This is a genomic window from Flavobacterium sp. GSA192, from assembly GCF_006386525.1.
In the GTDB taxonomy this organism is placed as follows: domain Bacteria; phylum Bacteroidota; class Bacteroidia; order Flavobacteriales; family Flavobacteriaceae; genus Flavobacterium; species Flavobacterium commune.
Window position 1 is genome coordinate 115,343 of record NZ_VAHC01000006.1, and the last position, 57,671, is coordinate 173,013.

At 32.3% G+C, this 57,671-nt stretch carries 43 protein-coding genes and 1 pseudogene (1 of these 44 cut by a window edge); 25 read left to right on the forward strand and 19 right to left on the reverse strand.

The genetic code is table 11. The features are described from left to right. Nucleotides 1-37: 37 nt before the first annotated feature. Nucleotides 38-1,276, forward strand: coding sequence for a site-specific integrase (locus FDM27_RS13185; RefSeq protein WP_140487135.1), 1,239 nt, complete (start codon nt 38-40; stop codon nt 1,274-1,276). A 246-nt stretch (nt 1,277-1,522) separates the two neighbouring features. Beyond that, a complete protein-coding gene (locus tag FDM27_RS13190; RefSeq protein WP_140487137.1) occupies nt 1,523-3,010 on the forward strand; it encodes a hypothetical protein in 1,488 nt (495 codons plus the stop codon). Here the strand turns inward: FDM27_RS13190 and FDM27_RS16090 are convergent. Continuing rightward, nucleotides 2,987-3,154 (reverse strand): hypothetical protein, encoded by a 168-nt coding sequence (locus FDM27_RS16090; RefSeq protein WP_181161671.1) that lies wholly within the window; start codon nt 3,152-3,154, stop codon nt 2,987-2,989. The genes FDM27_RS13190 and FDM27_RS16090 overlap by 24 nt on opposite strands. A 415-nt stretch (nt 3,155-3,569) precedes the next feature. On the opposite strand from FDM27_RS16090, the gene FDM27_RS13195 reads away from it, so the two are divergent. The 21 genes and pseudogenes from FDM27_RS13195 (at nt 3,570) to FDM27_RS13300 (ending at nt 29,745) form a co-directional block, all read left to right on the forward strand. Then, the gene (locus FDM27_RS13195; RefSeq protein ID WP_140487139.1) at nt 3,570-3,875 is read left to right on the forward strand and encodes a helix-turn-helix domain-containing protein; all 306 of its coding nucleotides are present in this window, start codon (nt 3,570-3,572) and stop codon (nt 3,873-3,875) included. Between the two features lie 70 nt (nt 3,876-3,945). Then, nucleotides 3,946-4,845: a transcriptional regulator gene (locus FDM27_RS13200; protein WP_140487141.1), complete on the forward strand. Its 900-nt coding sequence runs from the start codon at nt 3,946-3,948 to the stop codon at nt 4,843-4,845. A gap of 113 nt (nt 4,846-4,958) precedes the next feature. Next, nucleotides 4,959-5,585 (forward strand): ATPase, encoded by a 627-nt coding sequence (locus FDM27_RS13205; protein WP_140487143.1) that lies wholly within the window; start codon nt 4,959-4,961, stop codon nt 5,583-5,585. 71 nt (nt 5,586-5,656) lie between these two features. Beyond that, on the forward strand, nt 5,657-7,672 hold the full coding sequence (locus FDM27_RS13210; RefSeq protein ID WP_140487145.1) for an ATP-binding protein: 2,016 nt from the start codon (nt 5,657-5,659) through the stop codon (nt 7,670-7,672). A 28-nt stretch (nt 7,673-7,700) separates the two neighbouring features. Next, complete coding sequence (locus FDM27_RS13215; protein ID WP_140487147.1) at nt 7,701-8,411, forward strand: DUF3800 domain-containing protein; 711 nt, start codon at nt 7,701-7,703, stop codon at nt 8,409-8,411. Continuing rightward, nucleotides 8,411-8,896: a hypothetical protein gene (locus FDM27_RS13220; RefSeq protein WP_140487149.1), complete on the forward strand. Its 486-nt coding sequence runs from the start codon at nt 8,411-8,413 to the stop codon at nt 8,894-8,896. The genes FDM27_RS13215 and FDM27_RS13220 overlap by 1 nt, the downstream gene beginning before the upstream one ends. 426 nt (nt 8,897-9,322) lie before the next feature. Next, nucleotides 9,323-9,694 (forward strand): hypothetical protein, encoded by a 372-nt coding sequence (locus tag FDM27_RS13225; protein WP_140487151.1) that lies wholly within the window; start codon nt 9,323-9,325, stop codon nt 9,692-9,694. A gap of 407 nt (nt 9,695-10,101) precedes the next feature. Further along, on the forward strand, nt 10,102-10,668 hold the full coding sequence (locus FDM27_RS13230; protein WP_140487154.1) for a DUF3347 domain-containing protein: 567 nt from the start codon (nt 10,102-10,104) through the stop codon (nt 10,666-10,668). A gap of 1 nt (nt 10,669) precedes the next feature. After that, a complete protein-coding gene (locus FDM27_RS13235) occupies nt 10,670-11,140 on the forward strand; it encodes a heme-binding domain-containing protein (protein WP_140487156.1) in 471 nt (156 codons plus the stop codon). A 4-nt stretch (nt 11,141-11,144) separates the two neighbouring features. Further along, nucleotides 11,145-14,375, forward strand: a pseudogene (locus tag FDM27_RS16225) (efflux RND transporter permease subunit). Next, entirely contained in the window at nt 14,362-15,615 is a 1,254-nt protein-coding gene (locus tag FDM27_RS13250) for a TolC family protein (RefSeq protein WP_140487163.1), read from the forward strand. Before FDM27_RS16225 ends, FDM27_RS13250 begins: the two are co-directional and overlap by 14 nt. A 2-nt stretch (nt 15,616-15,617) precedes the next feature. Continuing rightward, entirely contained in the window at nt 15,618-16,865 is a 1,248-nt protein-coding gene (locus FDM27_RS13255) for an efflux RND transporter periplasmic adaptor subunit (protein ID WP_140487165.1), read from the forward strand. Further along, complete coding sequence (locus tag FDM27_RS13260) at nt 16,865-18,085, forward strand: efflux RND transporter periplasmic adaptor subunit (protein ID WP_255510540.1); 1,221 nt, start codon at nt 16,865-16,867, stop codon at nt 18,083-18,085. Before FDM27_RS13255 ends, FDM27_RS13260 begins: the two co-directional genes overlap by 1 nt. Nucleotides 18,086-18,262: 177 nt before the next feature. After that, the gene (locus FDM27_RS13265) at nt 18,263-18,739 is read left to right on the forward strand and encodes a 5-fold beta-flower protein (RefSeq protein ID WP_140487168.1); all 477 of its coding nucleotides are present in this window, start codon (nt 18,263-18,265) and stop codon (nt 18,737-18,739) included. A 967-nt stretch (nt 18,740-19,706) separates the two neighbouring features. Beyond that, entirely contained in the window at nt 19,707-20,669 is a 963-nt protein-coding gene (locus FDM27_RS13270; protein ID WP_140487170.1) for a sterol desaturase family protein, read from the forward strand. A 155-nt stretch (nt 20,670-20,824) separates the two neighbouring features. Then, nucleotides 20,825-22,051, forward strand: a complete 1,227-nt coding sequence (locus tag FDM27_RS13275; RefSeq protein ID WP_140487172.1) for a DUF4856 domain-containing protein — start codon at nt 20,825-20,827, stop codon at nt 22,049-22,051. Nucleotides 22,052-22,121: 70 nt separating this feature from the next. Further along, nucleotides 22,122-23,234 carry an imelysin family protein gene (locus FDM27_RS13280; RefSeq protein ID WP_140487174.1) on the forward strand — a complete coding sequence of 371 codons (1,113 nt, stop codon included), beginning with the start codon at nt 22,122-22,124 and terminating at the stop codon, nt 23,232-23,234. A 113-nt stretch (nt 23,235-23,347) separates the two neighbouring features. Next, nucleotides 23,348-25,825 carry a TonB-dependent receptor domain-containing protein gene (locus FDM27_RS13285; RefSeq protein ID WP_140487176.1) on the forward strand — a complete coding sequence of 826 codons (2,478 nt, stop codon included), beginning with the start codon at nt 23,348-23,350 and terminating at the stop codon, nt 25,823-25,825. Nucleotides 25,826-26,399: 574 nt separating this feature from the next. Next, nucleotides 26,400-27,569 carry an IS3 family transposase gene (locus FDM27_RS13290; RefSeq protein ID WP_140487179.1) on the forward strand — a complete coding sequence of 390 codons (1,170 nt, stop codon included), beginning with the start codon at nt 26,400-26,402 and terminating at the stop codon, nt 27,567-27,569. Between the two features lie 450 nt (nt 27,570-28,019). Beyond that, complete coding sequence (locus tag FDM27_RS16230; protein WP_255510542.1) at nt 28,020-28,427, forward strand: transposase; 408 nt, start codon at nt 28,020-28,022, stop codon at nt 28,425-28,427. Between the two features lie 115 nt (nt 28,428-28,542). After that, nucleotides 28,543-29,745: an IS256 family transposase gene (locus tag FDM27_RS13300; protein ID WP_140487181.1), complete on the forward strand. Its 1,203-nt coding sequence runs from the start codon at nt 28,543-28,545 to the stop codon at nt 29,743-29,745. A gap of 464 nt (nt 29,746-30,209) precedes the next feature. Here FDM27_RS13300 and tnpA read toward each other — a convergent pair whose 3' ends face one another. The 6 genes from tnpA to FDM27_RS13335 form a co-directional block, all read right to left on the reverse strand. Next, a complete protein-coding gene (gene tnpA / locus FDM27_RS13310) occupies nt 30,210-30,647 on the reverse strand; it encodes an IS200/IS605 family transposase (protein WP_071186010.1) in 438 nt (145 codons plus the stop codon). Nucleotides 30,648-30,899: 252 nt separating this feature from the next. After that, the gene (nagB, locus tag FDM27_RS13315; protein WP_071186011.1) at nt 30,900-32,828 is read right to left on the reverse strand and encodes a glucosamine-6-phosphate deaminase; all 1,929 of its coding nucleotides are present in this window, start codon (nt 32,826-32,828) and stop codon (nt 30,900-30,902) included. A 39-nt stretch (nt 32,829-32,867) separates the two neighbouring features. After that, on the reverse strand, nt 32,868-34,250 hold the full coding sequence (locus FDM27_RS13320; protein ID WP_071186012.1) for a sugar MFS transporter: 1,383 nt from the start codon (nt 34,248-34,250) through the stop codon (nt 32,868-32,870). A gap of 72 nt (nt 34,251-34,322) precedes the next feature. Next, nucleotides 34,323-35,246, reverse strand: a complete 924-nt coding sequence (locus tag FDM27_RS13325) for an NAD-dependent epimerase/dehydratase family protein (protein WP_071186493.1) — start codon at nt 35,244-35,246, stop codon at nt 34,323-34,325. Nucleotides 35,247-35,284: 38 nt separating this feature from the next. Next, nucleotides 35,285-36,163 carry a sugar phosphate nucleotidyltransferase gene (locus FDM27_RS13330; RefSeq protein WP_232227110.1) on the reverse strand — a complete coding sequence of 293 codons (879 nt, stop codon included), beginning with the start codon at nt 36,161-36,163 and terminating at the stop codon, nt 35,285-35,287. A 14-nt stretch (nt 36,164-36,177) separates the two neighbouring features. Continuing rightward, nucleotides 36,178-37,263, reverse strand: a complete 1,086-nt coding sequence (locus FDM27_RS13335; protein WP_071186014.1) for a mevalonate kinase — start codon at nt 37,261-37,263, stop codon at nt 36,178-36,180. A 398-nt stretch (nt 37,264-37,661) separates the two neighbouring features. Here FDM27_RS13335 and FDM27_RS13340 point away from each other — a divergent pair, with 398 nt between their 5' ends. Then, complete coding sequence (locus tag FDM27_RS13340) at nt 37,662-38,702, forward strand: LacI family DNA-binding transcriptional regulator (RefSeq protein ID WP_071186016.1); 1,041 nt, start codon at nt 37,662-37,664, stop codon at nt 38,700-38,702. Between the two features lie 4 nt (nt 38,703-38,706). Here the strand turns inward: FDM27_RS13340 and FDM27_RS13345 are convergent, their stop codons facing one another. After that, nucleotides 38,707-39,357: a sugar-binding protein gene (locus FDM27_RS13345; RefSeq protein ID WP_071186017.1), complete on the reverse strand. Its 651-nt coding sequence runs from the start codon at nt 39,355-39,357 to the stop codon at nt 38,707-38,709. Nucleotides 39,358-39,703: 346 nt separating this feature from the next. On the opposite strand from FDM27_RS13345, the gene glmM reads away from it, so the two are divergent. Continuing rightward, entirely contained in the window at nt 39,704-41,077 is a 1,374-nt protein-coding gene (gene glmM, locus FDM27_RS13350) for a phosphoglucosamine mutase (RefSeq protein ID WP_140487184.1), read from the forward strand. A 305-nt stretch (nt 41,078-41,382) separates the two neighbouring features. On the opposite strand, the gene FDM27_RS13355 is transcribed toward glmM, so the two are convergent. The 11 genes from FDM27_RS13355 to FDM27_RS13405 all read right to left on the reverse strand — a co-directional run. Next, the gene (locus FDM27_RS13355; RefSeq protein WP_140487186.1) at nt 41,383-42,957 is read right to left on the reverse strand and encodes a chondroitinase-B domain-containing protein; all 1,575 of its coding nucleotides are present in this window, start codon (nt 42,955-42,957) and stop codon (nt 41,383-41,385) included. 111 nt (nt 42,958-43,068) lie between these two features. Beyond that, nucleotides 43,069-44,421, reverse strand: coding sequence for a sulfatase-like hydrolase/transferase (locus tag FDM27_RS13360; protein ID WP_140487188.1), 1,353 nt, complete (start codon nt 44,419-44,421; stop codon nt 43,069-43,071). 41 nt (nt 44,422-44,462) lie between these two features. Further along, nucleotides 44,463-45,368 carry an IS982 family transposase gene (locus tag FDM27_RS13365; protein WP_140487190.1) on the reverse strand — a complete coding sequence of 302 codons (906 nt, stop codon included), beginning with the start codon at nt 45,366-45,368 and terminating at the stop codon, nt 44,463-44,465. A 214-nt stretch (nt 45,369-45,582) separates the two neighbouring features. Then, nucleotides 45,583-46,692, reverse strand: a complete 1,110-nt coding sequence (locus FDM27_RS13370; protein WP_140487192.1) for a formylglycine-generating enzyme family protein — start codon at nt 46,690-46,692, stop codon at nt 45,583-45,585. A 16-nt stretch (nt 46,693-46,708) separates the two neighbouring features. After that, a complete protein-coding gene (locus FDM27_RS13375; RefSeq protein ID WP_140487194.1) occupies nt 46,709-47,839 on the reverse strand; it encodes a DUF4861 family protein in 1,131 nt (376 codons plus the stop codon). A gap of 86 nt (nt 47,840-47,925) precedes the next feature. Beyond that, nucleotides 47,926-48,714, reverse strand: a complete 789-nt coding sequence (locus FDM27_RS13380; protein ID WP_140487196.1) for a gluconate 5-dehydrogenase — start codon at nt 48,712-48,714, stop codon at nt 47,926-47,928. A 20-nt stretch (nt 48,715-48,734) separates the two neighbouring features. Then, a complete protein-coding gene (locus FDM27_RS13385) occupies nt 48,735-50,213 on the reverse strand; it encodes a sulfatase (RefSeq protein ID WP_140487198.1) in 1,479 nt (492 codons plus the stop codon). Between the two features lie 13 nt (nt 50,214-50,226). After that, nucleotides 50,227-51,792, reverse strand: a complete 1,566-nt coding sequence (locus FDM27_RS13390) for a DUF4955 domain-containing protein (RefSeq protein ID WP_140487201.1) — start codon at nt 51,790-51,792, stop codon at nt 50,227-50,229. A 40-nt stretch (nt 51,793-51,832) separates the two neighbouring features. Further along, the gene (locus FDM27_RS13395) at nt 51,833-53,047 is read right to left on the reverse strand and encodes a glycoside hydrolase family 88 protein (protein WP_071183234.1); all 1,215 of its coding nucleotides are present in this window, start codon (nt 53,045-53,047) and stop codon (nt 51,833-51,835) included. 86 nt (nt 53,048-53,133) lie between these two features. Next, nucleotides 53,134-54,795: a RagB/SusD family nutrient uptake outer membrane protein gene (locus FDM27_RS13400; RefSeq protein ID WP_071183235.1), complete on the reverse strand. Its 1,662-nt coding sequence runs from the start codon at nt 54,793-54,795 to the stop codon at nt 53,134-53,136. A 19-nt stretch (nt 54,796-54,814) separates the two neighbouring features. Then, nucleotides 54,815-57,671: the 3' portion of a SusC/RagA family TonB-linked outer membrane protein gene (locus tag FDM27_RS13405; RefSeq protein ID WP_083382017.1), read on the reverse strand. Its footprint extends 308 nt past the window's final position; only the last 2,857 of its 3,165 coding nucleotides appear in the window; its start codon lies beyond the right edge, outside the window; the stop codon is at nt 54,815-54,817.

Genomic DNA, 57,671 nt, shown 5'->3' on the forward strand with positions numbered 1-57,671 from the left:
GAAGTTAAATTTAATAACAACTAAAGAGGTCACCACAATGAAAACAAAAGTATCAATTCTCTTTTATGCAAAAAAAGCGAAAGCAGCCGCAAACGGTTTAGTTCCTATCTACACAAGAATTACAATTAACGGAAAACGTATAGAGCTCAGCACAAACCGATTTGTGGAAATATCCAAATGGTCCACAGAAGCAGGTAAAATAAAAGGTAATTCAGAAGAAGCTCGTTCAATAAATAATCATCTTGATTTATTGAAAAGCCAAATAAGAGATGCCGAAATGGAATTAATCCATAAAAAAATAGCTCTAACCACCGAAACAATTAAGAGCAAATTATTAGGCCTTGATGAAAGAGCAAGAATGCTTACTCCTATCTTCCAAGACCACAACAACAAAATAAAAGAATTGGTTGGTAAGGAATACGCTCCAGGGACACTAGAACGCTATACTACATCACTAAAGCACACCATTGAGTTTATGCAATGGAAATACAATGTTTCCGATATAGATATCACAAAGATAGATCATGCCTTTATAGCCGATTACGAATTCTGGCTAAGAAGCGTTCGAAACTGTGCCAACAATACTGCTATAAAATACATCAAGAACTTCAATAAAATTATTAAAATTTGTTTGGCCAATGGCTGGCTTGACAAGAATCCTTTTGCTAACTACAAATCAAAAGTAAAAGAAGTTGAAAGGGTTTATTTAACTGAAGATGAAATTCAATCAATCATAAAAAAAGATTTCAAAACAGAAAGACTATCTCTCGTTCGCGATATATTCCTTTTCAGCTGCTTTACAGGTTTGGCATATATTGATGTCAAAAACTTAACAAGGTCTCATATAAGCTACGGAATTGATGGCGAGAAATGGATATTCACGCATAGACAAAAAACCGAATCCGCTTCAAAAATTCCAATCCTACCGGTAACACAAATGATTATTGACAAATATGAAAATCATCCACAAAGTAATAATCAAGAAAAATTACTCCCTATCCTATCCAATCAAAAAATGAATGAGTATCTAAAAGAAATAGCTGGCGTATGCAAAATAGAAAAAGAATTAACTTTTCACATTGCCAGACATACATTTGCAACCACTATAACGCTTACAAATGGAGTTCCGATTGAAAGTGTGAGTAAAATGTTAGGACATAAAAATTTGAGAACCACACAACATTATGCCAAAGTATTAGACAGAAAAGTAAGTGAGGATATGAAAATTTTAAAAAACAAGTTTAACCTAAAAGCTCCTATTCAAAAAAGCATGTAAGATATTTAACATTTTTACTCTATTTTGATAAGATTTATTACACAAAGATATTAATCCAAAATATTTCTTACATTAGCTTTACGTTTCTACAAAAAATCCAGTTAAAAATTGAATTAACTATACAATTTCATAGTTAAGCAAATGCTTCATCTTAATAACTTTAAGAAAAATCAGAAAAAGAATTGGAAATTTCAAGCTAGAAAATGATTTATAAAACTAATGTTTAAGTTACGTTTCTGAATTAGCATGAAATACAAATACTTACTTGAAAATTACGACAGAATTATAAATCAAATTAAAAATCCTCCAATAATATTTAGCAATGATTTAGTACCGTATCTTAAAAAAAAGTCATCTGAAAGTTATTTGATTTATCCCGTTGATTTCAAAACAATTAATAAAGAAGTAAAATATTCCGTAAAGAATCCCATACATAATCTACATCCGGATTTTGGAAAAATAAAGTTCAAACCCTCCGGCAATACTTCCACCTTTGACATACATATTCCTATTATACTCCAGAAACTCAATATCTCAAATAATAATGTAAAGTGTAATTGGTGCGCTAAAAAAAAGAGCCGCTTGTATATTGTAAAAAACTGTGAAATTGAAGATTTAACACACGAAAATCGCTTCTTTCTATATTGTTATCAAACACTTAAAAAAGAAAATGAAAGGATCAAAAAAGCTAATAAGGAACGTATTTATAATTTAAAATCTAAAAATAAAATTGAGCAGCGCATACATCAAAAACAACAATCCCTTGAAAATTTGGCTCATAGTTTAATCAAAGAGATTAACCCGGAGAATTATAAATATCTACGTCATTTTTCCGATAATTACAATAAAACAGACTGCTTAAAAATCACATATATTTATCTTGAAAAGCTACATCGGTTTATTGAAAAGGAATATAAAAACTACATAAACGTACAAAGTAACATTCCCTATCGTTCCCTATTTATTAAAGAAAAAGAAATCACCAACAAACTAAAAAACGTCAAATCAGCCTTATTGAATAGTGAAATAAATATCCAATTGTTAAATATTGTATATGAACCTATTCTTAAAATAAGCACCATAAATATTAAAGAAAAATTAACTTATTATGATTTTAATTACTGCTCAGAATTCATTTTAGAAATCCATAAAATAATTGAAAATGAAAAAATAACTGAAGATGCACTCATAGATTGTCTCTTCTATCTTAATTTCAACTCACTACAGTTTTTTAAGTTTTTAACGGACACTATTCTAAAAAATCTAGAGAATTCAGATAACAACATTCAAAAAATTGATTGTTTGTACTTATCACTTAAATGCTACAATCAAAAACAAAGAATTAATACAGTAAAATACCGTATAAATCTGCCTTCAGTCCAGAACCAAATTATTCATTGGATTGAAGAAGAAATTGCTTATCTGAATAGAAGTTTCAATTTAGAAACAAAACATTTTAAACTACCGCCAGAAAATGAACTTAGTACTAAATTTATTTCAGGCTTATCTGTTGCACAATTAAGCTGTTTTTTTGGACTATTGCTTGAAACAGAAATTATAAAACACAAAAACCAGACAGACATTTTTAAGTTTATTGCTCAAAATTTCAAAACTAAAAACACGGATAATATTTCTATTGATAGTCTAAAGGTGAAGTATTACAATGTAGAAATTGGAACTAAAAAAGCAATCAGAGAAAAAATAATGGAACTATTGGCACTCACGAAACACTAATACTTCACGCATCAGTCTCCACCCAAAACCATTCATTTTCAACAAACTTTCATCTTCAAATTTTAATAAAGCTATTAGATTAGGGATGCTATGAAGTTTCATAAACTCCAATAATTCGGGACTAACTGAGGAATTTTTTTTCATAATTAACCTAACAAACTGCAAACAATTCCCTTTTGGAATGAGTACAAACGACAGCGTGGGACATCGATCATCAGCCAAAGAGGTACGACCAAGCACCTACAGCTCCGATAAACCGAGCCCACGCATAGCGAGGGCGAACAGTTTATTTGTAGAGCTGCTTTTAGAATTTTGGTCGTTTTCTTTGGCTCGAAATAACTTTCGCAATATATTTTCAATTGAATTACCTATTCGGTATTCTGCGGACAAATTTAGTATAATTCCATTCAATTGGTATCAAATACTTAAAAAATAAAAAACTTTTTTACCTCGATTAGTTGATTTTGTTGAAGTTTAAGAGGGTTACGTAACCCCTTGTAACTGTTTTGGTATGACTTAATTTTTTCTCTTTGTCATTAACAATTAAAACCACAATAATATGGCAGTTGAAATTATCACACGAGAAGATCTCGACGAATTCAGAGCACTTTTACTAAACGACCTAAAAGAAATCCTGCAATCCAAAACGGAACAAACAAAACAATGGCTCAAGTCCAATGAAGTCCGAAAACTGCTAAACATTTCTTCTGGTACTTTACAGAACCTTCGAATTAACGGAACCATTACTTACACTAAAATTGGAGGAATTTTATATTACTCTAGTGCCGATTTAGATAAATTACTAGACGCAAATAAAGTCGATGCTACAGTTACTCTATTCAATCCAAAATGGCTAGTGAGATAAGGTTGAAAACTCATAACAATAACTATCGTCATACTGAGCTTGTCAAAGCATATAACCCACAACTGAAAAAATGAACTACATTAAACACCTCACCGGATTCTTCGAAAAAGTAGCAATTGATAAAACACTCAATCCAACTCACGTAAGCTTATACATTTCACTTTTTCAATTCTGGAACTGCAACCGCTTTAAAAACCCAATAAGCATCAATCGTGATGAGGTAATGCGAATTAGTAAAATCAGTTCAAAAGCAACCTATCACAAATGTCTTAAGAACTTACATAGTCTCGGGTATATCAACTACGAACCATCATACAATCCATTCAAAGGAAGTCATGTTATTTTATTCAATTTTTCAGACGATTTAAAACCGTTGCCAAAATCCGAAAGAAAACCAAAAAATGAACTTCTTTTTGAACAGGTCTCTGAACAAGCTTTGAACAAGTCTTGCACTAGTAGTGGGACTGGTACTGAACAAGCACTAGTACCTTCTATAAACTATATAAACAATACAAACATTTCAAACAAAAAAAACGTTTCAAACTTGGAAAAGCAAGCAAAAAAAATCATTGCAAAGAATGAAGCAATCTCTGAAGATGAGCTTTTAAAAAACGAAGCTGCCGAAGAAAAAAAAGAAAAAAGTTCCGCGAAAAAAGAAAAAGATAAAATTAAGAATTCCGATTTGTCTTCCCGAGCGCAGTCGAGAGAACTTAATCCAACAACCGAAGAAGTCAAAACCTATTTCAAGGAAAACAACTTCCCGGAACTTGAAGCCCAAAAGTTTTTCAATTATTTCTCCAGTGTGGGCTGGTTAATTGGTGGCAAAACACCAATGGTCGATTGGCAAGCGGCAGCACAAAATTGGATAATTAACAGTGTAAATTTCAATCATAGCACCGATACAGCACCAACACACCACCGTCAAAATCTAAACGCAACAACAGACAAAAATTATGCAGAACCCTTGTAGCTGTCATAGCAAATTCCGATAGCTATCGGAATGAAGCAATCTCACTTTGCGAACCTTTCATTGTCACACAGAGCATAATCAAAAATGCTTTTTGAAGCAAAAACCTCTTAGTTATGGAAAATGAAATAAAATCCCACTACAGCTATCCCGACGTAATCAATTGGCTCGAAAAAAAAGGCGTTGAACTATACGGTAATCATTTCAAAATCCAGGAATCCGACTATCCTATCATCTACAAACTAATAGCCTATTTCCTCAAAGACAAACCTGCCTGTTTTCAATACAACATCAACCTCAACAAAGGAATTTTGCTTTCAGGACCTGTAGGCTGCGGCAAGACATCATTAATGAACCTAATGAAATACCTAACTGCCACAGAATATAAATTTTCGGTAAAACCATGCCGGGATATCAGTTTCGAATTCATTCAGGATGGCTACCAGATCATTCATAAATACAGTATCGGAAAATTATATGAATCACAACCAAAAACAATTTGTTTCGATGATTTAGGAGTAGAAAACAACCTAAAATACTACGGAAACGAATGCAATGTAATGGCTGAAATTCTATTGAGTCGTCATGATATTTTTATTTCAAAAAAAATCCTAACACATATAACGACAAATCTATCGGCTAGTGAGATAGAAACCCATTATGGAAATCGGGTAAGAAGCAGATTAAGAGAAATGATTAATCTAATTGGATTTGAAAACGAAATTGCGGATAAAAGAAAATAACTTAGTATTTATAACGGTTAATTTGTGCTGAATTATTTATATTTTTACTTTTCAATTTATTCAATTATTACATGAAGAAGCATACTACAAAACTTACATCTAAAAGTATAGAAGGCAGTGGATTACCATCTGATTACAAGAAAGCTATTGCTGAATACATTTGGAACGGTTTTGATGCTGGAGCTTCAATAATAGATATTGATTTTTCAGGAAATGAAATAGGTACACTTAATATTTTTTCAATTTCAGATAATGGTTCAGGAATTAGCTTTGATAACATATCTGAAACATTTGGGAATTTTATGGTTTCATTAAAAGCAAACTCATTTTCTGAAACTGGTTTTGTAAAAGGAAAAAAGGGAAAAGGAAGATATTCTTTTTCAACTTTTTGTAACAAATCAACCTGGAACACAATCTTTAGGTCGGAAGATGATAAGTTTTTAGAGTATAATATTCAAATTAAAAAAGAAAACAGTCAGGATTTTGAAACTTTTGATAGAACTATTTCGAAAGAACAAAAAACGGGTACAAAAGTGATATTTGAAGATTTTACCGGAATGTACGCTGATTTATTAGACAATGAAGGATTCGAGACTTTTTTAGCCAATGAGTTTGGATGGTTTTTGTATTTAAATAAAGAAAGTTATTTTAAAATATTAATAAATAAGAAGCCTTTAGATTATTTTTCTGTAATAGAAGAAACTGATGAAAAAAATATCCCTATTGGAGATTATAATTTTAAAGTAAGTTATATAAGATGGAAAGAAAAAATTGGTGATAAATACTATTATTATTTTCTCAATGATGAAAAAAAACAAGTGTTTAGAAAACATACTTCGTTTAATAATAAAGCAGTAGATTTCCATCATTCTTTATATATTGAAGCTGGTTATTTTGACAACTTCAGCGCCACAAAAGACGACAATCCGGCATTTGACTTTTTCGGAAAAAATCAAACTGATATTACCTTTAAAAATCTTGTAGAATTATTAAATGAATTTGTGTCTGAAAAAGAAAAAATTTTTATCAGAAATTCAAAAGCTAATGAGTTAATTGAAAATTATAATAAAAATAAAGTATTTCCAACGTTCAAAAATAATTCATATGATCATTTAAGAAAACTTGATTTAGAAAATGTAATCAAGGAATTATACAGTGCACAACCAAAAATTTTCCAAAGCCTGACGACCATACAAAGTAAAACAATAGTTGGTTTTCTTAATTTATTGCTCGATACAGAACAAAGAGAAAGTGTGCTGACAATCGTTGAAAATGTAGTAAAACTTTCAGATATAGAAAGAGACGAATTAGCTAATACTCTAAAAAAAACTAATTTATCCCATATAAATGCGCTTATAAAATTACTGGAAAATAGATTTAATGTTGTCGAAATTTTGAAAACGCTAATCTTTGATTTAGAAAAGTTTACCAACGAAAGAGAACATATTCAAAAAGTTATAGAAGAAAATTATTGGCTATTTGGTGAGCAGTTCCATTTAGTATCTGCAGACAAAAATTTTGAAATTCTATTAAACAATTATTTCGCTCATCTTGAAATCAACAATAAAAAACCTGAAACTATAGAAAGTAATGAAAAACTAAAAAGACCTGATATTTTTGTTAGTAGAAAATCCGACATTCCAGACGCGACTAATAATGATTTAACAATTGAAGAAAATATCATTGTAGAATTGAAAAGACCTTCTGTTATTATTGGATCCGAACAGTTTCAACAAGTTGAAAGATATTTGAGATTTATAATTGAAGAAGAGCGTTTTAATAGTCTAAGAAGAAATTGGAAATTTATTTTAGTTGGTAAAAAAGTAGATGACTATATCACCGATTTATATGAAAACCAAAAGAATAAGGGACAGAAATATTTAGTTCAATCAATAAGAAATTATGAAATCTATGTTATGACTTGGGATGATTTATTTATGTTATTCAAAATCAAACATAAACACCTAATTGATAAATTAGAATTTAAGTCATCAATTATTGAAAATCTTGAAGAAAAAGGAATAAATTTCAGCAAAGACGCTTCTGATGAATTAACAAAAATTACTACAATTGGTCAGCAAAACTAACTTATAAAATTAGCGTATCAAATTTCGAATGAAAAATAAATATGATTTTTATATAGACGAAAGCTGTCATTTAGAAAATGATAAAATTCCGGTTATGTGTATCGGTTATATCAAAGTACCAATGACAGATTATGTTGAATTACAAAAAGAATTCAATCAAATATTAGCGAAGCACAATCAAAAATCAGAATTAAAATGGAATAAATTTTCAAATGCTAGAATAGCATTATACAAAGAATTAGTTGATTACTTTTTCAATTCTTCATTACAATTTCGTTGCATTTTAGTCAAATACAAAGAGCGTCTAAATCACACAGATTTTAACCAGGGCTCGCACGACAATTTCTATTATAAAATGACCTATTATTTATTACGCCCAAATAACAGCAATGGCGATGAATACAGGGTTTTTATAGATATTCAAAATACACGTGGTAGAGAAAAACTTAAAAAAATCAATGAAGTTTTTAACAATGAATACAAAGGTAAAAGTCCATTCAAACAATTCCAGCATTTACATTCTCACGATAACAATTTCTTTCAATTAGCCGATTTCTTTATTGGAGCTATCACTTATAAAACAAGAATTGTAATGAAGAATATTGAGAATCCAACTCCAAGCAGAATGGATTTTATTCAATATTTAGAAACTAAAGCTGGTTTTAATCTCGAAGAAGGAACAGAACCTTGGGAAACTAAATTCAATATTTTTGATCACCAACCTAGAATAAAACTATAATGGATTTATTTAATTTGGATGATCACATACCTGGTTTAGGAATTGATCCGTCGGCTGAACATTTAGAAGAACTATTTCAATTATTCAAAACCGATTTTATTGATAACGTTTTTTATTTTGATGGTTTCAAAGTAAAAATAGATATCTCAAATTCAAAAGAAGAAGGCTTCGAAGCCTATCCGCACACTTTTGTAAAAATCATTACAAGAGGGTCAAAAGGAAAAAGATGTTTTGACAAAAAAAGAGCCAACAAAATTCATTGGATAAAACCAATATTAGAAAATAAAGATACAGATGATGTAACTTGCTTTCAGTTTTTAGAAGCAGATGGTAGAATCAGGGACTACTTTTGGTTCAAAGAAGGAAACTTTTTAGTAGTAATGGAAAAAATCACTCCAGACTATATGATAATTTCTTGTTTTCATATCGATAATGCAAGAAACCAAAAGTACTACGAAGACAAATATACAAAAAGGGTTAAATAAAAAATGCCACAACTACGGTGTTGTGGCGAACCAGATCCTTTTCCCTAGGGAAATGACTTGGCAAATATACGCCATCTTAAACCAAAAAACAAATTTTCTATCAAAAACGTGTTTTTGACTATAATTTCTAATAGTATTTCAAGAGATTTGATAGTCAAAAAATGTAAATTCATTAGCTGATTTAGTATTAGCAGTAGAAAAGAGCTTAGACCAATCATTATCTCATTCAGCTTCACAAAACTTTCATTTAGTCCAAGTATTCCTAAACTCAAGTCTTTGTTTGCTTCATTTCACTAATTGCATTTGTTAAAAAGAGAACATTTTACCACTACCTTTTTGATAAAAATATAATGAATATGTTTTTAACATCTTATTAGTGAAATTTTAATATAATTTGATTAATTTTGGCAAAAATTCATAACTCAAATGAATAAATTCCACTTAATAGTAATTATATTATTCGGTTTCTTATTGATACCAAGTAATTCTTTTGCTTGTGGAAATAATTCTTCTAAACATTCTTCTACAAAAGAAAGATTTACAGAAATGGAAAAAAATGATTGTTGTAAAAACGACAATCATTCAAAAACTAATGGTCACGAAGGTTGTGGCGGAAAATGTAGTCATTCTAAATGTACTTGTGTTTCTTCTTGTAATTCCTCAGTTTTTTCGATTAATGAATTGCTATTTAATAGTAATCTATTTAATTTCAATTTAGAAAAACAAAATTTCCACAATTATGAAACCTCTATTTCCTCTGGTTTCTATTCACTTTGGCTAATTCCAAAAATAAGCTAATTCCAAAATTTGACAGCCATAATTGCGTCAAATAATTAATGTTTTTTCTTTAAAATCATTTCTTTATCGACTAATGTAATTTCAAGAATATAGCTTTCTAAACTATATATTTACTATTGTTTAGATAATTTTGAAATTACGGTTTGAAATAAAGCTCTATTTACTAAATGAAAAGCAGTATATTAGAAAGCAAAGATGTTTTTTAAATCATTGTCTAAGACAGTTATGAATTGATAAAACTTTAAAACCATTTGAAGCCGTTTATGATAAATTCTGTTTTACACAGAGTTAAATTATTGTCGATGACAGTAAAGAAACAGCATTGAATTTAGCATCAGATGTTCTAGTTAATATAATTTCAAAAAATAATCATCTAAAATTAAATTAATAATTAAAAAAATAAAATAATGAAAAATATAATTTTTATAACCGTAGTAATAGTATTCGTAATGGTTTCTTGTAACCCAAAAAACAAGCAAGCAGAGACAACAAATACTCTAATAATGAAAAATGATTCTAAAATGAATTCTGCTCAAAGTTCTAATGCTTCAATCAACGAAGTTGTTGCCAATTATTTGAAACTAAAAAACAACTTGGTCAATGACAATAGCAAAGAAGCTGCAAATTCAGGTAATGCCTTGGTTACAACAATTGGAAAAGTAGATATGAATAGCATTTCCAAAGAACAAATGAAAGACTATATGGACATTGCTGATGACGCTAAAGAACACGCCGAACACATCGTTTCGAATGGTGGTGATATTGCCCATCAAAGAGAACATTTTGTAATGTTAAGTAAGGATGTGAATGATTTAATTCAATTATTCGGAACCAATCAAAAACTGTATCAGGATTTTTGTCCAATGGCAGATGACAATAAAGGAGCTATTTGGATTAGTGAAACAAAAGAAATCAAAAATCCATATTTTGGCTCACAAATGGCTACTTGTGGTTCTATAAAAAAAGAATTCTAAAATGAAAAAAATCATCAAAAAGATACTTTTTATTGGGTTAATTATTTTTTTGCTGATACAGTTATATCAACCTGCTCGAAATATTGGTTTCGAGCAGGATATAACTTCAAATTTCACGAAAATGTATAATGCTCCTAAAAATGTAGAAGTAATTTTGAAAACTTCTTGTTATGACTGCCACAGCAACAACACTAATTATCCTTGGTATTCTAACATCCAACCAGCACGTTTTTTTATGGAACACCATATCAATGAAGCTAAAGAAAATTTAAATTTCAGTGAATGGGGAAAATATTCAAAACGGAAACAAGTAAATAAATTGGATAGAATTGTCAAACAAATAAAATCAGATGAAATGCCTTTAGCATCATACACCTTAATCCATAAAAATGCAATTCTTACGAAAACTCAGAAAATAGAAGTAATGGATTGGGTAAATAAAACAAAAGATAGTATTTCATCACAAAATTAAAATAATGGTAGAAAAATTAATAACATTATCACTACGAAATCGAGCCGTTGTATTGCTGGTTTCAGCCTGTTTATTTGCCTGGGGAGTTTACAGTGTGCAACAAAACCCCATTGATGCCATACCTGATTTATCCGAAAATCAAGTAATTGTATTTACGGAGTGGATGGGAAGGAGCCCTCAGGTCATCGAAGCACAAGTAACATATCCCTTGGTTTCCAACCTACAAGGTATTCCTAAAGTTAAAAACATTCGAGGTACATCGATGTTTGGGATGAGCTTTGTTTACATCATTTTTGAAGATGATGTTGATGTTTATTGGGCAAGAACACGCGTATTGGAAAGATTAAATTATGCACAGAGATTATTGCCCCAAAATGTGGTGCCAACTTTGGGACCAGATGGAACAGGTGTCGGTCACGTTTTTTGGTATCATTTAAACGCCAACGGAATGGACTTGGGAGAACAAAGAGCCTTGCAGGATTGGTACGTAAAATTTGCCTTGCAAACAGTTCCAGGAGTTGCAGAAGTAGCTTCATTTGGTGGTTTTGAAAAACAATACCAATTGGTATTAGATCCTTTGAAAATGCAATACTACAATGTGAATATGATGGAAGTGATGAATGCCGTCAAAACAAACAACAACGATGTGGGTGGCAGGAAATTCGAAATGAGCAATATGTCCTACATTGTCAGAGGTTTGGGCTACATCAAAAACATAAAAGATGTTGAAAATATTGCTATCAAAAATTATAATTCCGTTCCGGTAAAAGTAAAAGATATTGGTTCCATCCAAATGGGAGGTGATTTACGTTTGGGAATTTTTGACGAAAATGGTACTGGTGAAGTGGTTGGAGGAATTGTCGTAATGCGTTATGGTGAAAATGCTGACAAAGTCATCACTGCCGTAAAAGAAAAAATGAAAGAAGTCGAAAAAGGATTACCAGAAGGCGTTACTTTTAAAACTTCTTATGACAGAAGCGAATTGATTGAAAAAGCCATCGAATCAGTCAAAGGCACATTGATAGAAGAAATGATTGCCGTCTCCATCATAGTATTGCTTTTTCTTTTTCATTGGCGAAGTGCTTTAATTATACTCATTCAATTACCAATATCGGTTGCCGTTGGCTTTATTTTACTTGAAGCATTTGGTATTTCTTCCAATATTATGTCATTGACGGGTATTGCTCTGGCAATTGGTGTTGTTGTTGATGATGGTATTGTAATGGTAGAGAATGCTTACAGGACAATTTCAGAGAAACAGGAAGAAATGGATAATAATCAGTAATTGGAAATTAAGATGAAAAATAAAATTAAAAAAATATTCAAAAAAGAAAACGATCCACTATCCTCTGAAGAAAAGTTGAAACTTATAGAAAGCTCTTCTAAGTTAGTTGGCCCAGGAGTTTTCTACTCCACAATAATTGTAATTACATCCTTTTTACCTGTATTTCTTCTAACAGGGATGGAAGGCAAACTATTCGGTCCTTTAGCCTGGACGAAATCTTTCATACTGATTGTTGATGCTTTTTTAGCCATTACACTTACACCTGTGCTAATTAGTTTTTTACTAAAAGGAAAACTTCGTCCAGAAAATAAAAATCCAATTAACAAAAAATTGGAAAACATTTATACACCCATTTTAATTTTTTGTTTAAAATGGAGGAAAACCGTATTAGGCATCAACATCATTGCATTACTTATTGGAGGATTAATGTTTACAAGACTTGGCTCAGAATTCATGCCCCCTTTAGATGAAGGATCTGTACTGTTTATGCCGGTAACCTTACCCGATGTATCAAACTCCGAAGTGAAGAGAATTCTTCAAGTTCAAGACAAATTGATAAAATCAATTCCTGAAGTGGCTCACGTGTTGGGAAAAGCAGGCAGGGCAAATACGGCAACAGATAATAGTCCTATAAGTATGATCGAAACAATTATTTTGTTAAAACCTCAAGATAAATGGAGAGAAGACAAAACCAAAAATGACATTATCACGGAAATAAACAACAAATTACAAATCCCAGGTGTTACTAACGGTTTTACACAACCTATCATCAACCGTATCAATATGCTTTCAACAGGAATTAGAACCGATGTAGGAATAAAAATCTACGGAGCAAGTTTAGATACCATCAATGTTTTGGCTCAAAAAATTAAAAAAACATTGGAAGGAACTTCTGGAGTTAAAGATTTGTATGCTGAACCAATAACAGGCGGAAAATATATTGATATTGAAGCAAAAAGAGACGTTATTGGTAGATACGGACTAACCATTGATGATATCAATAATGTAGTTGAAGCTTCTATTGGAGGGATGAAACTCACCACAACTATTGAAGGAAGACAACGTTTTTCAGTCAATGCACGTTATGCCCAAGAATATCGTAACAGTATTGAAGCCTTGAAAAAACTACAAGTTCAAACGATGCAATTTGGTCCCATCCCTTTAGAAACGGTAGCCGATGTAAAAATAAGTGATGGTCCGCCAATGATAAACAGCGAAAATGCAATGCTTCGTGGCACTGTGTTATTCAACGTTCGGGAACGTGATTTAGGGAGTACTGTAAAAGAAGCGCAGAAAAAACTCAATACAATGATGACTAAAATGCCAAAAGGATATTATGTGGAATGGAGTGGACAATGGGAAAATCAAATTCGAGCCAACAAAACATTAAGTTTAATATTACCAATTGTTGTTGTTATTATTTTCCTTGTTTTATATTTTACGTATCATTCTATGAAAGAGGCATTAATCACGATGATAACAGTACCTTTTGCATTAATTGGAGGAATATTTATGGTTTATTTCTATGGTATTAATTTATCCGTTGCGGTTGCCGTTGGATTTATTGCACTCTTTGGAATGGCAATCGAAACGGCGATGTTAATGACCATCTATTTGAATGAAGCAATGAACAAGATGGTAGAAAAGTATGGAAATAGCACGGAAACCATAACAGAAGAAATATTGAAACAATATATTATTGATGGTTCTGCCAAAAGGTTAAGACCAAAATTGATGACAGTTTCCGTTTCCTTATTCGGATTAATTCCTATTCTTTGGGCAACTGGGACAGGATCCGATATAATGCTTCCCATTACTGTTCCGCTAATTGGAGGAACCATTACCTCCACGATTTATGTATTATTAGTAACACCGATTGTTTTTGAGATTGTAAAACTTCGAGAATTAAGAACAAAAGGTAAAATAGAACTTATAGATGTTAAAGAATAAATTTTATATCGCCATAAGTTGTTTGATTTTAAGCGCCACTAATTTGGTAGCACAAACACTTTCTTTGGATAATGTTTTGAGTACAATCAAGACAAACAATCCTCAACTAAAAATGTACGATGCCGACATCCAAAGTATGGATGCCGCAGCAAAAGGAGCTAAAAGCTGGATGCCTCCACAAGTGGAAACCGGTTTTTTTATGACTCCTTACAATGCCAATATGTGGAAAGCCACCGAAATGAATCCTGGAATGGGAAGTTATATGCTTGGTGTTACACAAATGATACCCAATGCTTCCAAGCTGAAAGCTGATTCTAATCTTATGAAAGCTATGTCGTCTGTCGAAATAGAAAATAAAAATTATACAATTAATCAATTAAAGGCACTGGCAAAAACAAATTATTATCAATGGTTGGTTTTAAATAAAAAAATAAAAATAGCCAATGATAATTTGTTGCTTTTAGACTATATGATTAAAAGTATGGAAATCCGCTACCAATATAATATGGACAAACTGCCTACTTATTACAAAGCAAAATCGCAATACAGTGCACTAGAAAATATGATTCTAATGTTGCAAAATGATATTTCCCAAAAGCGAATTATGCTAAACACCTTGATGGCAAGAGATAAAAACACCGTATTTGAAATAGTTGAAACTTTCGAATTTAAAGATTTTAATTTGGCAATATCGGATACCGCTTCTCTTTCTAAAAACAGAAGCGATGTACAAGCCATCGAAAAAACAGTAGAAATAAATCAACTCAAAATCGCAGCCGAAAAAACAAAATTATTACCCGAATTTGGTATTAAATACGACCATATGTTTGCCTTTGGAGACCAACCTCAACAGTTTTCCTTGATGGGAATGATTACCATTCCTATGCCTTGGTCATCCAAAATGAATAAAGCAAACATCAATAGTTTTAAAATCAAAAATGAAAGTTTGAATTGGCAAAAACAAATGATTTTGAATGAGGCAACAGGAATGATTTCGGGTATGACCAAAGAATTAGATGCTTTAAAAAAACAATACGAAGTTGCCCAAAAAAGTATCATTCCTGCCTTGAAAAAAAATTATGAAACTGCAATATTGACGTGGCAAAACAACACAGGAGATTTGTTTCCCACTCTCGATGCTTGGGAAGCATTGAATATGGCTCAAATTGATGCATTAGATAAATTGCAAAATATATTGGCAGCACAAGTAGAAATTGAAAAACAATTAGAAACCAAATAATTATGAACAAATATATAAAGTATAGTTTGGCTTTTATAGTGATTTCCATTATTGGAATTGCGATCTATTTATTTACCATAAAATCAAAAAATCATTCAGAAATGGAACATCAAAACGAAGTTTACACTTGTTCGATGCACCCGGAAATCATTAGAGATAAACCCGGAAATTGTCCTATTTGCGGAATGACTTTAGTAAAAAAAATAACCAAAAATAATGCAGTTGAAGACAATTCAATCGACAATCTTGTAAAACCCACCGACAATTTTATAGTAGGAAATTACCAAACAACTACGGCAATAGACACCACTATTGGCAGTGAAATAAATTTACCCGGCATTGTGGGCTACGACCCTAATTCATCGGTAAATATTGCAGCTCGAATGAGCGGAAGAATCGAACGAATGTATGTCAATTATAAGTACCAAAAAGTAAATAAAGGACAAAAACTATTTGATTTATACAGCCCTGAATTACTGACAGAGCAACAAAACTTCATTTATATGGTCATTAATGATGTTGAAAACCCTTCTATTATCAATGCGTCCAGACAAAAATTGTTGCTTTATGGAATGAGTCAGAATCAAATTAATACTTTGATTACTTCCAAAACAGCAAACCCTCGAATTTCGATTTATAGTCCCGCTTCAGGTATTATTGAAGGGACTGAAACGATGGGTAATACAAATAATCCGGCAATGCAAAGCGCAAGCAACAACACCGAAATTTTGAATGTAAAGGAAGGTAACTATATAAAAAAGGGCGAAGTCATTTTTAAATTATTAAATACAGATAAAGTCTGGGGAATTTTCAATGTTATCCAAGGCTATAACAGCTTAATCAAGACCACTCAATCTATCAAAATTACTACGGAACTTGACAAACATGAAGTTATTAATGCTCAAATAAATTTTGTCGAAACGCAATTGAATCCAGCAGATAAAACCAATAGAATTCGAGTTTATTTAAATAACAATAAATTAAAATTACCAATTGGTTTGCGATTGCAAGGAGTTGTGGAGACAAATCCTGTAAAAGGAATTTGGATACAAAAACAGTCAATGGTGAGCATTGGAAACAAGAAAATAGTTTTCTTAAAAATGGAGAATGGTTTTAAGGCATCCTCCATAAAAACAGGGATTGAAATGGATGATTATATTCAAATTATTGAAGGTATTTCAGTAAAAGACACCATTGCCAAAAATGCACAATATTTAATTGACAGCGAAAGCTTTATTAAAACCGAATAATGATGAAAATACTAAAAATAATCACTTTACTGGCTATACTATTTTTGGTAATGATAGCTTGCAATACTAAAAATAAAGAAGACCATAGCAAACACGATAAGAGTGCAGCAACAACATACTATACTTGCTCTATGGATCCCCAAGTTAAGGAAGACAAACCCGGAAAATGCCCTATTTGTCACATGGATTTAACCCCAATGAAACAAGATGACACAGAAGCTAACGAAATAAGTTTAAGCAAACAGCAAATTCAACTGGGAAATATTACAACCCAAACTATTGCAGAGACTCAAAACAGTTTAGAGCAAAATTATACGGGTGTCTTGACCATTAATCAAGAAAAAATCAACTCCATCTCATCAAGAGCAATGGGACGAATTGAAAAGTTGTATTTCAAAACCATTGGTGATTATGTTGCAAAAAACCAAGCCGTTTACGAATTGTATAGCGAAGATATAGCCATAGCCAAACAGGATTATCACACGGCATACAAACAACTGGCAATGCCTGGCGATTTTGGAAAAAATGCCCAATATATGCTCAAAGCAGCTAAACAAAAACTGTTATTCTTTGGTTTAACCAATGCCCAAATTGAAAGTTTAAAAACCAGCAAAGATGTCTCTCCTTATACAATCTTTTACAGTACTACAAGTGGAACAATATCTGAAATCAGTATCACAGAAGGCAGTTATGCAATGGAAGGTTCCCCCATCTATAAATTGGCCAATTTAAACAATCTTTGGTTAGAAGCTCAAGTCAATATAAACTATGCCAAAAATTTAAAAATAGGACAAACTGCCCAAATTACATTTAATGATTTCCCTGATAAAATTATAAATTCACGAGTTTCTTTTATTAATCCTGAAATTAACCCAGATACTCGTCTGCTTCTAATCCGATTGGAAATATCAAATCCAAATTTACAATTAAAACCCGGGATGCAAGCCGTAGTAAAACTAACTCAATCCAAACTAAAAGGAATTTACATTCCTATTGATGCAGTTATAAGAGAAGAGAATTCTTCGTATATTTGGGTTGAAAAAAGATCAGGAGTATTTGAAAACCTAATGGTTGAAACTGGAATAGAAACTAATGGGATGGTAGAAATTAAATCAGAAATAGATAGTACAAAAAAAATTGTTATTACTGGAACTTATGCTATAAACAGTGAATATGAATTTAGAAAAGGAAGCGACCCAATGGAAGGGATGAAAATGTAATGATTAAAAATAACAAATGAAGTACAGCTATCTTGAAAATATATTTTAGTTCGATTCCTACAATTGGTATTGTTTTTAAAATAAATGAAATCAAAATTTTATAAAATTAAAATCAGGCAACAGCGATACTGAAGACCGGACAACAGCGGAACTGACGAATAATTAAATCTATTTATTATGAAAATTAAAAAATTAATCTCGACAAAAACAGTTTTATTATTAACAATGTTTTTAACGGTAATCACGTTAAGTACCAATGCACAAACCAAATCGGACTCTAGCCAGAACAAAAAAATTCATATCAATAAAAAGGGTGAAATTCACGATCACGGTTGGAACAAATTAGGATTTATTACCAAAGAAAATATTGTAAAAAATAATGAAGGTAAGACAATTTATTTTATTGACGCAAGAGGTAATGTTATTGATTCCAAGGGGAAAAAAATGGGAATGGCTAAGAAAAATGGTTCATATTACAACATAAAAGGAGAAAATGTACTTAATGTTGGAAAAACTCAAGAAGAAAAATGTGAAATATTGGATGGAAAAGGTCATAATATAGGAAGCGTACACCAGAATTACAAACTCCACGCGTGTGCAGCACATTGCTTATTATTAGAGCAAAAGATGAATGATGAAAAATCAAAAAAATAATTTTTAATAAATGGTTCGTTTTAAAACGAACCATTTGTTTTTATAGTATAAAACAAATATTATTTAGTTGTAAATACAAATAAGCTATAGCTATATCAAAAATGAACAACTTTACTCAAATAATCCAAATAGTAAAATCAGAGAAACTTCACAACGAAATACAGTATCATTTACTAAAAAAAGAACTTTATCAGGTTTTGATGTACACTAGTTAATAATAACAAAAACAAATTATTTGATGGTCATTTTTTTATTTACTACGCTTAATAAATCCCCCATATGGCTCCCAAAGACACCATAAATCTAATAGATATACTATGGTTTCAAAAGGAACAAAAAAAATAGGAGCTTTCGAAGTAGAAAAAAGCACTAGTATTTCTGTTCTCAAAATCAAGAACTAATTATGATGTGATTTGCAAATTTGGAACAAATGATCGTTCGGTATAAGCATTCCATAACTCAAAGCAACCGTTTACCTCATTTAACTATTTTCATTTCTAATAATGAGAGTGCATTTTTAGTTTAGTTATAGATTGACGTTTTAGGTAGCGATACATAATATGTAAATAAAGAAAGAAGATCTAAATATTTTTTTCAAATGAGCAGCTAATATATGGTTAAAATAAACTAACAGGTTATCCTAAAAATAATAGAGAGCATCTAAAATTCTATTTTGCATCTTATAAATTCAAAAAATAGCAACTAAATATAAAAAATTATAATTTTACATTCTTTTGTTAAAGTATTGAATTTTATTTAGAATTATTTTAAATTAAAAACATTTATTTTATACATTGATTTGTACATTTACAAAAAAAATATTTCGCTTGTAGCGATTATTTTCGGGAAATGGAATAAAGTAGACTAGTGTGGAAACAAGAAAGTGCTAATTGAATAGTAAATTAGCCAAGTAAATGAAAGTGAATAGGATTATCGTTTAATTTAATTGTAAAATAATATAAAAGTAATGGTAGAAGTTTTCCAAACTTTGAATGAAGTAATTAAAGTTGTCTTGGATAATTTTACAGAATCGGATAACCGACTTTCCATTATTTACTTAATACCTACGGCACTAATTGCTTATTTTGTATTTGTTAAATCGAAAAATCAAGGTTCTTTTCTGAATTATATTTTTAATAAAAGAACATGGTTAAGCAAATCGGCTACAGTTGATTATTCTATGCTTTTCTTTAACAGTTTTGTAAAAGTTTTATTGATTGGACCATATTTAACCTTTGGTTTGTATTTAGCTTTTTATACCGATGATTTTTTAGCAAAAACTTTTGGTTATGAAAGATTTACTTTAGATACAACTTCAACTTTGGTTTTGTATACGCTTACATTGACATTATTAAGTGATTTCTCAACTTATGTCATTCATTACCTCATGCATCGATTTGAATTTCTGTGGGAGTTTCACAAAATTCATCATGCGGCAACAACGTTGAATCCTGTAACTCAATATCGTATCCATCCAGTTGAACTGATTCTTGTGAACATCAAGGAGACTCTGGTTTTTGGATTAGTTATGGGGGTATTCGATTATTTGTCATCACATCAAGTTGAAACAATCACTTATTTAGGTGTTAATGTTTTTGCTTTTGTTTTTATGCTTTTTGGTGCTAATTTACGTCATTCCAGTGTGAAATTAAAATATTTTAATTTTTTAGAATACATCTTTATGAGTCCTTATCAGCACCAAATTCATCATAGTAACCACCCAGAACATTTTGATCGTAATATGGGGTCAAAATTTGCTATTTGGGATTGGATGTTTGGTACATTATTACGTTCAAAGCAAGTTGATAAAATTACTTTTGGTATAAGTAAAGAGGAAGATCTTCAAAAAAAGTATGAATCATTCACTAATAATTTATTTTTGCCTTTTGTAACTATTTGTAAAACAATCGCAAACAAATTTTCACGTTAAAATATTATTTTATAGCCCGTTTAATTATGTTAAACAATTATTAGTAGTTTGTTAAAAAAACTATATTTATTTATTCTAAATAATTTTTGGTACTTAGGAATACGTTCCTATATTTGCAAAAAAAATATTTTAATTCAATCTAAATAAGATAAAAAATGAAATTTAAAAATTTACTTTTAGCTGCAATGCCAATTTTATTTGTGTCGATTACTTCATGTTCTAATGACGATGACAATGTAGAAACTTTTAATTATACCGTTCCTGCTACTTACACATTCGAAAGAAATGCAGTTACTTCTGTAGATTATTCAGGGCAATCAAGCCGTTTGTTAATGCTTGATGAAATGGGTAAATATTTTAGTACAGCTGCAGCTAACGGAACCGTAGCGGATGATTCCGTTTTATCTGAGATGTACATAAATACAAACAATCGTTTTGCCGGAACAGGTTTAAACACTTCAGGAAAACAACTAAAAGATAAAACGGCTTCTTCAAAAGATTATTTTTCTTTGTATTTAGGTGGTGGTTCAACTGTTGAACAAGTAAGTGTTCGTGATTTATTTGAAGCTCAATTTGATAATGGAGAGGCCGCGAGCCAAGGTCCTACAGCTGCTGCAGGAGTTGCAGGTGTATATCTTGATGGATCTAGCAAGCGTTTATTCGCAGCAAATGGATTAGAGCCTCAGCAGGTATTATTAAAAGGGATGATGGGAGCCTGTTTTCTGGATCAAATATGCAATAATTACCTGAGTTTAAATAAATTAGATGAAGGAACTAATAAAACAGATAATACCGCTAAAATTTTAGTAAGCGGTAAATCCTACACAACAATGGAACATGCTTGGGATGAGGCTTACGGTTATATCTATGGTGCGGATAATTTAACAGTTACGCCAAATACTTTTAAATTTTGGAGTAGCTATATCAATCAAGTAAATGCCGATACAGATTTTAATACTCTTAAGGCAGATATTGATTTGGCTTTCCGTAAAGGTAGAGCAGCAATTGTTGCCAATGATTATGCGGTTCGTAATGCTCAAATAGATGTTATCAAAGCAAAATTAGCAATGGTACCAGCAGTGAGAGCAGTGTTTTATCTTCAAGAAGGGAAAGGAAAATTAGCTACTGATAACGGAGCAAAAGCGTTTCATGCTTTATCTGAAGCTTATGGGTTTATCATGTCATTGAGATATACAAATAAACCAGGGACTAACAGCCCTTATTTTTCAAAAACTGAAGTAGATACTATGTTAGCTTCAATGTTGAGTGGAACCAATGGTTTGTGGGCTATTGACACTTTAGGAGCAAAACTAGACACGATATCAACCCAAATTGCAACAAAATTTGGTTTTACAGTTGCTCAAGCCGCAACAGTAAATTAATCTCATAAAAAAGTAAAGCAAGAGAAATTAACTTCTCTTGCTTTTTGTACTTTTGTCAAAAATTTAGATAATGAAAAAAATAATATTAATTTTCGGTTTTATTGCACTAATCATCGCCTGTTCATCAAACGATAGTGATAATTCCAACAGCGACAATTATAACAGAACAGCACTTTTGACTAATTGGGCTGATAATATTATTGTTCCAGGTTACGTAAATTATCAAGCGAAAGTGCAATTATTGGTAACAGCTACAGCTACTTTTGTCACCACTCCAACCGAGGTAAATCTTCAAACAGTTAGAACTTCTTGGCTTGAAGCTTACAAAGGGTATCAATATATAGCAATGTATAATTTGGGTAAAGCAGAAGAAATCAATTTAAATGTGGCTTCGAATACTTATCCAACAAATGTAACTGGTATAGAATCTAATATATCATCAGGCAGTTATGATTTATCATTACTTTCTCAATTAGACAAGCAAGGTTTTCCGGCATTGGATTATTTGATAAATGGTTTAGGGGCTAATGACGCTTCAATTGTTGGTTTTTACACCACAAATGCAAATGCCGTAAAATATAAACAATATTTAACTGCTCTTGCAGCCAGACTAAAAACTAATGTTGATGTCATTGTGAACGATTGGAATTCAGGTTTCAGAAATAGTTATGTAGCTAACAATGGGACTTCGGTGAGTAGTTCAGTAAACAAAACGGCAAATCTTTTTGTGAAAAATCTTGAGAAAGATATCCGTACAGGTAAATTAGGAATTCCTGCAGGAGTTTTTTCAGGAGGGGTTAAATATCCGGAAAAAGTGGAAGCTTATTATAAAAATGATGTTTCTAAAGAGTTATTAAATGTTGCTATACAAGCATCTCAGGATTTTTTTAATGGTAAGCATTTCAGTCATACAACAACTGGTGAAGGTTTAAAATCCTATTTAGATCACTTAAATGCCGTTAAAAACGGAACGAAATTAAGTGATGTTATAAATAATCAATTTACGGCTATTTATGCAGCTAGTAATGTACTTAATAGCAGCTTTTCGCAACAGATAAATGCGGATAATTCAAAAATGATTGGAACTTATGATGCCTTACAGCAAAATGTAATTTATGCAAAATTAGATATGATGCAAGCATTAAAGATAACTATTGATTACGTAGATAGTGATGGCGATTAATACGCATTATTTATTCCTATAAAAACACTAAATATCCCAACATTTGAAATTGTTTTCAAATGTTGGGATATTTAGTGTTCAAAATAATTACTTTTCCAAATAGAATGCAAAAAATGAAGATTACCAAAAGCAAGCAAAAAAATCAATTTTCGAATTTATTATTCAAACTGTTCATTTATTCAACCTTGCTGTTTGTATCGGCTAATGCCATTGCCCAAACAAAAATTTCAGGAATAACTACATCTGAAAATGGTAAAATAATGGCTGCCGTTGAAATCTACAATAAAACTTCTGGGACAAAATATATGTCTGATTCTAAAGGTAAATTTTCAATACTATTAGAGAAATCGGGCAGTTATGAGTTCCTGTTTTATAAAGATAATTATGCTGTTTTAGAAAAAACAATTGCAACATCTGATGAGAATATTGTCATTGTTTTAAACAAAATCACAAATCTTTCGGAAGTGGTTGTCAGTAAACAAAAAGAAAAAATATTTGCACTCAATAAGTTGAAAGATATTGAGGAAACGGCTATTTATGCAGGTAAAAAAACCGAAGTAATCTCATTGGACAAGCTTACTGTAAACAAAGCAACTAATAATACACGCCAAATATTTTCCCAAATTACAGGTCTTACCATCAATGAAAGTTCCGATGGCGGTTTACAGTTAAGTATTGGTGGACGTGGATTAGATCCAAACCGAACTTCAAACTTCAATACAAGACAAAACGGTTACGATATTAGTGCTGATGTTTTGGGGTATCCCGAGAGTTATTATGCTACACCTACCGAAGCATTAGGAGAAATCCAGATTGTTAGAGGTGCAGCATCGCTGCAATACGGAACGCAATTTGGGGGATTGGTCAATTTTAAACTAAAAACACCCAGTAAAAAGCCATTCGAATTTACAGCAAGAAATACAATTGGATCTTATGGTTTGTTCACCAATTTTACTTCATTGAGCGGAACAAAAGGAAAATTCAGTTATTACACTTTTTATAACTACAAACAAGGTGACGGATTTAGACCAAATTCGGAATTTGACAGTAATAATTATTTTGGAAACATAAATTATCAATTTACTGACAAAACCTCATTGCATTTTGATTATACCTATTTTAATTATTTGGCACAACAAGCTGGAGGATTGACAGATGTTATGTTTAACGAAGACCCAACGCAAAGTAATAGAACCCGAAACTGGTTTGCTGTTGATTGGAATTTATTTGCATTGCGATTAAAGCATAAATTTAATTCAAATGCTGATTTTTCTTTGCAATTATTTGGGCTGGATGCCAGTAGAAAAGCAGTTGGTTATCGTTCTAACAGGGTGTCAAATCCCGATATAGTGGGTACAGAAAGAGATTTGATAATAGGAGATTTTGTCAATTGGGGAGCAGAAGCAAGGTATTTAAAACGCTATGCAATAAAAGAAAATACAAGTGCTTTTTTGATTGGTGCCAAATATTATCAATCACGAAATAACGGAGTTCAAGGACCTGGTAGTTCCGGAAGTGATGCTAGTTTTAGAATTGCAGATGGTGAATTTCCTTTTTATCAAAATCAGTCAAACTATACTTTTCCTAATTTGAATTTAGCTGTTTTTGGCGAAAATATTTTCAAACTGACACATAATTTCTCGATTACTCCTGGTTTTAGATTTGAAAAAATAAAAACTCAGGCCATAGGTTCTTATCGAGAGATAAATCTTGATTTAGCCGGAAATGTAATTTTAGATGAAAGCATAAATGAGGATAATGTAAAAGATCGAAATTTTATTTTATTAGGAGTAGGATTAAGTTATAAACCACAAAAAACAATTGAATTTTATGGTAATATTTCGCAAAATTATCGTTCAGTAACTTTTAATGATATTCGAACCGTAAGTCCAAGTCAAGTAATTGACGAAAATATTACGGACGAAAAAGGATTCACTTCAGATATTGGAATTCGCGGACAAATAGGCAATAAGGTAACATTTGATGCTAGTATATACGGATTGTATTATAATGACAAAATAGGCGAGTATGAAACCAGAAATCCGAACGGTTCAGCCGCAATTGTGAGGTTCAGGGATAACATAGGAACAGCCGTGACTTATGGTTTTGAAACGATGTTCGATTGGAGTTTGAATAAAACTTTTTTCAAGCAAAATGACAATTTTCTTTGGAATCTGTTTTCTAATATCGCTATCACCGATTCAAAATATCTAAAATCGGACGCACCAAATATTGAAGGAAACAAAGTAGAGTTTGTACCGCTTTGCAATATTAAAACAGGAACAGGAATTGGCTACAAAAACTTTATGTCAAGTATTCAATTTACATATGTATCTTCTCAGTTTACAGAAGCAAATAACAGTAAAACGGATGTAAATGATAATACTTATGGGATTTTTGGACAAATTCCGTCCTATTATGTAGCTGATTTTTCAGCTTCTTACAAATGGAAAAAAATTAAACTGGAAGCTGGAATTACCAACTTTACAAACAACAGCTATTTTACCCGAAGAGCTACTGGTTATCCAGGGCCAGGAATTATTCCATCGGATACTAGAACTTTTTATACTACACTAGAATTTGTATTTTAACTTTTTTTGGCTCCTATCCATAAACAATAGTGAAATGTTCAATCTCGGTGAGTAAAATTGTTTTTTATTGCTTTTTCAAGTTCTTTAGAAAAAAGATTTGAGCTATAACTAACTTTTTCCAGAATTAATACGGTGTAATCTAAATTATAGGCTTTTTTGTAAAGATAAATTAATTATTTATTATAGAATTCTTGTCTATACAACAAGCATTTTTTTATGTAAAATCCCATCTCGATTAACTAAGAATTTATCTCTCTAATAATTTTTAATGATGTTCATTTTAGAAAAGGAAGTCTTGTATTTCATAAGCCATTCCTTTGCCAACGCTCCAAAAAGTTTTTGTATGCCAGAAGAATATCACTCCGATTGAAAAATGTGCAAGGCAACAAAAACTTTTCCCAAAGCTTAGTTACATAATGTGGCATTATAGTGCATATACTACATTGGAGTTGCCTCCAAAAGTGCTACAAAAAGTTAAGGCGAATTCTGTTTAGACCAGCTTAAAAGTTGGAAAAATCTACGTTATAATTCTTACTGCCCCCTGGGCAGAATAACGCACCTAACTTTTATCAGGATGGGAAACAGCAGAAAAAAATACAGCATTGACTTTAAAATCTGGGCCGTCAAGACCTGCATCGAGCACAAAAGCGTTCGGCTCGCTGCCGATAAGCTGCGGATCAACAAAAACAGCCTACAGCACTGGAAAAATCTGTTCAGAAACGGAAAGCTCACCCTGTACCAGAGAAGCGGCCCGGATTCAGACAGAAAGGAAACAACCGGACTTCGGAAGGAAATTAAAAATATTCGGATGGAGCGGGATATTTTACAGGAAGCTGCAGGAATTCTTCACAGGGACAGAAGAGCTGTTTACAAGTTTATAAGAGTAAATACTGATAGATTTCCCATTGGGAAGATGTGCCAGGTTTTTCAGGCGACTCCCAGCTGCTATTATAAATGGCTGAAAAAGCTGTCTTCCGGAAGAGCTGCACATAAAGCATTGATCACCTCTGAAATTACAAGAATCTATCACTGGAGCCAGTGCAGATACGGAAGTCCGCGAATTGCCAAAGAACTCTCCGCAATCGGTATTAAAGTCTCCAGAGCATTTGTTGCTAAAATAATGATGGAAAACCATCTGCGCAGCATCGCAAAATCAAAATTCAGAAAAACGACAAGCTCCACTCATAAACATTTCACCGCTCAGAACATACTGGAGCAGCATTTTAAAACATCCCACTGCAATGAAGTATGGGTTTCGGATATAACCTATATAGAGACTGACGAGGGGTGGCTGTATCTCACTGTGGTAATAGACCTTTTTGACCGTAAGGTAATCGGATGGTCGCTCAGCGAAACACTTAAAGCAAAAGAAACAAGCATAAGGGCTTTTAAAAATGCAATACGGAATCGTCCTCTAGAGAGTAACCAAAAACTGCTGTTCCACTCAGACAGGGGAACGCAATACGCCTGCCTGTGGTTTGCGTCTTTACTTGAAGAAACCGGACAGATAACCCGGAGCATGAGCAGAAGAGGGAACTGCTATGACAATGCCGTGGCGGAAAGTTTTTTCAAAACGCTGAAAACCGAACTGGTCTACCATAACACATATGCCACAAAAGAAAAAGCAAATGAATCTATTTCAGGCTATATAGAAAATTTCTACAACAGACACAGGAGACATTCTGCACTCGGCAATTTGACAATAGAAGAATTTCAGAAACACAATATTTCTGTAAAAAAATAAATTGCTTTTGTTTTACAATTATAATTTTTTACTAACTAATTCAAGTTGCTAGTTTAAGTAGTATAAAAAACAAAGCAAAGGATAAGTAAATTTGTCTTGCCGACATAAAAACTTTACCAATGCTTTGCAAAGACAAAATTATCTCAATTTTTTGTTTAATCGATGATATTTTACAAGGAATTGAACACAAAGAAGACAAAAGACGACAAGTAAGCGATAGTGAAATTATATTGACCGCTATTGTATCATCAACGAGTTTTTACGGGAATCATTCCTCTGCTATTCGGTTTATGAAACAATACGGATTTATTCCCAATACGCTCGATAAGAGCCGATTTAACAGACGAATTCATAAAGTCGGAAAACTTCTTTGTGAGTTATTTGAAATTATAAGTTCTTATTTTAAACGCTTTTGTTGCGAAATGCAATACATTATAGATTCCTTTCCAGTTGCAATATGTAACAATATTAAGGATTCTTAATTGTAAAATTGTTAAAGATAAAAAGTGGAGAGGTTACACGGCAAGCATGAGAAACTATTTTTATGGAGTCAAAGTACAATTAGTTACAACAAAAGATGGTATCCCAATAGCCTTTCATTTTACTCCGGGAAAAACGGCTGATGCAAAAGCATTGGGAAAAATGATAAATAAATTGCCTGCAGAAGCATCAATTTATGGAGATAGTGCCTATTTGGATTATGGTTTGGAAGATTTTGCGCGCGAACAAAAATGTATTTTCTTGAAGATTCAAAAGAAATCAAATTCTAAAAGAATAGACACTTTGGAACAAAAAAAAGAAAAATTAAAAATGAGGAAAAGAATAGAAACAACTATTAGCGATATTAAAAAACGGTAGTGTCTCACTAACTGTGTAAGTTGAAAAGTTATTCTGAAAAATATTTGAGCTCCTTTAAAAAGCTCAAAAATATTTTTCGGAAATAACTTTTTGTTATTTTTAACCTTACATAATTATGATTGACAAAGACGACTTATTAAACAACAAGGATTTCTATAAATCCTTCAAGAATGCAGAAGATTTAACCTCATTCTTTCAAACGATGCACAAACGAGCTGTTGAACATATGCTCGAAGCCGAACTTGATGCTCATTTAGACAATGAAAAACACGATAAAACCACTAAGGGTAATTATCGCAACGGACACGGAACTAAAAAAATAAAGACCTCTTTTGGTCAACAAGAAATCAAAGTTCCTCGTGACAGAGATTCTTCCTTTAATCCCCTGCTTGTTCCTAAAAGAGAAAATATAGCCCAAGGTATTGAAAATGTCATCATCTCACTTTATGCTAAAGGCATGAGTGTTAGTGATATTGAAGAACAGATCAAGGAGGTATATGATTTTGAAGTGTCTTTTTCGACTATATCACGTATTACCAACACAATTACAAATGAAGTAGTTACTTGGCAAAACAGGCCACTAGAAGAGCTTTATTTAATTGTTTGGATGGATGGTATTGTTTTTAAGGTTAGAGAAGGTTCGAAAGTTATCAATAAAACTATTTATTTAGCTGTAGGGCTTAACAGAGATGGCAAAAAAGATGTTTTAGGAATGTGGCTTGGTAAGAATGAAAGCAGTAGCTTTTGGATGAGTGTTTTGACTGATTTAAAAGCCCGTGGCGTTGAAGATATACTTATTACAGCTACCGATAATTTAAATGGATTTACTCAAACAATCCGAAGTGTTTTTCCTGAATCCCAAACACAAATCTGTGTGGTTCATCAAATTAGAAACGCTTGTAAATATGTTGTTTGGAAGGATAGAAAACAATTTACTGCCGATATGAAACATATTTATAACGCTCCAACAAAACAAGCAGCAGAGTTGGCTTTAAACGATTTTGCAGACAAATGGGAATCCAAATATTCTTATGCAATTAAATCCTGGCGAGATAACTGGGATGAATTGACCGTATTTTTTGATTTTCCAATTGAAATTAGAAAAATCATTTATACAACAAATTTAATCGAGAACTTAAACGGAAAAATTAGAAAATACACTAAAAATAAAATGTCGTTCCCAACAGATGATGCTGTATTAAAATCGGTATTTTTGGCTTTAAGAGAAGCGACCAAAAAATGGTCAATGCCTATTCAAAATTGGGGAATTGTTTTAAACCAATTTACCCTTATATTTGAAAAAAGGCTCCGATTATAAAAACGAAGCCTTAACTTTTCAACTTACACACTTTTAGGGATAGTGTCTAAAAAACTTTTCCCAAGAACGATACACGCGGTGACTTTGAAAGATTTTCTAATAAAGCTAACTTTGTTTGTCTTCGGATTACAATTAAATAAATCGATTAACTAGCAACTTGAATTAACTAATCTTAAAAAATAAAAATTATGAATAATATAGTTTGATTGGTTTTATCCTAAATTCTATTTAAATGCACCCCCCTCAACAGTAAGAGCATTTTAAAAAAATGCTTTGACTGTTTTTTATCGTCTGAAATTAGTGTACTTAGTCATCTAATTCGTCCTAATTTTGATACATTTAATAAACTAGCCTTCTTAAATGTTAAATTTATTTACAAAAAGTAAAAAAACCTGTTACTAAACCACTCTGCACTGAAAGTGCAGAGGTTTGTTTTACGAGGGACTGAAAGTCCCTCATTTATTTCATTCGAGAATGAAATTTGAATTATCATCACTCTCTTTTCTTCTATGATGTTCCAAATATTCATTTACCATTTTATCAGTTATATTTCCAGTACTCCAAACACCATAACCACTTGCCCAAAAAAGTTGCCCCAAATAACGTTCTTTCAATTCGGGAAATTCCATCTGCAATTTTCTTGAAGTTCTTCCTTTGAAACTTTTTAAAATTGAGCTGACGTTATGCTTTGGAGCGTATTCTATATGCGTGTGAACATGATCTGAACTAACAACTCCTTTTAAAATTTCAATTCCTTCAGCTTCACAGATCTGTATCAAAATCTCACGGCAACGCTTTTGAACATCTCCTTTGAAAACTTTAAACCTATACTTAGTAACCCAAACAACATGACATATTAATCTGCTGACTGTGTGCGAACCTTTTCTTAAATCTTTACTCATAATCTAAAGGTAAAGATTTTTTCACATTACTAAAGTACTGCAATAAATTGCAGGGTTTTAGACCCTAAACTGAGACCAATAAAAAAGCCTCAAGGATTGATACTCTTGAGGTTAAAAAAAAATAAAACCAATTTTTTTTTCAAAACAAACCTAATACATTCAACTTAAAAAATGCTTACAGAACTGCATAATCAGACGTCCCAATTTCTTATATGCAGCAGCTTGTTTATCGATTATTAAGAAAATACCAAATTAATACTCCCATCTTACAAAAGCCTCCATAGCAGCGTAACTGGAAAGCCCTAATTTATCATATAAGGCTGCTGTTTCACTATTTCGGTCTTCAGCTCTTTGCCAAAATTCTCTGGCATCCGATCCCTGGAAAACAACCCCGTCTTTTTGAGATTGGTGTTTAAAAATACCATGTCTTTTAGCTAAAACCTGATCCGGACTCATTGGTACTGCCATTTCAATCTCATCAATTCCCCATTCCTGCCAGGCTCCTCTGTACAACCACAACCAACAATCTTTCATAAAATCCTTAGATTTTAAATTTTTCACAGCTTCAAAAATAGCATCCAAACAAACTTTATGGGTACCGTGTGGATCGGCTAAATCACCAGCTGCATAAATCTGATGTGGTTTAATTTTCTCAATCAAATCCATCGTAATTTGGATATCATCCTGACCAATAGGATTCTTTTTAATCGTACCTGTTTCATAAAACGGCAACTCCATAAAATGGATTTGGTCATCAGCTAAACCAACATAATGACTAGTTGCACGCGCTTCTCCTTTTCGAATTAAACCTTTGATATAACGAACTTCTGGAATGTCGATTTCACTGCTTTTTTTATTTTTAAGAAAAGTAATTGATTTTTTAAAAATAGTTTCAGCTTCAAGACTTTTTATACCAAATTTCTCATTATAATCGCAAACAAAATTGGCAAAACGTAATGCCTCATCATCGGCTACAGCAATATTTCCTGAAGTTTGATAAGCAACATGTACTTCATGCCCTTGTTCTTGTAAACGCATAAAAGTACCTCCCATACTAATGATATCATCGTCAGGATGCGGACTAAAAATCAATACCTTTTTTCTTGAAGGTAAAGCTCTTTCAGGTCTGTTCTCGTCATTTGCATTAGGTTTCCCCCCTGGCCATCCAGTAATGGTATTTTGAAGTTTATTGAAAATTTTAATATTGATTTCGTAAGCAGGTCCTGAATCGGCTAATAAATCACTCATACCGTTTTCGATATAATCAGCATCAGTCAACATCAAAATAGGTTTCTTTAATTTTAATGCTAAACCTAAAACTGCTTTTCGGATTAATTTATCAGTCCAGACAATTTTTTCAACTAACCAAGGAGTATTGATTCTTGTTAGTTTTGAAGAAGCTTCTTTGTCTAAAACAAAAACCGCATTATCATGTTCCTGTAAAAAGGAAGCCGGTACCTGATTTGTTACCTCTCCTTCTACAGAGGCTTTGATAATATTCGATTTTCCTTCGCCCCAAGCCATCAAAATAACCTGTTTAGCTTCCATTATTTTTTTTACTCCCAAAGTAATTGCTGTTCTTGGCGTATTACTCAACCCTGAAAAATCTCCACTTGCCGCAACTCTGGTAATATGATCTAAGGCTACTAATCTGGTTTTTGAATTCTGTAAAGAACCTGATTCGTTAAAACCGATATGACCGTTACCTCCAATTCCAAGAATCTGCAAATCAATTCCTCCCAAAGATTCAATTTTAGCTTCATAATTAGCACAATAATCGGCTATAGCTTCTTTTGATAAAGTTCCATCTGGAATATTTACGTTTTCAGGCAGAATGTCAACATGGTTAAAAAATAATTCTTTCATGAATCGCACGTAACTGTTTATCGAATCCGGTTCCATTGGGTAATATTCATCCAGATTGAAGGAAACCACATTTTTAAAACTCAAACCTTCTTCTTTGTGCAAGCGTACTAATTCAGCATATAACCCCTTTGGTGAAGAACCTGTTGCCAAACCTAAAATACATAATTCATTACTTACCTGTTTTGATTTGATCAATGAAGCTATTTGTTGAGCAACAGCCTTAGAAGCCTCCGTTGAATTTTCAAAAACTACTGTATCAATATTTTCAAATCTTTTTTCAAAACCTGTCGCTTTGTCTATATTACTTTTTAACATTGTTAGTTTATTTTTAAATTTTATATTGTATTTATTCGCTTATTTTCTTGACCAGCTGGTGTATTTATGCCCTTTATGTGCAAAGAAGAAAATCATTAAATAAGCAGGTAAAAGCATTAAATATGCTATTTGATTTCCTGTTTTTGCTGTGGATAAAGCTGCTGTAGCTTGATTAGACATATTGATACTTTCGGCTAAAAGCCCATATAATAAAGGAAAAATTGCTCCACCTATGATAGACATAATTAGTATTGCTCCACCAATTTTTGTGTATCCTCCTAAATTCTGAAGAGCCAATGGCCAAATTGCCGGCCAACAAAGTGCATTGACCAAACCGAATAGTGCTACTAAAATAATTACCAAAGGCAAAGCGGGAATAAAAGGTAATTGAATCATAATACTCGGAGACAGCAACACAATGGAAATCACTAAAATCACTCCCAAAATACCTGAAATTTTTAATGCATTAACCTGAGATAAGTATTTAGGTATTAATGCGATTCCAACAATATAACCTATCAACATTGCTGTCATGGTAAACGAGGTCAACTTAAGATAAAAATCCCCATTTTCACCATAAACTCCGAGCTGTTTTCCAAAAGTTCCTATTGTATCTCCCGCTATTACCTCTGCTGCAACATACAACATCAGAGTTATTGCCCCCAAAACAAGTTGTGGATACTTGAATGCATTACTAATTTGTTTATAGATACTCAAATGAGCTACATGGCCATCTTCATCTAAATCAATTTCAGGAAGAGGGGATAACTTCGCTAAGATTGCTAAAATTAAAATTACGATTCCCATATAAATATACGGTGTTTGCAATTGAAGTGCCAGCGTATCCAATGCTTCTGATCTAGACACAGTGCCAAGCATAGCTATTTTTTCTTTAGTATAATCCTTCATGTTAGACAATACCAAAGCAGTTAATACTAAAGGTGCTATAAATCCGGCTAATTTGTTGGCAATTCCTAAAACACTAATTCTTGCCGCTGCACTCTCCCTTGGACCAATTACAACGACATAAGGATTTGCCGCAGTCTGTAAAATGGCTAATCCTGTTCCCATTATGAACAAAGCTACTAAGAACAAAAGAAAAGTTCTCATTTCAGCAGCTGGATAAAACATGAATGCCCCAATAGCAATTACTATTAAACCGAGTGAAATACCATTTTTATACCCAACTTTTTCTATAATCCAAGAAGACGGAATAGCCATTACAAAATAAGCAATATAAAAAGCAAAAGCTACAAAATAAGCCTCTGATGGTGATAATTCACAGGCTATTTCAAAAAATGGAATCAAAGGTCCATTTAACCAGGTAACAAACCCTAATATAAAAAATAACAAAGTTAAAATAGCCATCGGTATTAAAACTTTACTTTGACTTTTTTCTAATGTGTTTTTAATTTGTGTCATTTTGCTTATCGTTAAATTAATTTATCATGCTTTAAATAATAACCAATTCGTCTGGAATCCCAAACCCTTCTTTTATTTTAGCAATTCCTGATGATAAAAAGCAATGGTTTCTTCTAAAGCTGTTTCAATAGAATGAGCTGGCTTAAAACCTAAATTATTGAATTTTGATGGATCTGCTTTCGAATGCTTAATATCACCTGAACGTTCTTCTAAGAATTGTATTTGGGATTTAGAATTTGTTATTTTAATTATTTTTTCTGCCAATTCTAAGATAGAAGTACTATACCCCAAAGCTACATTATAGGTTTCATTACCAATTTGAGATGCCAAAATATTGGCTTTCACAACATCTTTCACATAAATAAAATCTCTAGTTTGTGAACCGTCTCCATAAATAGTTATCGGCTGGTTTTGAAGGGCTTTATTAATAAAAATAGGCACTGCTGCCGCATAAGCTGATTGAGGATTTTGCCTTGGTCCAAAGACATTAAAATATCGCAATGAAGCTGTCGGAACATTCCATTGATCCTGATACATCTTTAAATAGAATTCTCCATCTAATTTTGTAATTGCATAAGGAGTCATTGGCTCAGGAATCATAGTTTCTACTTTAGGCAAAACAGGATTATTTCCATAATTAGCAGCTGATGAAGAAAGCACCACTTTGCAGCCATTGTTTTTTCTTGCTGCCTCCAGGATATTAATTGTTCCGATGGTGTTGATATCAATACATTCATCCAAACGCAATAATGATTCAGGAACACTAACTAAAGCTGCCAAATGAAAAATACTACTTGCTCCTTGAACTAACTCATCAACAAGCCCCTTGTCTCTAATATCTCCTTTAACAAACTGAACATTTAATCCGTCGAGATTTTTTTCGAATCCAGTTCTTAGACTATCTAACACAATAACTTGGTGTCCTTCTCCAGATAAATGTTCAGCAATATGACTTCCTATAAATCCCGATCCTCCTGTAATTACATATTTTTTCATTTCTTTCTGTTTTTTTTTTAAATTGTTTATTAAGTTATTTAATTCCAATCCAATACAGGAAAATGTTTTTTCAAATAAGCCTTTACTTCTACAATATCTTCTTTTGCAGTTAAATCAGGCACATGTTCTGAAAAAGGAATTCCTAAAGCAGTATTAGGGAAATCCTGTAATAAGTTTAAAAGCACTGTTGGTAGTTCTTTTTCGTCCCTTTCAGGGTGAACCGGACAATTTTTAAGATAAGGATATAAAGTTTCACCTTTGAACTTAAAGGCATTCATACTTACCCTAATTTTTCCATCAGCATCCTTAAAGGATTCTACAACGTCAGCCTCTGGCTTTTCAATAATATCAAGAAGACAGCTGTTTTGATTCAATTTTGCAACTGCAAAACGGGAAATACGCTCAGCAGGAAATTCCATTGCATCACGATCATAGCTAATAAACGCATTAGGACTATTGGTTTCACGAAGTGCATACAATGCCTCAGCTGAATATAAATTATCACTATTACAAACCGAATAAAATTGGGTATTTAATTCAGGATATTGCTCAACTGCCTGAAATAAAGCGTCGGCAGTTCCAAATGGTTTGACTCTTCCTTCTGGAACGTATTGAACAGCAAAAGAAATATTCAATCCGTGAAAATCATTGTTCTTATCCTTATTACCATAAAACGATTTAAACAACTCTCCCTGTTCCCCTATAATGATATAGATGTTTTTATATCCCGCTTTTTTTGCATTTACTAAAAGATAATCCATTAAAGGTCTTCCATTAGGACCAACTCCTATCAAACCTTTACTTCTTTCGTTTGCTTGTGCGATTTCCTCTTCTGTCAAATTTTCAACTATCGCTTCTTTTTTCATTCTTGAAGAAGCTCCCCCTGCTAAAATTATTAAATTAGTATGCATATTCATTTTTATTAAAAAATTTACAATGTTTTTACTATTCTTGCTCCTGGATCTACATTTACAGCATAAGCAGCAACTGCTCCAGCAGCCAACATTGCTTCTACCACCTTAGATTCTTTTCCTGGTTCAGCTATCGCTACAATACTGCCTCCACCTCCTGAACCAACAATTTTAGCTCCATAAGCGCCTGCCTCTAGTGCAGCATTAATCATAGCATCAATTCTTGGAACTGTTATTTTTAGTAAATCTCTCAAAACAGCATGATGACAGTTCATTAATTCGCCAATCTTTTTTAAATCAAGAGAAGGTTTTTGAAATTCAATTAAAGCCATTTTAGTATAATGGTGATTTTTGATTGCTGCTTCAAAATAAGGAATCAATCGGTCTGGCAAAAAGTTGCAGTACTGCTTTAAATCCTCAATTTCAGTCTTATTCAAATCGAAGTTTTCAAAATGACTTTTTACAATTTCTATTGCCAATAATGCATTTGCTTTTAATTCCCCTATTAAACCAATGGTCTCTTTTGGAACTCCTGAAACCCCTGTTACCAGACCATCTAAGCCTTTTCCTATGACCGTAACCGAAAATGGATTTACAGTATTTATATGTACCACATTGCCAACACCGATACTAAAATGATCCATCATACCTCCAGGCTCACCGTGCTCCACAACTTCAGACAAATAACCTATTTTAGAAATAAATTCCGGTGTTACTTCTTCATTAACACCAAAAGCTTCGACCAAAAAATTAATCCACGCCAACAATAAAGCTGATGAACTTGATGTCCCAGAATTGATTGGAATATTACCAGTTATAGTAATATCATATCCTACATTAGGTACACAACCATACCTTCTTAAAACCCTTAACGAAGAAGCAAAATAATCACGAGGTTCTAACTCCGAAAAAACCTCATTGATATCTATCACTCTAAGCTGATTAATATCGACCATATCCAACTTGAATACACCTGTTTTATTTTGTACTGCAGAAAGCTTTATATTTCTACTTATTGCACAAGCAATAACAGGCAATCCAAGATAATCCTGATGATCTCCAAAAAGGCAAGTTCTCCCTGGCGCTAACGATACAATATTTTTCATTTTAACAAATTAAATAACTAATAAACAATACATTAAACAACTTAAAACTCAAAACATCAACCCCATTTTTTAAGTTTTATAATGCGAAACTATAGATTTAATTTAAGTAAAACAAGAAAAAACAATAAAAATGTGCTCGAACACACCAAAACAATGTTCTCGAGCACAAAAAATACGTTTTTTACTACTAAATTTCTATAAAACAAAAAAAAAGTGTATAATTGGATGCTAAAACAAATTTTATTAAAAAAGTAGAACTCTTAAAAGCAAAAACCGATTTTGATATTAAAAATCCATTAATAAATTTACACTTAATATTAAAAATAACTTTACTATAAGAACTGCTAAAAAAAATAAATTGAAGCATAAAACAGATTAAACCTGATATATTAGCATCTATGAATAAAAAATATACTATAAAAGACATTGCACAATTAGCAGGAGTGTCTAAAGGCACAGTCGATAGAGTTTTACATAACCGAGGAAAAGTTTCTCCAAAGGCGCTTGATAGTATAAATGCTGTTTTAAACGAAATAGATTATGAACCTAATCTAATTGCCCGAAATCTAAAAAACAATAAAATATACACTATAAGTGTAGTACTCCCTGATCCGGCATACGATTCATACTGGAAGCCTTGTATCAAAGGGATTCAAGATGCCATAAAGGAATTTAAAGCTTTTAACTTATCGATTAAAGCACATTATTTTAATCCCGAAGACACAAATTCCTTTATAGATATAAATGAAAACGTATTGCAATTAAAACCAGATGCCGTACTATTAGCGCCTTTATTTTTCCATGAAGCCTTGACTGCAATTGAAAACTATAATAAACAGGGAACGCTAGTTAATGCATTCAACAACCAAGTACCATCTGAAGAAATCAGAAATTTTGTAGGACAAAATCTTTATCAAAGCGGTAGAGTCGCAGCTAAATTAATGGAAGTTATAACTCAAAATGGACAAATTGCAATTATTCATATTGATGAAAAATTCAAAAATGCTATACACATGCAGGAAAAAGAAAAAGGTTTTAGAAATTATTTTCTTGAAAATAAAAAATCAGATCAGGATATAACAACTTTAAAATTAAAAAAATCAACTTACGAAATAAAATTTACTGCTTTTTTAAAAGAAAATCCAAATCTATCTGGTATTTTCATAACTACTTCTAAGGCTTATCAAGTTGCTAGAATTATTAATGAAACTAACAATAACAAGATCTCAATTATTGGTTATGACCTACTAGAAGACAACATCAATTATTTAAACAAAGGAACAATAGATTTTCTAATTAATCAAAATCCAAAACAACAAGTATACCTAGGAATCTGTTCATTGGTAGATCATTTTATATTTGGAAAAAACATCACTCCCGAAACACTCTTACCTATAGACATAGTTAACTCTGAAAACGCCAGTTATTACATGGAATAAAAATTTAAAACATTAAATGCAATACTCCAAAAGAAGATGGAATATGAAAATCAGGAGTCTCAGTATTAGGATTTACCCAGGAAATCCAAGTTGGCTCAAAATTAATTCCATCTTCAGAATTATATTTTGCTCTAAAAATTCCAGCTTCAATCTTATTATCTTTAATCAAATTAAACTTATTAAAAGAATCGATACTAATAGCTCCTTCTACTGTAAAACTCTTATCATTTTTTGATGATTTTACTTTGATATCATTTTTTGGCCAGTTCCAGTTAAAATCAAATTTTTTATCAGGATAAGCTATAAAATCCATTATTCTTGCAGCAGTATCGATTTCTAAACAGTAATAAGGATTTAACGAAGTATCAGGTCTAAAAAAAAGTTCAACTCTGTCAGAATCATTGATACTGACAAAACTGTCGTCTTTGGCTACGATATGGATTTTAGAATCAAAAACTCTAAAACAAAAAAAGAAATACACTCCATCCCATAAGGCTCTAAATTCTATTTTTGAAGGCTCCTTTATATCCCAAGGAGAAAGAAACTGAGTCAATACTTCTGCTTTATCCCAGACACCCCCCTCCCCTTTTCCTGTAATTTCCAACTCCAATTTCTCTATCAAATTAACCCTGTAAATATTGCTCTCTCTTTTCATACTATTTTTTATTTTAATGCTAATAGAACTCTTATTTCTTTTAAACACAAATATAGTGTGCTCGAGAACATTTTCAATACATTTTCTTGGAATTTTATTATCATATAGCTACTTTTGGCCTTCAAAAGAGTAAGAACACCAGAGCAACAAAAAACAACAAGCTGATTTTAAACAAAAATAAAGAAAATCATTCTCTTAAATCTTTTTGGTCTAATACTTTTATATTTCTCAAAAAGTAAAAAATCAATTCACCTCTTCAATCTACATTTTCTTTTGAAAAACTCCATCATCAAAATAATTTTATGTATAAAATAAACACAAGTAATTTTAATAAAAATCAATAATTATGACTTTAATAAAATCCATCTCAGGAATAAGAGGAACCATTGGAGGAACTACAGGAAATGCTTTTACCCCAAATGATATTGTCACTTTTACAGCAGCTTTTGGTTTTTGGCTAAAATCTAAAGACACTACAAGAAAAAAAATAGTAATTGGTAGAGATGCCCGCCTTTCAGGAGAAATAGTTTCTAGGATTGTAAGTGGCACGCTACAATCAATGGGGTTAGACGTTGTTGATTTAGGATTATCTACAACACCAACTGTAGAAATGGCAGTAGTTGCCGAAAAAGCTTTAGGAGGTATCATCCTGACAGCCAGTCATAATCCTAAGGAATGGAATGCCTTAAAATTACTAAATGAAAAAGGAGAATTTATTTCGGCCAAAGACATAACAACTATTTTAAAAAGTATTGAGTCTGAAAATTATGAATATGCTGATGTAGACCATTTAGGTAATTATACTATTAATACCGATTATTTTAACTTCCATATCGAAGCCATTAAAGCTTTGCCTTTAATTAATACGGAAGCTATTCAGAAAAGGAAATTCAAAGTAGTCATTGATGCGGTGAATTCTACCGGAGGAATTGCGGTTCCTTTATTATTGAATAGTTTGGGAGTAGATCAGATTGAACTAATGAATTGCGATCCCACAGGCCAATTTGCACATAACCCGGAACCACTCACAGAAAACTTAACCGAATTAATCGCAAGAATGAAAGAGGGTAATTTTGATATTGGTATTGCAGTAGATCCAGATGTCGACAGATTGGTTGTTATTTGCGAAAATGGTGAGCCATTCAATGAGGAATATACGCTGGTAGCCGTATCGGATTATATATTATCGCACCAAAAAGGAAATACAGTTTCAAATTTATCCTCTACCCGTGCCCTAAAAGATATTACGGAAACAAGAGGAGGAAAATATTATTCAGCTGCTGTGGGAGAAGTAAATGTGGTTGAAAAAATGAAAGAAGTCAATGCCATAATTGGCGGAGAAGGAAACGGCGGAGTAATCTATCCTGAATTGCATTATGGAAGAGATGCCTTGGTTGGAATTGGTTTTTTACTAAGTTATATGGCTGAATCTGGTCTATCATTATCTGTATTAAAAGAAAGATTCCCATTATATGCTATGTACAAACACAAAATAGATCTTCCTGACAACTTATCAATGGATAGAATTTTGGAAAAAATAAAAGCAAAATTTTCCAATTATCCTATAATTACTATCGACGGAATCAAAATTGAAATGGACAATAGCTGGGTTCATCTGAGAAAATCAAATACCGAGGCTATTTTACGTATCTATTCAGAAGCCAACACCTATGAAAAAGCTAAGGGAATTGCGTTAGAAATTAGTGATTTAGTTCTTTAAACATTACTTACAAACCCGATAAAAGAAACCGTAAATTCAAAGATTGTATTCTTAATCTTTGAGTTTACGGTTTCAATTTAAAGAGATTTGACAAAAATAAATTGGTTACATATCGTTTTTTGTATTCTATTTACATAAAAAAACAGCTTAAAAAAATATTATTCAGATAGATTTTTTAGAATAAATTGTTTTATTGTTTATACATCTAATATCATTATCAAAATAAGAGCTTAATAATATTGTAAACTAATACAAATAATTATCGTGAAAACCAAAATAAATTCATTAACTTGATTGTAAATATATCATTCTTCTCTTGTAGCTGAAATTCGTTTCAACCTTACTTCTAACTCAGGAGATAACTTTCCTGTTTTATAATAATCCCCCAAAGTATTTAACATCCATTTAGGAATCACTTGTTCAATACTAAGCGGTTTTTGCATAGTAGAATTACTTACAGCCTCATCAAAATTCAGCTCAATACCTTCAATATTATTATAAAAGTTAGGCAATCCTGCAAGACTACTTTGAGCATTTTTGTTTTTCAAAAAATAAAAACCATTTTGTAAAACCATTTCAAATTGCTTTTCTTCAAGACCTAACAATGGAGTAAGACCTGTTTGTTTACCCCAATAAATATTTTTATTCCACTGATTATTCCTATTCAAATCTTTATAATCATCTTTAAAAAAAGTGTAACCATACTTTTTATTGTCAAAAAAGGTGTTATCACTAAGCGTAATATGGTGAGGCACATTGTAGGGAAGGTTTTTCTCTTTTGAAAAATTCTTTCTAAGCTCTTCTAAAGGATTAAAGTGGATGGCGTAACCATTGTTATTAACAAACATATTTTTAGCAATAATGCTTCCAAATGCAAGCGCATGTTCCGTTCCCTCAGCGCCAGTATTAAGATAAATAGCGGCATTACCCCTAGATTCAATTGTTTTTGACAAACTAAAATAATTCCCGGCTATAATGTGTTTGCTACCCCATATATACATGCCTCCATAGCCTTTATATTTTTCATCATCTGATAAAAAGAAATTATTAATCGCTACTTGTTTGTCACCATGACGAAAATTAAGAGTTCCTTGGCAATTTAAAACTGTATTGGCATAATATACATTTTCCATTGACTTGCTGGTTACTATTTCTGATTCCGAATCCTGACGAATAAAAAGATTTGAATCAACTAAACAACGACCAAGTGCATTTCGGTAATACCCTACACGGATAGCACCTCCGGCATTACCTTTCTTTTTGGGATTCGAGAAAAAGCAATGATCCACACGATGGTACATTGGTGGTGCAATTACCTGGCTTGTTTTGTCTGGAGCTTTTTGATTGTTTAAGTTAATAACCTGATCGAAGGTAAGTTTATTCGTAAAACTACAATGGTCAATGCGACAATGTGTGGGGACATTTCCGTTTTCGTCCAATGATGTAGTAATGTATGCTGAATTAGCTTCATCGAAATTGTTAAATGCACAATTGGAAACCCTGCAATAGCTGGCATACATAGCAATAAGTCCGGGTCCATGTGACTTCCATTGATTTGGATTACGGTTTCCATTGGTAAAATAAATGCCGTTAAGCTCTGTGTATGTACCATACATAGCCACTTTCACGTCTCCACAGAAAATTACACTACCTGGTGTTTCCGCAATTAAAACAATTGGTTTACTGCTGCTTTCATTTTGTTTAAGCAATAATTGAATATCCTTATATTCTCCCTTTTTGAATACCAGGCTGTCTCCGGGTCTCAAATTATTTAAGACTTTATATGTTTGAGCAACATTATCAACATAGATTTTTTTGGCAAAAATGTTAGTGTTAATACCAATTAATACAACGAAAGATAAAAAACATTTAATGCGCATGGTTATTCTGCTTTTGATGTTATAGGCCCTTAATTTGGACTTGAAATATAAAAATGATTCTGGATTTAATGACCTAATATCCCTTTTGTTCATTTTCATGAAATTTATGAATTACTCTTCCTGTTTATCTATTTTTCCAATTGGATACCATTTGAACGGAGGTAACTGTTTTTTCCAACTCATGTATTCTTTGGTCATGGCATCAGAAATTATTTTTTCAGTTCCAAGTAAATCTTTTGTTTCAGAAATATCATTTTTCAAATTATACAATTGAGGCTGCTGATTTGGAAGAAAAACCATTTTAAAATCTCCTTTTCGCATACATCCTCTATTGGTATTTACATACCAGAAAAGAGAACGATTATAATCCTTATCCGTAGGTGAGTTAATCATTCTTATGAGATTCCTACCTTCAAGCCTAGCGTAAACACTATCTTTCAATTTGGCTCCTGCGGCAGTTAAAAAGGTAGGTAAAAAATCAAGTGTAGTGACTGGTGTTTCGAATACAGTACCTGGTTTTATTTTACCCTTCCAACTCATAGCCATTGGCACCCGAATACCTCCTTCATACACATCACTTTTTATTCCACGTAATGGATAATTATCAGCAAAACTATGTTCTACCTGTCCACCGTTATCATTCGTAAAAACAATAATAGTATTTTCTAATAAATTCAATTGTTCAAGTGCTCTATATATTTTACCCACGTTTTCATCCATATTGTAAGTGAGAGCGGCATTTAATGCGCGGTTACGATTGTTTAATTCTTTAGTAAACCTCTCCAACAATTCCGGTTTAGCTTGCATAGGTGTATGCGGTGCATTGAATGACACATAAAGATAAAAGGGTTTATCCTTATTCGCTTTAATGAACTCTACCGATTTATCTCCAATTGCATCTGTCGTATATGGAATGGTTGAAGCATCCAGTTGTTTTCCGTTTTCTTCAATAAACCGTTTTTTGGTTACATCATAAGCACTGCTACCCCAGAGAAATCCCCAGAAATAATCAAAACCTCTTTTATTGGGATGAAAAGGAGCAGACAATCCCAAATGCCATTTACCAACAATACCTGTAGTATATCCCAAAGGTTTTAGATAATCACCAATTAATTTTTGTTTTGTTGGTAAACCGAGACTATCGAGTGGAAGGTTATATTTTACCCCTTGAATAAAGTTTGTAGTGTGACCAAATTTTGCCTGATACACTCCTGTAAGCAAACCTGCTCTCGACGGACTACAAACAGCACCAGTAACATACCCATTAGTAAATTTCACACCTTCCTTCGCAACAAGATCAATATTTGGAGTAGGTATTAGTCGCGAAGATTGAAAACTAAAATCAGCGTAACCAGCATCATCGGAAAGGATGAAAACTATATTAGGCTTTTGCTGCGCATACGACCAATTAAAAATTGTGATAAAACAGCCAATAAAAATGTTTTGAAATAATTTAGAATTCATAATTATTTGTCAATTTAATATAACGTGAGTTCGATATAAGCTTATTGAAAAAGTATCAATTGTTTCGTGTCTACAAAATTATTTTTCAAGGACGGTTTTTTGTCTGCAAAGTTGTATGCAATGAGAGCTGAAAAAATATTGTTGAAGTAGTTAGTTTGTGAACGATTTCTTGAATGTTCTACTTGAAAAATGTTTTTTAATTGATCAAATATAGTTTCAATTATAGCTCTTTTTCTTAAGTAAAAAGCATCTTGTATCGGAGTAACAAGTTTGGTTTTCATATTCTTTCTTAATTTGGTAACAAGATGTATTCCGTTTGAAAATAAATCCTGAAAAAGTTCTTTAGAAAGATATCCTTTGTCACCAAAAAGTTTACCAAAAAGTTTCTTGATGAACCCTTTCATTTTCAGCGGAGAAGTATCGTGAATATTGGCTGGAGTAAGCATGAAATCAATGATTCCTCCACAATCGTTAGTTATAATATGAAGCTTGAATCCATAAAACCAGCCCAAGGAACATTGACCTCTTTGAGCAAAGCCTTTAAAAGTTTTATTTTGATGAATCCTCCTTTTATCACAAACTCTTAATGGTGTGGAATCTACAAAACTGATACCTGTACAGTCTGCTAGACCTTTAGTTTTTAAATAAATCATCATCGGTATAAAAGATGTAGATTTGAGTTCTACCATTCGATTGTAACTAACCAAATTTGGGAACTCATTTGTTAAAAATTGAGAAACATAATCCAGATAAAAAGTTTTGAAATTTCTATAACCAGAAATATGAAAAAGAACTTGAATTGTTATAATTTCAGAAAGTGATAAATTAGATTTTCTTATTCGTTTTTTTCCGTTTGAAAGAAGTTGACTTTCCCAGTTTGGCACAAAATCTTTACAAAAATCATCAATAGAGCAAAAAATAGTAGTAATTTTATCTAGCGAAAGCATAAGCAAAAGTTTAGTATTTATTTGAAATTAAGCACTTTAAATATACTAACTTTTGCTTTTTTGTACAATTATTTTTACGTATTTATTGCGTGATTATGTCGAACTCACGTTAATATATTAAAATTCTTGTAAATTTATTACAAGAGTTACTCCTTACTAAAAGCTTAGACAACGCTTTTAGACCGTTAAACCGAAGATTCTTTTCTCAATACTATTACTTGACATCTGCCACACATCTAAAACCAGTGTGTTGCAAACCAGTATCGGGTGATGACTTCATTCTTGCCGTAACGCGGTATCCTTTGCAGTAAGAAGCATTACAAAGAAACGATCCTCCTCTAACCACTTTTTTGGGAATAGTTGGCTCCATTGGGTCATGACTCTTTGAAGGTCCTTTGGGATTTTCTGAGACAGATTGTGTTAATTCTTTATAATACTCAGGCGTGTACCAATCACTACACCATTCCCAAACATTTCCTGCCATATCATACAAACCATAACCATTAGGCGAAAATGATTTTACAGGAGCTGCTACTGTAAATTTATCAACAGCAGTATTCAAATAGGGAAATTTTCCCTGCCAAATATTTGCCTTGGGTTTCGCTTTTTCGGGCTCTTCATTTCCCCAAAAATATTTTTTATCAATCAATCCTCCTCGAGCTGCAAACTCCCATTCAGCTTCGGTAGGTAATCTTTTGCCAGCCCATTTTGCATATGCATTTGCATCGTCCCATGAAATGTGTACTACAGGATAATTTTCTTTTCCATTAATAGTACTTTCAGGTCCGTGCGGATGTTTCCAGCTAGCCCCTTTAGTCCATGTCCACCATTGGGATGCATCATTTAAATTAACTGCAGTAGTAGTAGGCGTAAAAACCAATGATGCCGCAACTAATAAACTTTCATCAGGTTTAGGAGTATTAGGTGGTAATTGTTTTTTTATTTCTTCCCAATTGGGTTTTATTTCAGCAGTTGTGATATAGCCTGTTGCCTTGACAAATTTCTCAAATTGAGCATTAGTTACTTCGGTAGCATCGATCCAAAAACTTTTAACAACAACCCTGTGTTGAGGATACTCATCGGATCTTCCTTCTTTATCCGAAGCCCCCATCAGAAAATCACCTCCGGAAATCTTGACCATCCCTTCGTAAGAAACTATTTTTGATTTATTAACTGTTTCTGAAGTTTTTCTAACAGAAAAACGAGCTGGCAAAGAAGTTTCACAACTCATTGTTTCATTAATAACTTTTTTATCATACTGCTTATTTTTACAAGCAAAAAAGAAACAAGATAATAATCCAAAAATGACAGCATTAGATTTCATAAACTATAATTGAATTTCATTTTAAATTTACTAACAATGGACTCTTTAATCCTTGAGAGAAATAATCTAGATACTCAAACCATTGGACTGAATTTGTAATTTTCCCTGCCTTATCCCAAACAGCTCCTGCATAATAAACTATTGGCTCACTATTTTTTGCCTCGGTTAGAGCTAATAATTGATTATTTCCTACCAACATATTCTTGACTGCAGTAGTTAAAACAGCACCAACCCCAGTCGTACCATCATTACCATGAGTAGGTTCCCAATACCCTATAATTCCTTGTTGCTCATTTAACAAAAGTACTCCACTTTCAGGTCTTTTACTTATACCAACTGCAACTGGTAATACTTTACTATCCACATAAGTGTAACTATTTTCTATTCGATTCAGTTGTAAACCTGCATCTAATGAAATTATTCGAGTACATCTAACTTTGATACCAACTGCATCCCAAGTATCGTACTCCAATTGAAAAGTAGAACGTAAAGGACCATTATCCAGTAATTTCCATCGATGGTAATTTCCGGAATAACGCACTGTATCCTTAATATATGGAGCCATACCTCCTGCTCCTAAAGTAAAACCAACTTTGTAATAATCTAATCCATTCCCATGATCAACATGATACTCTCCTACTTTGTAGCGTTCATTTATAACCATTTTATCCGTCCGTTTTACCCAAACATCTAAACCATAAGCATCATCTCTTGTGCCTTCGAGTGCTTTACCATAAGCTCTAAAAGCAATACGATCATTTTCCCAAGCAAAATCATCAAGTCTCTCAGGAACATATCGGGCAAAGGTTTTGGTTTGCAGTACCATTGGTTTTCCTTTTTGTATAGAAAGACGAATTGTTTTTTTGGCTTTCACGCTCACTTGCACCAGTAAATTTTGAATTCCCGGAAGTCCTTTGTGTTCCAATTGATAGGGAATCTGCTTTTTAGTCTCAGTATTAATCACAACAAAATTTAACGTATCTATTTGAGGATAATGAGATAAGATGGTTTCCCATTTGATTGCCACAACAACTTCATTTCTTTCTAAATTCGAAGTATTCTGTATTTCAATAATTCTTTTTGTTTGGGACAAAAGTAGTAATGGAAAAAAAAGAAATAATAAGCAAGCACTCTTAATGTATTTCATGATAGTGTTTTAGATTTTGTTCTGATATTTATTTCCACTAATACTGCTTTTGAAACAGTACTAGTGGAAATAGCTTAAAATATTTATTATTCATTAGAAGGTTTTCCAATGGTAGCAAGAATTCCTCCATCTACATAAAGGATGTGCCCATTTACAAAATCACTCGCTTTTGAACTTAAGAATATTGCCGCACCCTGTAAATCTTCTGGATCTCCCCATCTATTAGCAGGAGTTCTACTGATGATAAATTCATTAAATGGATGTCCATCAACTCTGATTGGAGCTGTTTGGCTGGTTGCAAAATAACCTGGACCAATACCATTAGTTTGAATATTAAATTTGGCCCATTCAGTTGCCATATTTTTAGTTAACATTTTCAAACCACCTTTTGCAGCAGCATAAGCACTTACAGAGTCTCTTCCTAATTCGCTCATCATTGAACAAATGTTAATGATTTTTCCTCCACCGCGTTGAATCATACCTTTGGCAACATTTTTTGAAACAATAAAGGGACTTATTAAATCTACATTTATTACCGCAGCGAAATCCTTAACCTCCATTTCGATAATTGGTGTTCTTTTAATAATTCCCGCATTATTAATTAAAATATCAATTGGAGCTATTTCAGCTTCGATTTTATTAATTGCAGCAATTACGGCTTCTTCATCAGTTACATCAAATACATATCCATAAGCTTCTATTCCTTCCGATTTGTATTCTGCGATAGCTTTGTCTATGTTTTCTTGCGAAAGATCGTTTACTACAATTTTTGCTCCGGCATATCCTAATCCTTTTGCCATAGCCATTCCTAAACCGTGAACTCCTCCTGTAATTAGTGCTGTTTTCCCTGTTAAATCAAATAAATTCATTGTCATTTTTTTTATTAAATACTTAATTATTCTAAAATAAAGCCATCTTTAGTTTTTTCAAGCCATTGCTTTAAAACGGGCTGTAATTTTTTTACAATTGGTAAATCTGGTTTATAAATATTAGTCAATTCAAAAGGATCTGCTTTTAAATCATATAATACATATTCCCCTTTCTTTTTTTTCTTTACAAACGAAAGTTTATAATCTTTAGTTCGGATTCCCCTAAAACCAGTATTCATATCAACATTGTCACTAATAATAGCACCTAAAATATATTGCTCGGTTGGCTTTTTCCCTTTACCGTTCAGATAATATTGAGCATAACTTTTACCATCTAAATTTTTAGGTATTTTATTTTTCAACCCCATAAGTTCTAATAGTGTTGGATAAATATCAGGCAAACTTCCTAAAAAAGTACTGTCTTTTCTTGGAACAATATGGTCTTTCCAACGAACTATGAATGGTATTCTTAATGATTCCTCAAAGATGTTATTTTTTGATATTTCCGAATGTTTACCTAAACAATTACCATGGTCAGCCATAATCACTACGATAGTATTGTCGTCTAATTTCATATCTTTAAGACCATTCAAAATACGTCCAATTTGTTCATCAACTCCCGTAATATTTGCATAATAATAACGAATATCTTTTCGATAAGTATCTCCCATTTTTGTCCCTGCAGCAGGAATATTGGGATCTTTAATAAGGTCTTCTAATGGAACATCTTTATAAAGCTGATAATATTTTTCAGGAACTCTTTGGTATTCTGAATGGGGTGGATTCATAGATACTACTAAAGAAAATGGCGCATCCGAATTTCTAATTTTCCCCTCTTCATTTTTCATATATGCCAATGCTTTATCAGCTTCATGTATTGGTCCCCATTCATTTACATATTTAAATTCATCCCTTTTATCATTTGTATCCCAATACATTGGTCTATCATGCTCATCATAAGTTCCATAAGCATACCAATAATCAAAACCGTGTCTTTTATCAGGTGAAGTCCATTCGTTCCATGCCACTGGCCCTACATTATTAGATGTTGGCACATAAGGTTTATATGGTGAATCCAAATGCCATTTTCCAATATATCCATTAGAATATCCATTTTCTTTTAAAATATCAGACCAACATATAGCATTCTCCTGCAATTCAATTCCAAAAGGAGCAGATGCAGAATTTACATTACTGTAAACCTTATTTTTAATAGGATATTGACCAGTCATGAGCATAGCCCTGGCTGGCGAACAAACAGGATAATTACTGACCATCTGTTCCAACACTAAACTTTCCTTAACGTATTGATCTAAATAAGGAGTCATAACTGGCTCTCTCCCTTCAAAACCTACTGCTTGAGCTCTCCACTGATCAGCAAGAATAATAAGTAAATTTGGTGCTTTTTTATATTTAACATTATTTTGAGCATCACAAGAAATTCCAAAAACTATTGAGAGTAAAAGGAAAAACTTTGTACAAATACTGTATCTTATATATTTCATAATTAGTTTTTTTTTATTCAAGTTCCTTAATCCATTTTGGTAACTTATCCAATCTTAATTTTAATTGAGCTAAATACAAAGAAGCAGGCTCTACAGCTTTTCCTATTGATTCTGATTGTCCTAATTGATCCATTCTAAAAGTTGTTCCCTTACTGATAAATCCAACAATAACAGGTTTAGGAATTTTCCAATATTCATATACTTTAGATGATGGCCAAAACTCAAAATCTTTTACCGGTTCATTAGTTTGTTTATAATTCCATAGAACTAAACCTTGCATATGATTAGGCATATTTTCTAATGCACCTCCTCCTCTATTTTTCATCAAACCGCCTTCAACACCATCTAATAATGTATTTCTTGGCTGGCTTGCGTGAGATTCAAAACAAGTTGTCGAAGGATAAGTACAATTTAAAATTACAGTATTCATTGATCCATGTGATGAACCAAAGGAATGCCATTGGGATGCTTCATCAACACAATTCGCAATTAATACATTGGTAGAACCATTAGAAGTAATGGCTTCATGACCACTGTTGCCGTCAATTTTACAATTTAATACAGAAATATTAGCACTTTGTAAAACTATTGCTGCAACACTACAATCGGTAAAACGACAATTTTTCATCCATGAATTTGTTGTTCTATTGATTCGCAACATCGTATAGCCACTATCATCTTGCCATGAACGATGATGAACAAATTTTTCTTTCCAATTGCCCACAAATGCAACATCCTCTATACCAATCTCTTCACTATTAGCAAATTTAGAAACTTCCCATTTGTATTTTGGATCAATAGTATACGAAACAGGTGCTTTAAGAATGAGCTTATTGTTTTTAATACTTTTGATTTGATAATAAACCTTAACATCAATTCCTTTATTAACCAGATAACTCCATGTTGGTTCAACTTGTTGAGTCTTCAATTCCGCTACAATTAAATCTTTATTATTATCTAATAATTTTAAAACAATCCAATCTCCTGACTCTAAACCTTCAATCGTATTTAACTCAATAGTACAATCTCCAACTGCTGCTGCTTTAGTAATAAATCCTATTTTTTTATCAGCACCTCCGCTAGTAAAAAGAAATAATGGTGGAACGGTCCACATTTTTGATGGATCTGCTGGCGGAAGTGTATTTTTCATATACAATTCAGTACCATTCAAACCAGAACCACTTCCTCTAAAAATGATATTGCCTTTCTTTGATATAATAGAATTTGTTGCATCACTTTCTTCATTCACTAAAAATCTTCCTTTAGGGAAAAAAACAATTCCAGAACCATTTTTATTAGCCGCATCTATTGCTTTTTGTATGGCAATTTTATCTGAAATATCATCATTAGGCTTTGCTCCAAAAGTGGTGACATCAAAAATCTTATAATTAGTAACATTGGGAATTTCTTTTTCTCCCTGATGATAACCTACATAAGAGAAATCAGGTAAAAGATTTCTATCTTTCTTATAATCTTCAAATATTTTAGATTTATCTTGAGCAAAAACAGCTGTTAAAGCTAATAAATTCAGACAGACAATTAATATATTTTGAATAGGGCTTTTATTACAATTATACATTTTAATAGATTTTATTTAATTCATTAATGAATATTCTTTTCTACAAATACCAATCTTTGTAACGTAATAATGCTTCTAGGAAATAATAATCGGCATAAGTAAGAGGTACATCAATTTCACTTTTATGAGGAATTGATCCTACACTATGCTTCAAAAGAAAACCACCATTAGAACCTAATTGTGCTCGATATTTAGGACTAGATAATGACTTTAAAATAATTTTAGCAACATCAACATAATTTTGTTTTTCTTTTCCTGAAGTATATTGTCCTAATTCCAGCAAGGCTGAGGCAAACACGGATGCCGCTGATACATCTCTTAGCGCATCAGGGATTTTAGGGTCATCAAAATCCCAATACGGAATTTTATCGGCGGGTAAATTAGGATGGTTCAATATAAATTTTGCAATTCCTTGTGCCTGATTTAAGTAAACAGGATCTTTTGTAAAACGGTACATCATAGTATAACCGTAAAGTGCCCAACCTTGACCTCTACTCCATGAACTAGAATCTGAATACCCTTGAGCGGTAACTTTTTTACGAACTTCTCCAGTATTTAAATCATAATCTAGTACATGGTAGCTACTATAATCAGGTCTAAAATGATTTTTAATTGTGGTATTAGCATGATTTCTTGCTATATCGGCAAAACTTTTATCAGTACTATTTTGGCTTGCCCATTCCAGCATTTCAATATTCATCATATTATCAATAATAACCGGACCTACAAATCCTTTTTGTCTCAAGCCTCCATCGGTAATTTCCCAAGATTGGATCACTTTGGCATTAGGACGGTATCTTGTTGCCAATGATTTAGCCGATTCCAGAATTACTTTTTTATACTCTTCATTTTTAGTTAATCGAAACGCATTCCCATAACTGCAAAACATCATAAAACCTAAATCATGGTTTTTAGTGAAATACTTTACTGTATCTAAAATCGCTAATCTTTTTTTAGCATCTTCAAATACCCATGGTTTTTTAGTATATTCATAAATATATAGAAGCGTTCCCGGATAGAAACCACTACACCACCAGTACACATCAGAATTAATATGCTTGTTATTACTAAATGTTCTTGGCATTGAATCCAAAGGAGTCGCTTTCTCCAAATATTTATATTGCTTTGCTGCAAATACAAAATTATCCTGAATCATTTTTTTCATTACTGTCTTTTCTTTCTTATTAGCTTTTTGTGCAGAAACTGACAAGCTATAAAAAGATAGCAGTAATAAAAGATATTTAAGTATTTTCATAAGTTGTTATTTATTATTTTTTTTAAAGAAATATAATATCACCATGATTCATTATATACAATGAATCATGGCAATTTGATAATTTATTAATTTAACCAAGGCTCACTTTGTGTTAATGCTTTATTTGACAATATTTCTACTGAAGGGATAGGGAATAATACGTTTCTTGCAGTAACATTTCTCCCTCCTAAACCTCCATACTGTTGGTTTGCTGGAGTTGGGGCTGCACTCATTTCAGCACCTACAGCATTCATTGTGCTAACAAATTTATTCCAACGAATTAAATCAGAACGACGTGTACCCTCAAAACACAATTCACGCATACGTTCATCTTCAATAAATAGTTGAAAAGCACTTTTAGACGCTGCTGCCGTTGCTGTTGCTACATCAGATGTTGGATAAGCTAGTGTCAAATTAGTTTGTCCATATCCTCTACGACGTACTTTATTAACTGCTTCAACAGCTTCTTCAGTTGGCCCATTTACTTGATTTTCAGCTTCTGCATACATTAAAAGAACATCTGCATATCTCAAAACAGGAAAATTAATAGGAGTATGATTTTTATTTTTAGGTGTTAGAATTTCATACTCTCTTCTCCATTTTCCACAATCTCTACCATAAGCCATTGTTTTTGCAATAGCAGTTTTGGCTCCAGTATTATTATTAAAAGTATAAGTTGTTAAGACCCAATCACGACGTAAATCGCCAGTGCCATATTTATTAAATAATCGACCTGTACCTTTAATAAAACCATAACTATATCCTATTGTTGATTCAAAATTAACTCCAGTCATAGTAATTCCATTGGTGTTTCCCACACGACCAGTTTCAGTATAGGAGTCAGTACGATTTCCTTTGAAATCAATTTCCCAAATACATTCTTTTACATCATAGATATCCTGTGCTTGGTTGATAAATATTTGACGGTATCCATTATTAGAGGTATTAGCTGTTATAGTTGGGTTAAAAGGTGCTAAAGCAGGATTAGTATCAAAACTAACATTCAAAGAATGTTCTCCTGAATCTATTACTTTTTTAGACCAAGCTAAAGCATCTGCATACTTTGAACTATCCATTAAAGGATAGCCAGCCATTTGCAAACAAACCCTAGCAAGAATGCCCTGTACTGCTGTTTTAGAAATTCGACTAGAGTATCCATAAGAGGTAACAGTTCCAACTTTTGCTTCAGCTTCTGTCATATCTTTTAATATTTGAGCATACACTTCAGCAATTGAAGATTTAGCAATTTGAACCCCATTAGGACTAGTTGTAGGTGTAGTTTTTAAAGGTACTTCTCCAAATCTAGTTACTAGCATAAAGTAATAATAGCCTCTCAAAAATAAAGCTTCGCCTAAAATAACCTCACGTTTATTTTCATCCATCTTAGGAACATTTATATTTGCGATTAAATCATTAGCCCTATTTATTCCATTGTAGAGTTCACTCCATAATCCAGCCACATCAGCTGCAGTAGGATCAAAATTATACACCTGTGTACCTGTTACTTGAGCAGAACGAGCATAATAACCTTCATCAGTACAAGCCTCTAAAGTTGTATACATTGCATTTCCATACAATTTATCTGAACCTAAAGGATCATACACTCCAGCTAGAGCCTGTGTTAATCCTTCTTCATCTGTATAATATTGTTCTAAAGCAATTTTATTCTTTGGTTCGGTATTTAAAAAATCCTCGCATGAACTAGTGAAAATTGAGACCAGTAATAATCCTATATATATATTTTTCATCTGAAAAGAATTAATGTTATTAAAATGAAATATTTGTACCAAAAACTATAGTTCGTGCACGAGGATAGGATGAGAAATCGAATCCTGGTGTTAATGCTGAACTATAGGTATTTACCTCCGGATCTGGACCGGAATAATCAGTCCAAGTAATTAGATTTTGTCCTGACACATAAAATCTTAATGATTTTAAACGTAATTTTTTAAGAAAACTAGCATCAAAATTATAACCTAAAGAAACTGTTTTTAATCTTAAATAAGAACCATCTTCTACAAAATTAGATGAGTAACCTCCACCAAAGTAACCTCTGGTACGAAAAATATCTGAATCTGAATTCTCTGGTGTCCATCTATTTTCATAGCTGGCAAATTGATTTAAATAACCTTGGTTTTTTGTATTCCCTTCAAATAAAACACGATTAGCATTCAAAATGTCATTTCCATAAGACCACTGAAAAAAGATATTCAAATCAAAACCTTTATAAGTAAAGTTATTAGAAAATCCACCTGTATGAACAGGTAATCCTTTCCCAATTACAGTATAATCATTAGAATTAACTACTAAATCACCATTTTGATCTTTGTATTTTATATCTCCTGGTTTAATATTAGCTCTTGTATTACCGTTAGTTGTAACATCTGGCTTTAATGTATAAATACCTGTAGTTGTATCTAAATTAAAATCTTCATATTTGTAAGTTCCCAATGACTCATAACCATACATCAAACCCAAAGGTTGTCCTATTTTAGCTATGTAAGCACTTGTAGTATTCCATTGATTATCCCAATTTACAGTACTCTCAAGAGATTCTTGATCCTCACCTAAAGCAATTAACTTATTTTTATTAAAAGCTATATTAGCACTAGTAGTCCATGTAAAATCTTTTGTATTAATATTTTTAGTAGTTAAAGTTAACTCCAATCCTTTATTTTCAACACTTCCAATATTTTTTATTGCTGAACCAAATCCAGAAGAAGGAGGGAGTTGAGTATTTAATAATAAATCTTTTGTTATCTTCCTATATATGTCAGCAGTCAAAGTAATTCGTTGATTGAAAAAACCTAAATCAATACCTGCATCAACTTGCTCAGTTGATTCCCATTTTAAATCAGAATTTCCAAGATTTGTAGCAACAACTCCGGGTACATATTCATTATTAAAAACGTAACTATTCCCTATTGGGTTAAAATAAGTCGAAAGGTAATCAAAGTCTCCTACTCTATTATTTCCTGTCACACCATAACTTACTCTTAATTTACCCTCAGATAAAGTTTTATTATTTTTAAGAAATTTTTCTTTATCAAATCTCCAAGAAGCAGCAGCTGAAGGAAAGTAACCCCAATGGTTTTTAGAAGGAAACTTTGATGAACCATCTGCTCTGAACGATGCTGTTAAGAGATATTTAGAATCATAATTATAGTTAATCCTACCTAAGAAAGATGACATTGTCCAAACTGATGCCAAAGAATCTACACGTTGGGCTACTCCTTGATCTAATCCTGCTAATCCCAAATCTTCATTTGGTAATTGAGTAGCCGAACGACCATAAGACCATGAATCTCGTTTTTGGATTGTAAATCCTCCTAAAACATTAATTTTTGATTTTTTAGAAACTTTTTTATCCCAGGTTAATGTATTCTCATTTAACCAATTGCTAGAATTACTGTGTAAAATTCTTCCGTTTACTCCATTTGTATTTCCTGGAAATCCATATTGAGTCTTTGAATTATTAAATTGATCTTGTCTTAACCTATTTTCAATAATTCCAAACGAAGTTCTGAGTTTAAGGTCTTTTGTAAACAAATATTCTAAATATCCATTAGCATTAATATTTTTAGTAGTGTTCAAACGATACAAATTTTGTAAATTTAAAAGTGGATTCACTCTATAATCATTTGCTGAATTAACATCCGGATCCTGAAGTAAATCAAGTACTGAAGAATCAGTTGCAATTGGTCTGTATCCCCATACCGAAACCATAATATTTGTAGTAGCACTTCCTGTTGACATGGCTGGATTAATTCCTGATTGTTCTAAATGGCTATAATTAGTATTAATTCCTATTTTCAATTTATCGGTAATTTTATAATCCAAAACTGCACGACCTTGATATCTTTTATAATTGGAATTCAATAAAATACCATCTTGATCACTTGTCGAACCAGAAAATGCGTATTTTAATTTTTTAGTCCCACCTCTTACAGAAAAATCATTATTTTTAAACAAAGCAGTTCGAGTAGTCAAGTCTTGCCAATCGATACCTTTCTGCGTTTTATAATAATCTAGGGTTTTTCCATCAGAAAGATAAATCTCTGTCGGTGAACGCGGTATTGACGTTTCAGCAGGATTAAGCTCTAGTTGATATTTCACAAATTCATAAGGACTCATCAATTCCATTTTACTTATATTATTTTGAACCCCTACTGAACTTGAGAAACTAAATACCGCTTTGCCAGCCTTACCTTGTTTTGTAGTAATCACAACAACCCCATTAGCTCCTCTAGCACCATAAATAGCAGTAGCCGATGCGTCTTTCAAAATATCAATCGATTCAATATCACTTGGATTCACAACATTATTATCAGGATCTTCAATCAAAAAACCATCCACAACATATAACGGACTATTAGCCTGTGTAACTGAGTTATTCCCTCTAATTACTATATTAATACCTGCTCCAGGTCTACCATCTGAAGATGTGACCTGAACTCCCGCTACTCTACCAGCCAATGCCTCATCAAAAGAGCGAACAGGCGCTTTATTTAAATCACTCATAGCTACGCTAGAAACTGCCCCTGTCAAATCTTTCTTTTTAACTGTTCCATATCCAATTACAACAACTTCCTCCAAAGCACTGGTTGTCGATTTTAAAGTAACA

Bases quoted from the DNA above. Each gene is read 5' to 3' on its own strand.
- FDM27_RS13185 (WP_140487135.1), top strand. From the start codon at position 38: ATGAAAACAAAAGTATCAATTCTCTTTTATGCAAAAAAAGCGAAAGCA.
- FDM27_RS13190 (WP_140487137.1), top strand. From the start codon at position 1,523: ATGAAATACAAATACTTACTTGAAAATTACGACAGAATTATAAATCAA.
- FDM27_RS16090 (WP_181161671.1), bottom strand. From the start codon at position 3,154: ATGAAAAAAAATTCCTCAGTTAGTCCCGAATTATTGGAGTTTATGAAA.
- FDM27_RS13195 (WP_140487139.1), top strand. From the start codon at position 3,570: ATGGCAGTTGAAATTATCACACGAGAAGATCTCGACGAATTCAGAGCA.
- FDM27_RS13200 (WP_140487141.1), top strand. From the start codon at position 3,946: ATGAACTACATTAAACACCTCACCGGATTCTTCGAAAAAGTAGCAATT.
- FDM27_RS13205 (WP_140487143.1), top strand. From the start codon at position 4,959: ATGGAAAATGAAATAAAATCCCACTACAGCTATCCCGACGTAATCAAT.
- FDM27_RS13210 (WP_140487145.1), top strand. From the start codon at position 5,657: ATGAAGAAGCATACTACAAAACTTACATCTAAAAGTATAGAAGGCAGT.
- FDM27_RS13215 (WP_140487147.1), top strand. From the start codon at position 7,701: ATGAAAAATAAATATGATTTTTATATAGACGAAAGCTGTCATTTAGAA.
- FDM27_RS13220 (WP_140487149.1), top strand. From the start codon at position 8,411: ATGGATTTATTTAATTTGGATGATCACATACCTGGTTTAGGAATTGAT.
- FDM27_RS13225 (WP_140487151.1), top strand. From the start codon at position 9,323: ATGAATAAATTCCACTTAATAGTAATTATATTATTCGGTTTCTTATTG.
- FDM27_RS13230 (WP_140487154.1), top strand. From the start codon at position 10,102: ATGAAAAATATAATTTTTATAACCGTAGTAATAGTATTCGTAATGGTT.
- FDM27_RS13235 (WP_140487156.1), top strand. From the start codon at position 10,670: ATGAAAAAAATCATCAAAAAGATACTTTTTATTGGGTTAATTATTTTT.
- FDM27_RS13250 (WP_140487163.1), top strand. From the start codon at position 14,362: ATGTTAAAGAATAAATTTTATATCGCCATAAGTTGTTTGATTTTAAGC.
- FDM27_RS13255 (WP_140487165.1), top strand. From the start codon at position 15,618: ATGAACAAATATATAAAGTATAGTTTGGCTTTTATAGTGATTTCCATT.
- FDM27_RS13260 (WP_255510540.1), top strand. From the start codon at position 16,865: ATGATGAAAATACTAAAAATAATCACTTTACTGGCTATACTATTTTTG.
- FDM27_RS13265 (WP_140487168.1), top strand. From the start codon at position 18,263: ATGAAAATTAAAAAATTAATCTCGACAAAAACAGTTTTATTATTAACA.
- FDM27_RS13270 (WP_140487170.1), top strand. From the start codon at position 19,707: ATGGTAGAAGTTTTCCAAACTTTGAATGAAGTAATTAAAGTTGTCTTG.
- FDM27_RS13275 (WP_140487172.1), top strand. From the start codon at position 20,825: ATGAAATTTAAAAATTTACTTTTAGCTGCAATGCCAATTTTATTTGTG.
- FDM27_RS13280 (WP_140487174.1), top strand. From the start codon at position 22,122: ATGAAAAAAATAATATTAATTTTCGGTTTTATTGCACTAATCATCGCC.
- FDM27_RS13285 (WP_140487176.1), top strand. From the start codon at position 23,348: ATGAAGATTACCAAAAGCAAGCAAAAAAATCAATTTTCGAATTTATTA.
- FDM27_RS13290 (WP_140487179.1), top strand. From the start codon at position 26,400: ATGGGAAACAGCAGAAAAAAATACAGCATTGACTTTAAAATCTGGGCC.
- FDM27_RS13300 (WP_140487181.1), top strand. From the start codon at position 28,543: ATGATTGACAAAGACGACTTATTAAACAACAAGGATTTCTATAAATCC.
- tnpA (WP_071186010.1), bottom strand. From the start codon at position 30,647: ATGAGTAAAGATTTAAGAAAAGGTTCGCACACAGTCAGCAGATTAATA.
- nagB (WP_071186011.1), bottom strand. From the start codon at position 32,828: ATGTTAAAAAGTAATATAGACAAAGCGACAGGTTTTGAAAAAAGATTT.
- FDM27_RS13320 (WP_071186012.1), bottom strand. From the start codon at position 34,250: ATGACACAAATTAAAAACACATTAGAAAAAAGTCAAAGTAAAGTTTTA.
- FDM27_RS13325 (WP_071186493.1), bottom strand. From the start codon at position 35,246: ATGAAAAAATATGTAATTACAGGAGGATCGGGATTTATAGGAAGTCAT.
- FDM27_RS13330 (WP_232227110.1), bottom strand. From the start codon at position 36,163: ATGAATATGCATACTAATTTAATAATTTTAGCAGGGGGAGCTTCTTCA.
- FDM27_RS13335 (WP_071186014.1), bottom strand. From the start codon at position 37,263: ATGAAAAATATTGTATCGTTAGCGCCAGGGAGAACTTGCCTTTTTGGA.
- FDM27_RS13340 (WP_071186016.1), top strand. From the start codon at position 37,662: ATGAATAAAAAATATACTATAAAAGACATTGCACAATTAGCAGGAGTG.
- FDM27_RS13345 (WP_071186017.1), bottom strand. From the start codon at position 39,357: ATGAAAAGAGAGAGCAATATTTACAGGGTTAATTTGATAGAGAAATTG.
- glmM (WP_140487184.1), top strand. From the start codon at position 39,704: ATGACTTTAATAAAATCCATCTCAGGAATAAGAGGAACCATTGGAGGA.
- FDM27_RS13355 (WP_140487186.1), bottom strand. From the start codon at position 42,957: ATGCGCATTAAATGTTTTTTATCTTTCGTTGTATTAATTGGTATTAAC.
- FDM27_RS13360 (WP_140487188.1), bottom strand. From the start codon at position 44,421: ATGAATTCTAAATTATTTCAAAACATTTTTATTGGCTGTTTTATCACA.
- FDM27_RS13365 (WP_140487190.1), bottom strand. From the start codon at position 45,368: ATGCTTTCGCTAGATAAAATTACTACTATTTTTTGCTCTATTGATGAT.
- FDM27_RS13370 (WP_140487192.1), bottom strand. From the start codon at position 46,692: ATGAAATCTAATGCTGTCATTTTTGGATTATTATCTTGTTTCTTTTTT.
- FDM27_RS13375 (WP_140487194.1), bottom strand. From the start codon at position 47,839: ATGAAATACATTAAGAGTGCTTGCTTATTATTTCTTTTTTTTCCATTA.
- FDM27_RS13380 (WP_140487196.1), bottom strand. From the start codon at position 48,714: ATGACAATGAATTTATTTGATTTAACAGGGAAAACAGCACTAATTACA.
- FDM27_RS13385 (WP_140487198.1), bottom strand. From the start codon at position 50,213: ATGAAATATATAAGATACAGTATTTGTACAAAGTTTTTCCTTTTACTC.
- FDM27_RS13390 (WP_140487201.1), bottom strand. From the start codon at position 51,792: ATGTATAATTGTAATAAAAGCCCTATTCAAAATATATTAATTGTCTGT.
- FDM27_RS13395 (WP_071183234.1), bottom strand. From the start codon at position 53,047: ATGAAAATACTTAAATATCTTTTATTACTGCTATCTTTTTATAGCTTG.
- FDM27_RS13400 (WP_071183235.1), bottom strand. From the start codon at position 54,795: ATGAAAAATATATATATAGGATTATTACTGGTCTCAATTTTCACTAGT.